This is a genomic window from Kitasatospora sp. NPDC057940 (assembly GCF_042887425.1).
Taxonomy (GTDB): domain Bacteria; phylum Actinomycetota; class Actinomycetes; order Streptomycetales; family Streptomycetaceae; genus Kitasatospora.
Map to the genome: position 1 here is coordinate 115,344 of NZ_JBHVPH010000016.1, position 57,492 is coordinate 172,835.

Sequence of the window (57,492 nt, forward strand, 5' to 3'; positions counted from 1 at the left end):
CGGCGGGAGCATCATCATGGCGATGACGGCCATCAGCGCCAGGTTGCGGCCCCGGAAGCGGAACTTGGCGAGCGCGTAGGCGACCGGCAGGCTGGAGACGATGGTCAGCACGGTGCCGAGGCCCGCGTAGAGCAGGGTGTTGCGCCACCAGGTGAGGAAGCCGGGGGTGTCCCAGACCTTGCCGTAGTTGCCCCACTGCCAGGAGGTGGGCCAGTAGTCGGTGGTGAGTGCCTGCTGGTCGGTCATCACCGAGGTGAGGAAGGCGAAGACGAACGGCAGCAGGAAGAACAGGGCGGCGGCGATGGCCAGCGAGTGCACGGCCACCCAGTTGAGCACCGCGCGGCGGCGGGCCGCCCGGGCGGCCGGGCCGGAGGCGCGGGAGGTGCCGGCCGGGGCGGGCGCCTTGGTGAGTGTGGAGCTGAGAGTCATGATCGGGTCCTCATCGGTCCGCTGGGTCCGCAGCACACGGACTAGTCGTCGCTCGCCATGAAGCCGGACTTGCGGCGGAGCAGGAGCGAGGTGACGGCCATCGAGATGGCGAACAGCACCAGGGCGACGACGCACGCCGCGCCGTAGTTGAAGCGCTGGAAGCCGAGGTTGTAGACCATCTGCGGCAGGGTCCAGGTGGAGCCCTGCGGGAAGCCGGGCTCGAACTGCTGGCCGGAGTTGCCCGCGATGCCGCCGGCGACCTTCCCGGCGACGATCGCCTGGGTGTAGTACTGCATGGTCTGGATGACGCCGGTGACCACGGCGAACATGATGATCGGCGAGATGTTCGGCAGCGTGACGTACCGGAACCGCTGGAAGGGGCCGGCGCCGTCCAGTTCGGCGGCCTCGTACTGCTCCTTGGGGACGTCGAGCAGCGAGGCCATGAAGATGACCATCAGGTCGCCGATGCCCCACATCGCGAGCATGGTGAGCGCGGGCTTGGACCAGTCGGCGCTGGCGAACCAGCCGGGCTGCGGGAGGCCGAGCTCGCCGAGGAAGTGGTTGACCGGGCCGGTGCCGGGGTTGAGCAGGAACGCGAAGGCGACGGTGGCGGCCACCGGCGGTGCCAGGTACGGCAGGTAGAACGCGGTGCGGAAGAAGCCGACGCCGGTCTTGACCTTGGTGATGAGCAGGCCGATGCCGAGGCCGAAGGCGACCCGCAGGCTCACCATGATGAAGACCAGCCACACGGTGTTGCGCAGGCCCTGCCAGAACGCCGGGAGGTCGTTGAAGACGTAGTCCCAGTTCTTCAGGCCGCTGAAGGTGGGCGCGCCGAAGCCGTTGTACTTGGTGAAGGAGAAGTAGACGGTGGAGATCAGCGGGTACAGGAAGAAGACGCCGAAGCCGATCAGCCAGGGGGAGAGGAAGGCGAGGTTGCGGGCCGCCTCCCGGCGGCGCTTCCGGCGCAGCAGGTGCTGCGTGGAGGGCGCCGCCGGGTCGGTCGATCCGGTGCCCTTGCGGGTGCCGAACGCGAGTGACATGGGAGCTCCGTGGACCGTTTCCGCTACTTCGCCTGGGCGATGGCGGCGTCGATCTCCTTGGCGGTGGCCGCGAGGCCGGCCGCGAGATCGGGCTGCTTGCCGGACTCGTAGTCGTAGCCGAGGTTCTGCAGGGAGGCGATGTAGCCGCTGCCGTTGACGGCCGCCGGGGTGGTGCCCGAGTGCTGGTTCTTGGCGACGTCGATGAAGGTCTTGAAGTTCGGGTCGTTCGTCAGCTTCGGCGAGTTGAGCGCGTCGAAGGTGCTGGGCACGTTGTGGATCGCGTTGGCGAAGCTGACCACCGCGTCGGTGTCGGTGGTCAGGTACTTGACCAGCTCCCAGGCCGCGGCCTGCTTCTTGCTGCTGCTGGCGATGCCGACGATGGTGCCGGTCTGGTAGCCGCGGCCGTAGGTGTCGGCCTGGTCGTCCGGGACGGGGAACGCGGCGGTGGCCCAGTCGAAGTTCGGCTTGTTCTCGGCGAGGGCGGCGGTGCGCCACTCGCCGTCGATGGCCATCGCGACCTGGCCGGTGAGGAAGGGGTTCTTGGCGCTGAACTCCTCGCCGAAGGTGGCGCGGTACTTCTCCAGCTTGGTGTAGCCGCCGAGCTGGTCGACCATGTCCTTCTGCCACTTGAGCATCGCGGCGACCTTCGGGTCGGTGGCGATGTTCGACTTGCCGTCGGCACCGAAGTAGGTCGGGCCGTACTGGCCGAGGAAGTGCTCGGTGGTCGACTCGTAGCCGTGGTACAGCGGCATGAAGCCGAGCTGCTTGTAGCCGTCGCCGTCCGCGAGGGTCAGCCTCTTGGCGTCCTCGGCGAACTCGCTGAAGGTCTTCGGCGGGTTGGCGATGCCCGCGTCGGCGAAGGCCTTCTTGTTGTAGTAGAGGCCGTAGGCGTCGCCGAGCAGCGGCAGCGAGCACTGGTTGCCCTGGAACTGCGTGTAGTTGAGCATCGCGGCCGGGAAGGTCTTGACCGGGTCGATGCCGCTCTTCTGCAGCAGCGGCTTGAGGTCGGTGAACGCCTTGGTCGAGCAGAACATGCCGACGTTGTTGGTGGTGAAGGAGGAGACCACGTCCGGCGCGTCGTCGCCGCCGGCCCGCAGGGCCTGGTTGACCTTGTCGTCCGCGATGTTGTCCACGGCCTTGACGTGGATGTTGGGGTGGGCCTTCTCGAAGGCGGCGATGTTGTCGTTGATCGCCTTCACCTCGTTGTCCTGGCTCCAGCCGTGCCAGAAGGTGATGGTGACGTCCTTGCCGCTGGCCGAGTCGTCGCCGCCGCTGCTCTCGCTGCCGCCGGTGCAGGCGGTGGCGAGCAGGGCCAGGACGGCGGTGCCGGTGACGGCGGCGATCGTGCGACGGCCTCTGCGGGAGGTGGTGGAGTGCACTTCGAGGTCCTCCTGGGGGTGCGCGGGCAGGCGTCATTGCCTCGGGGCCCGCGTTCGGGGGGTGGGAGAGGTGGGTGCAGGGTGCGTGCGGGGTGACGGGCGACCGGGGAGCGTCGGTGGGTGGGCTTCGGTGAGCGCCGGTGGGCGGCTGTCCGTGGGTGGCTGTCAGTGGGGTTGCTGTCAGTGGGTGGAGAAGACCGCCTCGCGGGCGTCCGCCAGCGCGCGTTGCAGGGCGCCGAGCAGGACGGGCGAGCCGGGCAGGGCACTGCTGCGGACCTCGGGCCGGGCGATGGAGAGTCTGGCCAGTTCGTCCTCGACGAGGGCGCGCAGACGTTCGCCGCCCGCGGTGGGCACCGCGCCGGAGAGGACCACCAGCTGGGGGTCGACGACGGCGACGATCGCGGCCAGTCCGACGGCGAGCCGGCCGGCCAGTTCGACGAGGAAGGCGTCGCCGGCGCCCGGGGTCTCCAGGGCCTTGGCGATCGAGTCCTCGGCGGTGGGCGCGCCGAGCCCGTGCTCGCGGGCCAGGGTCCGGACGGCGGGTGTGCCGACCAGCTCCTGGAACCCGCCGAACTTGCGGCGGCGCACGTCCCGCGCGACCGGTGAGCCGGGCACCGGCATGTAGCCGACCTCCCCGGCGCCGCCGGTGAAGCCGCGGTGCAGCCGGCCGGCGATGACGATCGCGGCGCCGGTGCCGGCACCGGCCCAGAGCAGGACGAAGTCCTCGGAACCCCGCGCCGCGCCGGAGGCCTGTTCGGCGACGGCGGCGAGGTTCACGTCGTTCTCGATCGACACGGGCGCGCCGATCGCCTCGGACAGCTCCTCGACCAGCCGCGGTGAGTGCCAGCCGGGCAGGTGGGAGGCGTAGCGCAGCTTGCCGGTGACCGGGTCGGGGGCGCCGCCGACGCCGATCGCGGCGGTGCGCAGGCTGCCCGCGGCCAGTCCGGCGGCGCGGACGGTCTCGGCGACGGCGGCGGCGACCTTGGCGACGGTCTCGGCGGCCGGCACGCCCTTGGTCGGCACGGCGTGCTCGGCCAGCGTGGAGCCGGTGATGTCGGCGACGGCGACCCTGATCTCGCTGTTGGTGACGTCCAGCCCGGCGACGTGGCCGGCGGCCGGATTCACCTCGTACAGCTGCGCGTTGGGGCCGGGGCCGCCGGCGGTGGTGCCGACCGGCAGGACCAGTCCGGCCGCCTCCAGGCGGGCCAGCAGCTGGGAGGCGGTGGGCTTGGAGAGGCCGGTCAGGGTGCCGATCTGGGTGCGGGAGAGCGGGCCGTTCTCCAGCAGCAGTTCGAGGGCGGCGCGGTCGTTGATGGCGCGCAGCAGGCTGGGGGTGCCGGCGAGGGGGGCCTTGGCGGTGGTCTTGGTCACGCGCGAAATCCTCCTCTTCCGGCTGGTGGGGGGAGCGACGAGGGTGAACCCGGCGGTTCGGGGAGCCGAACTGTTAGGAAAGTTTCCAGTCGCTTGGGAAGGACCGTACGGGCCCCGTCAGCGGGGTGTCAATGGTCCGTGGCCCGGAGGATGCCGAAGCGTTACCGGACAGCACGAAGCCCCGTTCCCAAGGGTCTTGGGAACGGGGCTTCGTGCTGCCGGGCCTGGGGCCCTACGGCTTGGCGAGGTCGTCGGTCGGCCTCGGCGCCGGTATCGGCTCGGTCGCCCGGTACCGGGGAGAGGTCGGGTCGGACAGCGCGGACGGCGGTGCCGGCTCGGTCGCGGGGGAGATCACCACCCCGGTGGCCGGGGCCGCCGTCGCCGCGGCGGCGACCGGTGCGACCTCCTCCTTGACCTTGATCCCGGCCTGGTCGAAGGCCGTCTTCAGGCGCTGGCGCAGCGCCCGGGACACCGTCGGTGCCTTGCCCGGCGCGGTCCGCGCCTCGATCCGCACCATCACCGAGTCCGCCGCGACCGACTCCACGCCCAGGACGGACACCGGCGCCCAGACCAGCTCGTCGTACGGCGACTCCTTGGACAGCGCCTCGGCCGTCTCCTGGATCAGGTCCTCGACCCGCAGCAGGTCCTCCTTGTACCCGACCTGCACGTCCACCGAGGCGGTCGACCAGCCCTGGCTCATGTTGGCGATCCGCTTCACCTCGCCGTTGCGGATGTACCAGATCTCGCCGTTGGCCCCGCGCAGCTTGGTCACCCGCAGGCCGACCTCCAGCACCGTGCCGGCGGCCACCCCGGTGTCGATCTCGTCGCCGACGCCGTACTGGTCCTCCATGATCATGAAGACCCCGGAGAGGAAGTCCGTCACCAGGTTGCGGGCGCCGAAACCGATCGCCACACCGGCCACACCGGCGCTGGCCAGCAGCGGCGCCAGGTTCACGCCCAGCGCGGACAGCACCATCAGCGCGGCCGTGCCCAGGATGGAGAACGACGCCACGCTGCGCAGCACCGAGCCGATCGCCTCCGACCGCTGCTGGCGCCGCTCCGGGTTCACCACCCCGGTGTTGGCCAGCAGCCCGCCGAGCCGGCTCTCCTCGTGGTGGTCGTGCGAGCGCGCCATCCGCGTGATCAGCTGGGTGATCAGCTTGCGCACCACGGCGCGCAGCACCAGGGCCAGCAGCACGATGAAGACGATCCGCACCCCGCCGGCCAGCCAGCCCTGCCAGTGCGTGTCGAACCAGCTGGCGGCCTGCTTGGTGGTGTCGCTGACCTCCTGCGCGCTGGTCGGGATTCTCAGGTCCAGCTGCGGCAGCTGCGGCGCGGTCGGGCTGGGCGCCGGTGTCGGAGTGGAGAGCGTCGAGGACGCGTCGGCGATACCGGTGGCGCCGGAGCGGAACACGTGCGGGCCTTCCTGCAAGGGGTGGTGGCGGGCCCGCGCCGCGGCACGCGGCCCGCGGACCGTCCGCCTCAGCCTAACCGGCGCCGAACACCCGACCGGACACGCCGAAGGGCGTACGGAGCAACACGAACGCCCCGTCAGCGCACCGGTGCGCTCCCCCGGACGACGGGGTCGACCGCTGCTCCGACCGGCCGAGCGCTCCCCCGGGAGGGCCACGGGCGGCACCCCGGGGGCACCCGGGTGCAACCCGACCTTCCCCAGGGCATACCGGCTATGACAGAGGCCACACCCGAAGTTCACACCAGGTCCGTTACACAGGAGTGGTGGCGCCGTACAAAGGCGTAAGGCGACACTGGGGGAGATCGCGCACCAGTTGTGCGATCCAACCGCTCGTCCCGGCGCGAGCCACGCGCCGCAGGCGTCCAAGGAGGCATCCGTGCCGCATGTCCTGGTCCTCAACGCGTCCTACGAGCCACTCGGCGTCGTATCGATGCGCCGCGCACTCATCCTCGTCCTCAACCACAAGGCGGTCAGCCTGGAGGACTCGGAAGTCACTCTGCACAGCGCCACCAGCGCCCTTCCGGCGCCGTCCGTCGTCCGCCTGACCCGCTTCGTCCGGGTCCCGTTCTGCGGGCCCGTCCCGCTCACCCGCCGGGCGCTGTTCGCCCGTGACCACGGCCGCTGCGTCTACTGCGGGGCCGCCGCCACCAGCGTCGACCACGTCATCCCGCGCAGCCGGGGCGGCCAGCACCGGTGGGACAACGTGGTGGCGGCCTGCCGCCGCTGCAACCACACCAAGGCGGACCGGCACCTCACCGAACTCGGCTGGCGGATGAAGCGCCCACCGGCCCCGCCCAGCGGCCTCGCCTGGCGGATCATCGGCACCGGCATCAAGGACCCGCGCTGGCGCCCCTACCTGGAGCCGTACGGCGGCTCCGACCAACTGCGCGCCCCGCAGTGGGGCGAGTACGAACACCTCGACCATACCGAGCAGGGCCTCCCCGTCCCGCTCGGCCGGGCGCATTCGGCCCACTCCGCCCCCGTCCGCCGCGGTGAGCAGCCCGAACCGCTCTCCGCCTGACCCCGCTCCACAAGGGCCAGCCCGTCATACCGTCGGTACGCCTCATGGGCCGCCGCGCCCCCCACCGGGGAGCACGGCGGCCCGCCGCGTTGTCCGGCGGGGGCGCGGCGGCTACTGCTTCGGCGGCGTCGTCCCGCCCGTCGTACCACCCGCCGGGGGTGTGGCCGGGGGCGTGGCCGGGGCGCTCGGAGCGGTCGGGGCCGTGGGCGGGGCCGTGGGCGCGGTGGTGGCGCCGCCGCCCGGCTGGGCCGGGGGGACGGCCGGCGGCTGCGACGGTGCGGGCGGGGTGACGGCGTACAGCTCGACGCCCCACAGCGAGTAGCCGTACTTGTTGGCCCGGGCCACGCCCTGCACCCGGAGGAACCGGGCGCCCGGCGCGTCGAAGCGCACGGTCTCGTCGCCGCCCTTGCCGTTGTCCACCGTCGCCGCGTCGGTCCAGGTGGTGCCGTCCGCCGAGACCTGGAGCCTGTAGGCGGCGGCGTACGCGGCCTGCCAGTGCAGCACCGCCGCGCCCAGGTGGGGCGCCCGCGGCAGTTCCAGCTGCACCCAGGCGTCGTCCTTGGCGGGGGAGGACCAGCGGGTCTTCGGGTCACCGTCGGTGACCGCCGAGGCGGGGAAGTTCGGCGTCTCGTCGCCCGAGGAGGTGGCCTTCGCGCCGAGCGCCAGGTCCGGACCGCTGGTCGGCGGCACCACGCGCACCTGGAGCACCTGCTTCACGGTGGTGGCGCCGGCCACGAACTCCACCGGCACCTGGTACGTCCCGAACGGCGTCCCGGGAGCGGCGCTGACCAGCAGCGGCACGCCGATGCGGCCGCCGCGCGGCACGGTCACCCCGGCCGCCGGGGTCACGGTCAGGCCCTTGGCCGCGGCCGGCACCTCGGTGCGCAGCTCGCCGCTGGTCCCCTCGGGGCGGCCGGCCTCGACGGTGGCCCGGGCCTGGGCGGGCGCGGCGGCGCCGGTCACCACGTCCAGGGTCGGGTCGGACAGGCTGAGCCGGGCCGCCGGGACGTCCGCGTACCAGGGGATCACCTGGTTGACCACCGGCGGGTCGCCGCCCGGCTTCCAGGTCAGCCGGAACGCGTCGGCGGCCTGCCCGCCGGCCGGCAGCTCGTTGTAGCCGGGCTGCACGGTGCCGATGTCCGCCCAGCCACCGTCCGAGCGGCGCACCGAGACGGTGGCGGTGGCGTGCACGCCCGGGTCGGTGAGCACGGTGAGCCGGTCGAGCGGGCGGGCGGCGCCCAGCTCGACGGTGAGCGGCTCGTCCTGCGCGGTCGGCGGCTTGGCGGCCCGGTACGCGGTGTCCGGATTGCCGTCCAGCACCGCGGACGCCGAGGAGCCGGGCAGCGCGGCGGGGCCGCCGGTGACGCTGGCGGGGGCGTCGTCGGGCGCGGTGACGGTGAACTCGCGCACCGCGACGGCGGTCTTCTGGGCGGCGGTGGCCCGCAACCGCACGGCCCGCACCACCGAACCGGCCGGCAGCTTGGCGCTGACCGACTTCTGGTTCTTGACCACGGCGAGCTGCTTCCAGCCGCCCTCACCGGTGCTGTACTCCAGCACGCCGTCGTGGAGGTAGTCGTCGACCGCGCTCCGGCCGTCCGGCCCGTTGCCCCAGGAGCCCATCAGCACGGTGACGGCGCCGACCGGGCGCCCGCCGCCGAGGTCGACGCCGACCGCGTCGCCGGGCTGCGGGGGAGCGGAGCTCCAGTAGAAGGTGTCGGCCACGCCGTCGGTCATCAGCGCGGGCAGGTGGTCGTGCGCGGTGCCCATGGTGGTGGTCGGGGTGATCCCGCCGCCGGCCACCCCGGCCCAGTTGTCGGCGGCCCCGACGGCCCGCTCCAGGAACGGGTCGAGCACGCCCGCGCCGATCGTGGCCGGGCTCTGCGCGAGCTGCTCGCGCAGCCGGTTGAGCTCCACCCGGGCCTTCCAGGCGGCCGCGCCGTCGCCGCCGTGCTGGGCCAGCAGCATGTCCAGCGCGGACTGCCCGGCCAGCCCGTAGTCGTGCAGCGGGGCGAGCCAGGGCGCGGCCTCGGCGGCGAGCTGGGCGGTGGCCTGGGTGCCGGCGAGGGTCTGCTGGGCGGTGGCCATCGCGGCGAAGGCGTCCCGCAGGGGCGCGGCGGCCTCTATCAGCTTGGCGAGGTCCGACGCGGTGCCCGAGGTGGGCTCGGCGGCGGCCCAGAACCGGTCGAGCAGCGGCGTCAGGTAGCCGGACTCCTGCTTGGACAGCGGCGAGGAGGAGCTGTTGCCGGCCAGCGCGGTGACCGCGGACAGGGCGGTGCCGGTGGGCGTGCTGCCGGCGCCGGTCGGGCCGGCGAGCGAGCGCACCGCGGCCTGCCAGGAGTCCTCCGGCCGGTAGCCGGCCGGGTTCCAGGCGAAGTCGCCGGCCGTGGCGAGGGCGATCCGGGAGGCCGTCGGCTGCTGCATGGCGCCGGTGAGCATCACCGCCGAGCGGGTGGCCACCTCCGGTTCGCGCCCGGTGTAGGCGCCGAGGAAGAGCCGGTCCGGGCTGGCGTCGTTGACCGGGTAGTTGTCCATGGTGACCAGCGGGTGGCCGTACAGGTCGCCGGTCTCGGCGGCCTGGGCGCCGGTGATCTTCTCCGGGATCACCCCGCCCCCGCTCCAGGCCACCTGCACGCCGTCCGGCAGCGCCGCGGCGAGCGCCTTGAGGTACGGCGTGACGCCCTGCTTGTGGTACTCGGTGGGCACCACGGACAGCGGCGCCAGGCCCGGGTTGCGCGCGATCAGCCGGTCCCGCACCTTGGTCACCAGCGCGGCCTGCGCCTTGGCGGCCGCGGCCGGGCCGGTGCCGTAGGTGTCGCGGTCGTCGCCGCAGTGCCACTCGTCGTAGCTGACGTCCAGGAACTGGAGCTGGAAGGCGGTGAAGCCGAGCTTGCGCAGCCCGTCCAGCTTGGCCACCAGCGCGTTCACGTCCTTGCCGGAGCTGAAGCAGAGGGACTGCCCCGGGTCGATCGCGTAGCCGAGCGTGACGTGGTTGCGCCGGGCCGCGGCGCCCAGTTCGCGCAGCTCGTCGGCCCGGGCGGCGGGGTAGGCGTCGCGCCAGCGGGAGAGCCGGAACGGGTCGTCACCGGGGGCGTAGAGGTAGAAGTTCTGCTTGGAGCGGCCGAGGAAGTCCACCTGGTCGAGCCGCTGCTGCGCCGTCCACGGGCTGCCGTAGAACGCCTCCGCGGTGCCGCGCACCGGCGCGCCGCTCGGCCAGTCCCGCAGCGTGATCCCGGGCAGGCCCAGCCCGGCGGCGCCCGGCGCCTGCCCCTGCCCGGCCGGGACGGCGGCGAGCAGCTGACGCAGGCTCTGCGCGGCGTAGAAGGTGCCCGCCGGGTCCGCGCCCGCCAGCACCACCGCGCCGTACGTCCCGCCGCCCCGGGCGGGCAGCTGACCGACCGACAGCACGTACCCGCCGGCCGGCATGCCCGCCGTCGAGGGGGCGGCGCCGTCCTTGCCGCCGGCCGCGGCGGACAGCGCGCGCAGCGCCCGGTCCGTCCCGCCGCCGGCGGCCTCGGCCGGTCCGCCGACGTACACCACCAGCGACCCGGCGGCCGGCGCGTCGGCGTCCGCGTCCGGCTCCGGGGTCACGGTCGTCGCCCCGGCGATCTCCAGCACCTCCCGGACGGCGTCCAACGCCCCCAGGTCCGCGTCCGGCGCCGGCACCAGCGTCACCGCGGCCGGCACCGCGACCGGCTTGCCGGCCACCGTCTGCTCCTGCGGACGCGGGAACACCTGCGGGTTCGTCATGCTCCCCAGCGGCGTCTGCGGCGCGCTGCTCACCACCTCCGGCCCCGCCGACGCCGCGTACGCCGCCGACGGCACCGGCCCGGCCAGCAACCCACCGACCACCGCCGCCGCCGCGACCCCCGCCGCGATCTGCAGCGTCCGCCGCCCCGGCCGCCCCGGCGCCAGCAGCGGTTCCGTCCCCTTGAGCCCGGCGATCAGCCGGTCCGCCGTCCTGGGCGCCAGTTGACGGCACGTCCGCGCCGTGGCCCGCCGCGCCGCCAGCGCCGCCGGGTGGTGCAGCACCTCCCACAGCGCCGCACTCCGCTCCAACCGCTGCCGCAGCCGCCGCCCGGCCACAACGGACACTCGGGCTTCCACAGGAGCCTCCTCGCCAGGCCTGGACCACATCGCCGCAACCCCACCAGCTACCCAACCCGGTGTCAACGCGACCGCCCGCTATGCCTGGTCTGCCCCGGTTCGAGAATTCGCTCCGGGGCCGCGGCGGCCCCCGGCCGCCAGGCCGATCCACCCGCGCGGTCGTGTCGCGCAGCGTCGTCGGGCCGTCACCCGGGTAGGACTGTGGTCGTCCTGACCAGGCGTTGCCGAGACATCGCAGGAGCCGCGAGTGGCCGCTTATCTCGACCGTGACGGAGCCGACGGGCTGAGGGTTCCGAGCCAGGACGCGCCGCCGCCACCGCCCGAACTGGTGGCGCTGGCGCAGGCGTACGGGGTGGACACCCGGTACCCGGGGCCGGGGGGTGTGACCGTGGGGGCGCGCACGCTGGTCGCGGTGCTGGCGGCCCTGGGGGTGGCGGCGGGGACGCCGGAGCAGGCGCGCGAGGCGCTGGAGCGTCACCGGGCCGCGCAGCAGGCCCGGTTGCTGCCGCCCTGCGTGGTGGTCCGGCAAGGGCGGCGGACGGCGCTGGACGTGCCGGCCGACGCGCGGCTGCACGTGGAGCTGGAGGACGGCGGGGTGTGGGAGCTGCCGCGCGGCCACTCGCACTGGCTGCCGCCGGACCTGCCGCTGGGGCGGCACGTGCTCAGGGCGGAGTGCGGCGAGGGCAAGGCCCAGGCGGCGCTGATCGTCGCACCGGAGAAGCTGCCCCCGCTGCCCGGCTACAGCTGGGGCTTCCTCGCCCAGCTGTACTCCGTGCTGTCCGACCGCTCCTGGGGCATGGGCGACCTCGGCGACCTCGCCGAGCTGGCCCAGTGGGCGGGCGCCGGCCTCGGCGCGGGCTTCGTCCAGATCAACCCGCTGCACCAGGCGCTGCCCGCCGCGCCCGCCGCCCCCACCGACCCGTCCCCCTACCGCCCCTCCTCCCGCCGCTTCGCCGATCCGGTGCACCTGCGGGTCGAGGCCGTCCCCGAGTACGCCTATCTGACGGGTGACCAGCGCGCCGAGGCGGAGGAGCTGGGCCGCCGGGCCGCCCGGCTGCGCGACGAGGTGCTGGGGCACGACGGCCTGATCGACCGGGACGCCGTCTGGGCGCTCAAGCGCGAGGCGCTGGAACTGCTGCACGAGGTGCCGCGCGGCCCCGGCCGTCAGGCCGCGTACGAGGCCTACCAGCGCCGCGAGGGCGACTGGCTGCGCCGGAACGCACTGTGGAACGCGCTCGCCGAGGCGCACGGCGCCGACTGGCACGGCTGGCCGAAGGGGCTGCGTCACCCGGACGGCCCACAGGTGGGGCACGCCTCCCGGGAGCTCGCCGACCGGGTCGAGTTCCACCGCTGGCTCGCCTGGCAGGTCGACCAGCAGCTCGCCGGGGCCCAGCGCGCGGCCCGGCAGGCCGGCATGCCGGTCGGCCTGATCCACGACCTGGCCGTCGGCGTCCACCCGGACGGCGCGGACGCCTGGGCGCTCCAGGACGTGCTGGCCGGCGGCATCTCCGTCGGCGCCCCGCCGGACGCCTTCAACGCCCACGGCCAGGACTGGGGCCTGCCGCCCTGGCGCCCGGACGCGCTGGCGGCGGCCGGCTACACCCCGTACGCGGAACTGCTGCGCACGGCGGCCCGGCACGCGGGCGCGGTCCGGATCGACCACGTGATGGGCCTGTTTCGGCTCTGGTGGGTGCCGGACGGCCACCCGCCGACCGAGGGCGCGTACGTCCGCTACGACGCCGAGGCGATGCTCGGCGTGCTGGCCCTGGAGGCGCACCGGGCCGGGACGGCGGTGATCGGCGAGGACCTGGGCACGGTGGAGCCGGGCGTCCGGGAGGAGCTGGCGGCGCGCGGGATCCTCGGCACCTCCGTGCTCTGGTTCGAGCGGGACTGGCAGGCGGCGGGGGAGATCCTCGCCCCGGACCGCTGGCGCCCGGGCTGCCTGGCCACCCTCACCACCCACGACCTGCCGAGCACCGCCGCCCGGCTCTCCGGCGAGCATGTCGAGCTGCGGCACCGGCTCGGACTGCTGGCCCGTCCGCTGGGCGAGGAGCAGGAGGAGGCGGTGGCCGAGCTGGCGGACTGGCGGGCCGAGCTGACCGCGCGGGGGCTGCTCGCGCCGGGCGAGCCGCTGTCGATGCCGGTGCTGTACCGCTTCCTGCGCGCGACCCCGGCGGAGCTGGTCGGCGTCTGGCTGCCGGACCTGGTCGGCGATCCGCGCCCGCAGAACCTGCCCGGCACCTGGGACCAGTACCCGAACTGGCGCCTGCCGGTCGCCGACGGCGCCGGCGACCCGGTGACCCTCGACCGGCTGGCCGCCACCCCGGCCGCCCGCCTGCTCGCCCACCTGCTGGCCCCGCCCGGCGCCCACCCGGCCGTCTGACCCCGCCGTCCGGCCCCGCCGCCTGATCCCGCCGCCTGATCCCGGCACCGCGGACGGCCCCCTTCCGGAAGGCCGACCCCGACGCGCGGGGGGTCATAAGCGGCGGGTAAGTTGGAAACGTGGACAAGAGGAACGCTTTGCGAGCCGGCGCGGTCTCCGCAACGGTCACGCTGATGATGCTGCTGTCGTCGCCCGCCATGGCCCTCACCAGGGACGACGGCGACGACCCGGGTCCTGGCCTGAGCGTCGGCCAGACGATCGGCCTGTACGTGCTGATCCCGATCGCCGCCTTCGTGATCATCGCCGCCCTCGCGGGCCTGCCGTACGGCAAGGGCAAGGGCAAGAAGAAGTAACCACCGCGTCCACCAGGACCTGCACGACCCCGAAGGGGCACCGGAGATCTCCGGTGCCCCTTCAGGCGTTCCAGCACCTTGACGGCGCCCGACGGAGCCTGTCAGGACCCCGGTCGGGGTCCTGACAGGCGCCTCAGCAGGTCAGGCAGGTCAGGCAGGTCAGCGCCCGGCACCCGCCGCCCGGTCGACCGCCTGGGCCTTGAGCGCGCGCTCGATCCCGGCCCGGGCCTCGACGACCTGGCGCCGCAGCGCCGGGGCCGGCTCGGCCTCGGCCAGCCACGCGTCGGTCGCGTCCACGGTGGCCTGCGTGACCTGCAGCGCCGGGTACAGCCCGCCGATGATCTGCTGCGAGATCTCGTGGCTGCGGGTCTCCCACACCTCCTTGACGGCGGCGAAGTACTTGGCCGCGTACGGCGCGAGCAGCTCCCGCTGGTCGGACTGCTGGAAGCCCGCGATGGTCGCTTCCTGGACGTAGTTGGTCAGGGTGTCCGACTCGACGACGGCGGTCCAGGCCTCGGCCTTGGCCTCGGCGGTGGGCCGGGCGGCGCGGCAGGTGGCGGCGTGCTCCTGGCCGGCCGCGGTGTTGTCGCGGGCCAGCTCGGCCGTCACGGCGGCCTCGTCGGCGCGCCCGGTGGCGCAGAGCCGGGTGAGCAGGGTCCAGCGCAGCTCGGTGTCGACGGCGAGGCCCTTGATCTCGGCGGTGCCGTCGAGCAGGCCGGCGAGCAGGCCGAGCTGCCCGTCGGTGCGGGCGACGGAGGCGAGGGTGCGGGCCCAGGAGAGCTGGTGGTCGCTGCCGGGCTCGGCGGCGCGCAGGTGCTCCTCGGCGGCGGCGGCCCACTGGGCGAGGCCCTGCTCGCGCCAGTCGGGGTCGGTGTAGGCGTCGAGGGCGAGCCGCACCTGGCGCTGCACGGACTGCACGACGCCGATGTCGCTCTCCCGCCCGATGCCGGAGAGGGCGAGCGCCAGGTAGTCGCGGGCGGCGAGTTCGCCGTCGCGGGTCATGTCCCAGGCGGAGGCCCAGCACAGGGCGCGCGGCAGCGACTCGGTGAAGCCGCCGAGGTGCTCGGTGACGACGGCCATCGAGTCCTCGTCGAGCCGGATCTTGGCGTACGAGAGGTCGTCGTCGTTGAGCAGCACGACGGCCGGGCGGTGCCGGCCGACGAGCTCGGGCACCTCGGTGCGCGGGCCGTCGACGTCGAGCTCGATCCGGTCGGTGCGCACCAGTGCGCCGTCGGCGAGCTCGTACAGGCCGATGGCGATGCGGTGCGGGCGCAGCACGGCCTCGCCCTTGGCGCCGGCGGGCAGCGCGGGGGCCTCCTGGAGGACGGCGAAGGACTCGATCTCGCCGTCGGTGTTCAGCGTGATGGCGGGCCGCAGCACGTTGATGCCGGCGGTCTCCAGCCAGGCCTGGGACCAGGTCCGCAGGTCGCGGCCGCTGGCCTCCTCCAGGGCCCCGAGCAGGTCGGTGAGCCGGGTGTTGCCCCAGGCGTGGCGCTTGAAGTAGGCCTGCACGCCCTGGAAGAAGGCGTCCTGGCCGACGTACGCCACCAGCTGCTTGAGCACCGAGGCGCCCTTGGCGTAGGTGATGCCGTCGAAGTTGACCTGGACGTCCTCCAGGTCGTTGATGTCCGCCATGATCGGGTGGGTGGAGGGCAGCTGGTCCTGCCGGTAGGCCCAGGTCTTCATCTGGTTGGCGAACGTGGTCCAGGAGTGCGGCCACTTGGAGCCGGGGGCCTCGGCCTGGCAGACGGCCTCGGCGAAGGTGGCGAAGGACTCGTTGAGCCAGAGGTCGTTCCACCACTCCATGGTGACGAGGTCGCCGAACCACATGTGGGCGAGCTCGTGCAGGATCGTCGCCGCGCGGGCCTCGTAGGCGGCGTCGGTGACCTTGGAGCGGAACACGTACTGGTCGCGCAGGGTGACGGCGCCCGCGTTCTCCATCGCGCCGGCGTTGAACTCCGGGACGAACAGCTGGTCGTACTTGGCGAACGGGTAGGGGAAGTCGAACTTCTCCTGGAAGTAGTCGAAGCCCTGCTTGGTGACGGCGAAGATGTCCTCGGCGTCCAGGAACTCGCGCAGCGAGGGGCGGCAGTAGACGCCCAGCGGCACCTTCTGGTCGCCGTTCTCGTAGGTGTCGAAGACCCCGACGTACGGGCCGGCGACGAGCGCGGTGATGTAGCTGGAGATCCGGCCGGTGGGCTCGAACGTCCAGACCTGCGAGGCGCCCTCGCCGACCGGGGTCGGGGTGGGCGAGTTGGAGACCACGACCCAGCCGGTGGGGGCGGTCACGGTGAACGCGAACGCGGCCTTCAGGTCGGGCTGTTCGAAGGAGGCGAAGACGCGGCGGGCGTCCGGCACCTCGAACTGGGTGTACAGGTAGGTCTCGCCGTCGACCGGGTCGACGAACCGGTGCAGGCCCTCACCGGTGTTGGTGTAGGCGCAGTTGGCGACGACGCGCAGCTCGTTCTCGGCGGCCAGGTTCGGCAGCGGGATCCGGCTGTCGGCGAAGCTCTCCGGGTCGAGCGGCGCGCCGTTGAGGGTGATCTCCTCGACGCTCGGCGCGACGAGGTCGATGAACGTGTCCGCGCCGGGGGTCGTGGCCGTGAACCGGACCACGGTGGTGGACCGGAAGGTGCCTCCTTCGCGGGCCGAACTCAGGTCGAGCTCGATGTCGTACGCGTCCACGTGGAGGAGGTCGGCCCGGGTGCGGGCCTCCTCGCGGGTCAGGTTGGTGCCGGGCACTCGCTGCACTCCTTCGTCAGGCTGATGGGGCGAATCCTCCCATGACCCAACGGACGGGCTCCCGGAATAATCGCAGGCGGGGCGGGCCCGGACAGATCGCCCGTTCCCGCCCCGCCAGGACGAGCCCCGAGGGCCCGTGTTCGAGGAGTGCTCAGCCCCTCGGTGTCACTTCTTCCACTTGGTCAGCGGCGCGTCGGAGCTGCCGCGGCGGAAGGCGTACACGGCGCTGCCGTCGTTGGAGAGGACGTACTCGGACATGCTCATCCCGATGTCCAGGCCGTTGGGCATGGCCATGGTGCCGAGGTCGGTCATCGAGCCGTCGGCCGGCGAGAGCGTCACCAGCCGGGCGGGCTTGTTGTAGCCCTGGCTGACGATGGCGCGGACCTTGCCGTCCTTGTCGGTGCCGGACACCAGCCGGATGTCCTGGTTGGACGTGGCGCTGGCGGCGGACCAGATCCGCTTGCCGGTGGTCAGGTCGTACGCGTTGACGGCCGACTTGGCGCCGGTGATCTGGGCGTACAGGGTGGTGCCGCTGACCACGTTCTGGCTGTAGGCGTCGGACTGGCCGGACAGCCGCAGGCTGTCCGCGCCGGGCTCCTTGACCGACATCTGGTTGCCGGGCTTGTTGCCCTGGTCGAACGGCAGGATGTAGTCGCCGTTGGGGCCGCTGCTCATCAGCAGCACCAGCGGCTGGTCCTGGACGACCTTGTCGATCCGCTCGATGCTGCCGGTGAGGGGGATCGGCGTGCTGGCGGCCTTGCCGCTGTCGGCGTCCACGATGACCAGCTGCGACTTCGGGCCGGAGTTGCCGTAGCAGCGGTCGCTGACCGCGATCTGGCTGCCGGCCGCGCGGCCGTAGAGGCTGCAGTTCTTGTCGCGCGGCTGGAACTGCCAGGCCGCCGAGCCGTTGTCGATGTTCAGGCCGCCGACCACGTTGCCGCCGATGGCGACCACCTTGTCGGTGACGCTGAGCGTCGGCGAGGACATCCGGTCGGTGGAGACCTTGACGCTCCAGAGCAGCTTGCCCTGGCCGACGTCGACGGCGCCGATGGTGGAGCAGTCGCTGTCACCGGTGTTGAAGGAGACGGCGGCGATGTTCTTCGAGTTGGCCGAGTAGGAGGCGGTGCACACCTCCTTGCTGCCGGCCGGGACCGGGATGTTCCAGGCCTCCTTGCCGTCGGAGGTGTTGAACGCCCGGATGCCGGTGCTGTCGGCGCGCACCGCGACCTTGTCGCCGCCCCAGATGCCGAGCAGCTGCGAGCCGCTGTCCGCGTTGGCGGCCTTGGCGGCGTTCCAGGCGATGGTGTAGCCGGCCCCGCCGGTGTTGCCACCGGTGGTGCTGCCGCTCGTGCTGTCGGCGGTCGGGGCGTTGGTGACGGTGCCTCCGGACGTGGTGCCACCGGACGTGGTGGTGCCGCCGGAGCCGGCGTTCGGCGTGGGGTCGGGGTCGTTGCCCTTGAGGAGCACGACCAGCCCGGCGACGATGGCGATCGCCAGGACGCCGCCGATGATCCCGCCCCACAGCATCACGGGGTTGCGCTGCTTGGGCGCGGGGGGCATCGGCGCACCCGGGTAGTACCCGGGCTGCTGCTGCGGGTATCCGTAGCCGGCGCCGTAGGCCTGCCCGCCGTCCGGCGCGCCGTAGGCGCCACCGGGCATCGGGTCGTACGGGCCGACCGGCGCACCGGCCGGCGGCGGCGGAGCCTGGCCGGGGAAGGCGGGCGCGGTGGGCGCGTACGGCTGGTAGCCGGCACCGGCGGCGGGCGGCTGCACGGGCGGCTGCGCGGGCGGAGCCGGCGGCTGGGCCGGCGGCGGCCCGGCGGGCGAGGCCGGGCCCGGGATCGCCGCGCCGTCGAGCTGTGTCACCTGGTCCGCCACGGCGGCCGGATCCACGCCACCGGGCGGGCGCCCGAACGAGACGCCCCGATTGTCCTGCGGGCCGCTGCCCGGCACTGCGCCTGCCCCCGGCGTAGGGTGATCCCCTGCCATCTGATTCCCCGTCATTCCTGGAAGCGTCCCCCTGCCGATACCGCACCGCGGTCCGGGGGGACGCGTGAGATAGGGCACCATGCTAGTGGCGGGTGATTTTCGGTCGAACCCAGGACTCCGTCGGCCCGTTTCCGTCCGTTCCCCCGCCGCTTCCGGGCCCGCCACCGCCGGCCCCCGTCGTACCGCCCAGGCCCGATCAGCGCCGATCCGCGGCACAGGCCCTACCCTTCAGGAGTTGAAGGGGACGTCCCGGCGGAGGGGTCCCCGCCCTGGGAGGGTGGATCATGTCGACGGACACACCGGGCTCGCAGTCGTCCTTGCACCGGGCGAACCTGGAGCGGGTGCTGCGCGCGGTGCGGACGGCCGGTTCGCTGACCCAGGCCGAGATCGCCCGCGGCACCGGCCTGTCCGCGGCCACCGTCTCCAACATCGTGCGGGAGTTGAAGGAGAGCGGCACCGTCGTGGTCGCCGACACCTCCTCCGGCGGTCGGCGGGCGCGCAGCGTCTCGCTCAGCGGGGACGCGGGCATCGTGGTGGGCATCGACTTCGGCCACACCCACCTGCGGGTCGCGGTCGGCAACCTCGCGCACCGGGTGCTCGCCGAGGAGAGCGCCCCGATCGACGTGGACGTCTCCGCCGCGCAGGGCTTCGACCGGGCCGAGGCGATGGTGGAACGGCTGCTCCGGCAGGCCGGGTTCCGCCCGGAGAAGGTGATCGGCGTCGGTCTCGGCGTGCCCGGCCCGATCGACGTGGAGACCGGCGCGCTGGGCTCCACCGCGATCCTGCCCGGCTGGACGGGCATCGCCCCGGGCCGGGAGCTGGCCGAGCGGCTCGGCATGCCGGTGCACGTGGACAACGACGCCAACCTGGGCGCGCTCGGCGAACTGGTCTGGGGGGCCGGGCGGGGGCTGAGCGACCTCGCGTACATCAAGGTCGCCAGCGGGGTCGGCGCCGGACTGGTGGTCAACGGCCAGATCTACCGGGGGCCGGGCGGCACCGCCGGTGAGATCGGGCACATCACCCTGGACGAGGCCGGGCCGGTCTGCCGCTGCGGCAACCGCGGCTGCCTGGAGACCTTCGTGGGCTCCCGCTACCTGCTCTCCCTGCTGACCCCGACCCTCGGTCCGGACCTCGATCTTTCCCGGGTGGTCGAGCTGGCCCATCAGGGTGACCTCGGCTGCCGCCGGGTGATCGCCGACGCCGGCCGGCAGATCGGCACCGGCGTCGCCACCCTGTGCAACCTGCTCAACCCGCGCCGGGTGATCCTCGGCGGCGACCTCGCCGAGGCCGGTGAGCTGGTGCTCTCCCCGATCCGCGACTCGGTGGCCCGCTACGCCATCCCGAGCGCCGCCCGCCAGCTCTCGGTGGTCCCCGGCACGCTGGGCGGCCGGGCCGAGGTGCTCGGCGCGCTGGCCCTGGTGATGAGCGAGATGGGGGAGTCCGGGGCGCTGGGGCGCGGCTGAGCCGCCGCGGCCCGGGTCGTTCCCGAACACCCGTTCGTCAATCCAGGGTGACGCGCGACCCCCGGGCCGACCTCCGGGAATGGCGGTAACGGGTCGGTGGCACCGGGCGCGCCGCTCGGCGTCCGGCAAGCGGACATTAGACTCGACCGGTCGGCACCGGCCGCGACCGCCGGCCCGCCGCCAGACCGGGCAGCGACGCCCGTCGGACCGCCCGCGGTCCGCGAACACTGAACGAGGAGGAACGGGTGGCCCTGCTGACCCGCATTCGGGGACCGCGTGATCTCGACCGGCTCACGCCGGGACAGCTGGCCGCACTGGCCCAGGAGATCCGGACCTTCCTGGTGACCGAGGTCGCCAAGACGGGCGGCCACCTCGGCCCCAACCTCGGCGTGGTGGAGCTCACCATCGCGCTGCACCGGGTCTTCGACTCGCCGCGCGACCGCATCCTCTTCGACACCGGCCACCAGAGCTACGTCCACAAGCTGCTCACCGGCCGCCAGGACTTCTCGATGCTGCGGATGAAGGGCGGCCTGTCCGGCTACCCGTCCCGCGCCGAGTCCGAGCACGACGTGATCGAGAACTCGCACGCCTCCACCGTGCTCTCCTACGCCGACGGCCTGGCCAAGGCCAACAAGATCCTCGGCAAGCCGGACCCGGTCGTCGCGGTCATCGGCGACGGCGCGCTCACCGGCGGCATGGCCTGGGAGGCGCTCAACAACATCGCCGACGCGAAGGACCGCCCGCTGGTCATCGTCGTCAACGACAACGAGCGCTCCTACTCGCCGACCATCGGCGGCCTGGCCAACCACCTCGCCACCCTGCGCACCACCCAGGGCTACGAGCGCTTCCTCTCCTGGGGCAAGGACGCGCTGCAGCGCACCCCGGTGGTCGGCCAGCAGCTGTTCGAGACGCTGCACGGCGCCAAGAAGGGCCTCAAGGACTTCATCGCCCCGCAGGGCATGTTCGAGGACCTCGGCCTGAAGTACATCGGCCCGATCGACGGCCACGACCTGACCGCCCTGGAGTCCGCGCTGACCAAGGCGCGCGGCTTCGGCGGCCCGGTGATCGTGCACTGCCTCACCGAGAAGGGCCGCGGCTACCACGCCGCGGAGAACAACGACGAGGACCGCTTCCACGCGGTCGGCAAGATCCACCCGGAGACCGGCCTGCCGATCAAGAACGCCGGCGGCCGGAGCTGGACCTCGGTCTTCGCCGAGGAGATGGTCGCGCTCGGCCACGAGCGGGACGACATCGTCGGCATCACCGCCGCCATGCTCCACCCGGTCGGCCTCGCGCCCTTCGCCGAGGCCTTCCCGGACCGCATCTTCGACGTCGGCATCGCCGAGCAGCACGCCGTCACCAGCGCCGCCGGCCTGGCCACCAACGGCCTGCACCCGGTCTTCGCGGTCTACGCGACCTTCCTGAACCGGGCCTTCGACCAGGTCCTGATGGACGTCGCCCTGCACAAGCTGGGCGTCACCTTCGTGCTCGACCGGGCCGGCGTCACCGGCGACGACGGCGCCTCGCACAACGGCATGTGGGACATGTCGATGCTGCAGATCGTCCCGACCCTGCGGCTGGCCGCCCCGCGCGACGCCGACCAGGTCCGCGCCCAGCTGCGCGAGGCCGTCGAGGTCAAGGACGCCCCGACCGTGGTCCGCTACTCCAAGGGCACCGTCGGCCCGGCCGTCCCGGCGGTCGGCCGGATCGGCGGCATGGACGTGCTGCGCGCCGCCGAGGAGCCGGGCGGCACGCACCGCGCGGACGTGCTGGTCGTCTCGGTCGGCGCGATGGCCGCCACCAGCCTGGAGGTCGCGGACCTGCTGGCCGCCCAGGGCATCACCGCCACCGTGGTGGACCCGCGCTGGGTCAAGCCGGTGGACGCCGCCCTGCCGGGCCTGGCGGCCGAGCACCGGGTGGTCGTCACGATCGAGGACAACGGCCGGGTGGGCGGTGTCGGTGCCGCGGTGGCGCAGGCGCTGCGCGACGCGGACGTGGATCTGCCGGTGCGCGACTTCGGGATTCCGCAGGAGTTCCTGGACCACGCGAGCCGGAACGAGATCCTGGCCGAGATCGGCCTGAACGCCCCGGACATCGCCCGAAAGGTGACGGCCCTGGTCGCCAGCCTGGACGGGGCTCGGGTCGAGGCCTGAGAACGGGCCCGGAACGCGTTCCACCGACGACTGTTCGTCGTAACTTCGTAACAGTTCGTCACGAAACAAGCTGACAATCGCACCGAAAGGCGGGACCGGCGCCGCCCGCGCCGATCCCGCCCGGTAGGTTGTCATCCGTGCCCACCCCCACCCGCTTCCGCTTCGCCGGACTGGCCGAGCGCCTGCCCGAGCGCGTCCGTACCCACGTGCAGACCGGGTACTGGACGAGGCTGGTGCCGGTGCTCGCACTGGTCGCACTGCTCACCCACATCCCGTCCTTCGCCCGGCCCGTCTGGAGCCCCGACGAGGGGTTCCTGGCCACCCAGGCCCGGATGCTGGCCGACGGCGGAGTGCTGTACGACACCGTGGTGGACCGCAAGCCGCCGTTGCTCCCCTGGCTCTACCAGGCCTGCTTCACGATCTTCGGCTCCGCCTCGCTGTGGCCGCTGCGCACCCTGGCGGTGGGCGCCCACCTGGTCACCGCGATCCTGCTGGCGTCCATCGCCCGCGGCCGCTGGGGCAACCGGGCCGGGGCCGGCGCGGGGCTGCTCTACCTGCTGGTCTCCATCGGGCTCTCCCCGGAGGACACCCAGGCGGCGACCTTCGAGGTCTTCATGCTGCCCGCCATGGTGGCCGCGTTCCGGTACGCCGAGCGCCGCCGCTGGCTGGCCGCGGGCATCGCGGTGGCGCTCTGCTCGCTGACCAAGCAGACCGGCGGCGCGGTGCTGCTGCCGGTGCTCTGGATGCTGTTCCAGGACGCCCGCCGGCGCGGGGTGCGCTGGCCGCCCGCCCTGTTCAAGATCGGCTTCGGCTTCATCCTGCCGATAGCGCTGGTCGCGGTCATCCTGACCAAGCCCAAGGGCTTCCTGTTCTGGGTGGTCACCGGCAGCGGGGACTACGCCTCCTTCGGCGGCGCCTGGCTCCAGATGATCGGCCGCGCGCTCGGCAACTCGGCCATCCTGGTCGCGGCCGGGCTGGGCTTCCTGCTCCCGGTCGGGCGCCGGCTCTGGCTCAAGCACCGCCACCGGCCGCTGCCCGTCGCCGGGGAGGAGCACGGCTCCACCGGGGACCTGTGGGTCTGGCTGGCCTCCTCGGTCGTCGCGGTCAGCGTGGGCTTCCACTTCTTCGGCCACTACTACCTCCAGCTGATCCCCCCGCTGGTGCTGCTGGGCACCGGGGCGGTGGCCACCTCGGCGGTCCGCTGGAAGCCCGTCCTGGTGTACACCACGGTCGCCTCGACGGTCTTCTGGGCGCTGGCCCTGGCCTGGCCGGGGGAGCGGCTCAACCGCACCACCGAGGTCGCCACCGCGGTCGCCGCCCAGACCACCCCCAAGGACACCGTCCTGGTCTGGGGCATGCACCCCGAGCTGTACTGGCTGGCCGACCGCAAGCCCGCCACCCGCTACCTGACCGCCGGCTTCCTGACCAACTACAGCGGCGGCAAGGACGGCAACGCCAACGTGGGCGAGCAGTTCAGCGTCAGCAACGCCTGGCAGACCTTCGACAAGGAGCTCGCCGACAACCTGCCCGAGGTCGTGGTGGACGACTCCGGCATCGCCCCGTACCAGCCGGTGCTGGTCCCGCGGATCGAGAACCTGCTGGACACCCACTACGAGATGGTCGGCGTCTTCGCCGACACCGTGGTCTACCGCCTCAAGAAGAGCTGACCGCCCCCGCACACGCCGGAGCCCCGGTGACCGTCCAGGTCACCGGGGCTCCGGCGTGCGGTGGCGCTGCGCGTTACGCGGGCACCGAGGCCACGCCGGGGGCGAGGAAGCGCTTGCCGTTCACCCGCTCCGAGACGCCCTCACGGTCCAGGTACGGGGTGATCCCGCCCAGGTGGAAGGGCCAGCCGGCGCCGGTGATCATGCAGAGGTCGATGTCCTGCGCCTCGGCGACGACACCCTCCTCCAGCATCAGGCCGATCTCCTGGGCCACGGCCTCCAGGGAGCGGTTCAGGACCTGCTCCTCGGTCAGCACGGTGTCGCCGAAGGACAGCAGCTCCAGCACCTCGGGGTCGAGGACCTGCTTGCCGTCCACCCAGGTGTAGAAGCCGCGCTTGCCGGCCTTGACCACCTTGCCGAGGTTCTCGGAGACGGCGAACCGCTCCGGGAACGCGCCGTGCAGGGTCTCCGAGACGTGCAGCGCGATGGCCGGGCCGACCAGCTCCAGCAGCACGATCGGGGACATCGGCAGGCCGAGCGGCTCGACGCCCTTCTCGACGGTGGCGATCGGGGTGCCCTCGTCGATGATGGTCTGGATCTCGCCCATGAAGCGGGTCAGGATCCGGTTCACCACGAACGCCGGGGCGTCCTTGACCAGCACCGAGGTCTTCTTCAGCTTCTTCGAGACGCCGAAGGCGGTGGCCAGCGAGGCGTCGTCGGTCTGCTCGCCGCGGACGATCTCCAGCAGCGGCAGGATCGCGACCGGGTTGAAGAAGTGGAAGCCGACGACCCGCTCGGGGTGCTTCAGCTTCGAGGCCATCTCGGTGACCGACAGCGAGGAGGTGTTGGTCGCCAGCACGCAGGTCGGCGAGACCACGTTCTCCAGGTCCGCGAAGACGGTCTGCTTGACGCCCATCTCCTCGAACACGGCCTCGATCACGAAGTCCGCGTCGCCGAAGGCGGCGGCCTTGTCGAGCGAGCCGCTGACCAGGCCCTTGAGACGGTTGGCCTTGTCCTGGCCGATCCGGCCCTTGCCGAGCAGCTTGTCGATCTCGGCGTGGACGTAGCCGACGCCCTTGTCGACGCGCTCCTGGTCGATGTCGGTGAGGACCACCGGCACCTCCAGACGGCGGGCGAACAGCAGCGCCAGCTGCGAGGCCATCAGACCGGCGCCGACGACGCCGACCTTGTTGACCTGGCGGGCCAGCGACTTGTCCGGCGCGCCGACCGGGCGCTTGGCCCGGCGCTGCACCAGGTTGAAGGCGTAGATGCCGCTGCGCAGCTCGCCGCTCATGATGAGGTCGGCCAGGGCCGCGTCCTCGGCGTCGAAGCCGGCCTGGAGGTCGGAGTCCTTGACCTGCTGGATGATGTCCAGCGCCTTGTAGGCGGCCGGCGCGGCGCCGTGCACCTTGGCGTCGGCGACCAGGCGGCCCCAGGCGACGGCGTCGTCCCAGGCCTTGCCGCGGTCGATCTCCTCGCGCTCGACGATGACGTCGCCCTTGAGGACCTTGGCGGCCCACAGCAGCGACTGCTCCAGGAAGTCGGCCGGCTCGAAGATCGCGTCGGCGATCCCCAGCTCGAACACGTCCTTGCCCTTGAGCTGCTTGTTCTGGTTCATCGAGTTCTCGATGATGACCTTGATCGCCTTCGAGGGGCCGATCAGGTTCGGCAGCAGGGTGCAGCCGCCCCAGCCGGGGACGAGGCCCAGGAAGACCTCCGGCAGCGAGAACGCCGGGACGCCCGCGCTGACCGTGCGGTAGGTGGCGTGCAGGCCGACCTCGACGCCGCCGCCCATCGCCGCGCCGTTGTAGAAGGCGAAGGAGGGGACGGGCAGCGCGGCGATCCGCTTGAAGACCTCGTGGCCGCCCTTGCCGATGGCCAGCGCGTCCGCGTGCTCCTGGAGCAGCTCGACGCCCTTGAGGTCGGCGCCGACCGCGAAGATGAACGGCTTGCCGGTGACGGCGACGGCGACGACCTTGCCCTCGGCGGCCTCGGCCTCGACCTGGTCCAGCGCGGCGGACAGCTTCAGCAGCGAGCCCGGGCCGAAGGTGGTCGGCTTGGTGTGGTCGAAGCCGTTGTCCAGGGTGATCAGGGCCAGCTTGCCGGCCTGCAGCGGCAGGTCCAGGTGGCGCACGTGCGCGGTCGTGACGACCTCGCCGGGGAACAGCTCGGCGCCGTGCTGCAGCAGCTCAGTGGTGCTCGTCATGTTCACTTACCACCCTTGAGCTCGGACGACTTTTCCGATCCGCTCCAGTGCGGGTTCTCCCAGATGACGGTCCCGCCCATGCCGAAGCCGATGCACATCGTGGTGAGGCCGTAGCGGACGTCCGGGCGCTGCTCGAAGCGGCGGGCCAGCTGGTTCATCAGGCGCACGCCGGAGGAGGCCAGCGGGTGGCCGAAGGCGATCGCGCCGCCGTACGGGTTGACCCGCTCGTCGTCGTCCGCGATGCCGTAGTGGTCGAGGAAGGACAGCACCTGGACGGCGAAGGCCTCGTTGACCTCGAAGGCCTGGATGTCGTCGATGGTCAGACCGGCCTTGGCCAGCGCCTTCTCGGTGGCCGGCACCGGGCCGATGCCCATGACCTCGGGCTCCACGCCCGCGAAGGCGTAGGAGACCAGGCGCATCTTGACCGGGAGGCCGAGCTCCTCGGCGACGTCCTCGGCGGCCAGCAGCGAGGCGGTGGCGCCGTCGTTGAGGCCGGCCGAGTTGCCCGCGGTGATGTTGCCGTGCGGGCGGAAGGGGGTCTTCAGGCCGGCCAGGCTCTCCATCGTGGTGCCCGGGCGCATCGGCTCGTCCACGGTGGCCAGGCCCCAGCCGGTCTCGCCGACCTCGGGGTTGGTGTTGCGGATCGAGATCGGCACCAGGTCGGGCTGGATGTCGCCGTTGGCGTACGCCTTGGCGGCCTTCTCCTGCGAGCGCACGGCGTAGGCGTCGCAGCGCTCCTTGGTCAGGTGCGGGAACCGGTCGTGCAGGTTCTCCGCCGTCATGCCCATGAACAGGGCGGACTCGTCGACCAGCTTCTCGGAGACGAAGCGCGGGTTCGGGTCGACGCCCTCGCCCATCGGGTGGCGGCCCATGTGCTCGACGCCGCCGGCCACGACCACGTCGTACGCGCCGAAGGCGATGCCGCCGGCGGTGGCGGTCACGGCCGTGAGCGCACCGGCGCACATGCGGTCGATCGAGTAGCCGGGGACGGACTTGGGCAGGCCGGACAGCAGGGCGGCGGTGCGCCCGATGGTCAGACCCTGGTCGCCGATCTGCGTGGTGGCCGCGATGGCGACCTCGTCGATGCGCTCGACGGGCAGGTTCGGGTTACGGCGCACGAGCTCCCGGATGCACTTGACGACCAGGTCGTCGGCGCGCGTCTCGTGGTAGATGCCCTTCGGGCCGGCCTTGCCGAACGGGGTGCGGACGCCATCGACGAAGACGACGTCCCTCACGGTACGAGGCACGGGGGCTCTCCTCCCAGGGACCAACATTTGAGGTGGGCAGGCTGCCGCCGGTGAAGACCCGAGCGGCGCCGCTTCACCGTCATGCTACCGGTCGGTAACCAGCCTGCCCAGGCCTCACGGAGGGTTCACCCCGTGTGTCCCGCGACACGTCCGACCGGCGGAGTTCGAAAGACGGACCCCGAATGCGCCGAAGGGGGCACCGTCACAAGGACGGCACCCCCTCCGGACACGCTCCAGGTCAGTCCTGGGCGGCCGCGGCCTCGGCGAACGCGGTGGCCACCACCGGCGCCACCAGGTCGACCTGCCACTGCCGGGCGCCGAGCCGGCGCAGCGCGGCGGCCACGCCCTCGGCGGCCGGATCGGCCGGCGGCTCCCAGGAGACCCGGCGCACCAGGTCCGGGGTGATCAGGTTCTCGGCCGGCAGGTTGTGCCGCTCGGCGAGGTCCGCGACCGCGGCGCGCGCCCCGGACAGCCGGGCGGCGGCCACCGGGTCCTTCTCGGCCCAGGCCCGCGGCGGCGGCGGGCCGTCGTGCGGCGCGGAGGCCGGCGGCAGCTGGTTCTCCGGGACCTCCCGGCCCCGCTGGACGGCCGCCAGCCACTGCTCCAACTGGCGCCGGTGCACCCGCGGCCCGAAGCCCTGGACGCCCTGCAGCGCGGCGATGTTCAGCGGCATGGCCAGCGCGGCGTTGACGATCGCGGCGTCCGAGAGCACCCGGCCCGGCGAGACGTCGCGCTCCTGCGCCAGCCGGTCCCGGGCCAGCCACAGCTCGCGCACCACGGCCAGCTGGCGGCGCCGGCGGACCTTGTGCAGCTGCGAGGTGCGGCGCCACGGGTCGGTGCGCGGAGCCGGGCGCGGTGCGGCGGCGATCGCCGCGAACTCCTCCAGGGCCCAGCCGAGCTTGCCCTGGGCGTCCAGCTCCTGTTCGAGTGCGTCGCGCAGCTCGACCAGCACCTCGACGTCCAGAGCGGCGTAGCGCAGCCACGGCTCGGGCAGCGGGCGGGTGGACCAGTCGACCGCGGAGTGCTCCTTGGCCAGGCTCAGCCCGAGCACGCTCTCGGTCATCGGCCCGAGGCCGACCCGGGCGAAGCCGGCGATCCGCCCGGCCAGCTCGGTGTCGAACAGCTGCCGGGGTCTCATGCCGACCTCGGCCAGGCAGGGCAGGTCCTGGGTGGCCGCGTGCACCACCCATTCGGTGTCGGCGAGGGCATCGCCCAGGCCGCTGAGGTCGGGGCAGGCGATCGGGTCGATCAGCGCACTGCCGGCGCCCGCACGGCGCAGCTGAATGAGGTACGCGCGCTGCCCGTAGCGGTAGCCGGAGGCCCGCTCGGCATCGACGGCGACCGGTCCGGTGCCCCCGGCGAAGGCGGCGACGGTGGCGGCCAGCGCCTGCTCGTCCGCCACGACGGGCGGGATCCCCTCCTTCGGTTCGAGGAGCGGGACCGGGGCTGCTTCTTCTGGGATGGCTGCTACGGCGTCGGTCACCCACCAAGGGTACGACGGTCCTCGCGGCCGGGAGTGTTGTCGGACTGGTCAGACCGGGTCCGTGACTATGCCACGGGGCCCGGGCGGTGGCCGAGGAGCACGGCTACGGCGGCCGAGGAGGAAACGTTCCTCCTCGACCGCCGTGGCGGGGCCGTCCGAGGACTCAGTGGATGATGCCGGTGCGCAGCGCGACCGCGACCATCCCGGCACGGTCGCCGGTGCCCAGCTTGCGGGCGATCCGGGCGAGGTGGCTCTTGACGGTCAGCGCGGACAGGCCCATCGCCACCCCGATCGCCTTGTTCGACTGTCCTTCGGCGACCAGCCGCAGCACCTCGACCTCACGGCCCGACAGCTCGCGGTAGGCGGACTGCTGCGTGCCCGGCGCACCCGGAGCGCCGGGGGCTCCATGGGGTCCGTGGGCGCCCGGCGCACCCACGGCGCCCGGCATGCCCGGCATGCCGGGGCGGCGCATCCGGCCGGCCAGCCCGGCGGCGCCGAGCGGCAGGCCCGGGCGGCCGGGCATCGCCACGTTGGTGCGGGTGCCCGTGACGACGTATCCCTTGACGCCGCCGGCCAGCGCGCTGCGGACGGCGCCGATGTCGTCGGCGGCGGACAGGGCCAGGCCGTTGGGCCAGCCCGCGGCGCGGGTCTCGGCCAGGATGGTCAGGCCGGAGCCGTCCGGCAGGTGTACGTCGGCGACACAGATGTCGCGCGGAGTGGAGACCCGGGGGCGGGCCTCGGCGATCGAGGACACCTCGATCACGTCCCGGACGCCGAGCGCCCACAGGTGACGGGTGACGGTGTTTCGGACACGGGGATCGGCGATGACCACCATGGCGGTGGGCTTGGTCGGCCGGTAGGCGACCACGTTTGCGGGGTGCTCAAGAAGGACCGACACCAGGCCTCCTGCGGGGAGTGGCGGACGGAACCCCGAGGGGGCGGTCGGAGTGTTCCGCGTTCGGAAAGGGTCACAGTCTGCTTCGGCAGCTACCGTGCCCGGCTTTAGCGAAAGATCACGATCTAGTGAGTAACAATACGGACAAATCGCGCATATGAGTGATGCGACCCGTCCTGAATTCGCACAAAATCGATCAGATCTGGTGCTGATCGGTCGGTTTCAACCGGTTAATTGACCCAGAGCGGGTTCGAAGTCACACTCCGTCAGTCCTGGGGGTGGCATCGGGGCGGCCGGGGCCGCCCGGCCCGGGGCGCCACTCCTCAGTGCGAACGAGGACGCCGCCGCGCGGGCATCGGGACCACCCCACCGAGTGACGGCACATCGGCCGGCGCCTGCGGGGCCGGCGCGGTCGGCGGCAGGCCGGCGCTGATGCACAGCAGGTCCCCCCAGGCCGCCAGGTGCCGCTCGAACCGGCCGTCGGCCGGCGTCCAGGAGGCCCGGATCTCGATCTCGGTCGAGGACGGGCGGTCCGCCAGCCCGCCGAAGTACTGCGAGGCGCAGTGGCTCACCGTGCCGGACGGCTCCGCGTACCCGGCCCCGTGCGCCTGCAGCGAGTCCAGCAGCCAGGCCCAGCCGACCTCCGAGAGCATCGGGTCGCCGGCCATCTCCGGCTCCAGCTCCGCCCGGGTCATCGTCACCACCCGGAACTCCCCGTTCCAGGCCTCCTGCCCGGCCGGGTCGTACAGCAGCACCAGCCGGCCGTCCGCCAGCTCCTCGCCGTCCACCTCCACCGAGGCGGTCACCGCGAACGCGTGCGGGGCCAGCCGGCGCGGGGCCGGCGCGGGGGAGAGCTGGATCTCGGGCCGCAGACGTGCTCCGTCGAGGGCCTCCACGGCGGCCCGGAACTCGCTCGGAGCCCCCTCCCGACCTGTTCCGCCACCTGCTCCGCCACCCTGCGCGGGGTGCCCGCCGACCGCTGCCATGACCCGAAGACTAGGTCGAAAACCGCGGTTAAGGCCGCAACTTCCGTCCGAGCGGCGTGCCGGAACGGCAAACCCGGCCAGATCTTGGAGGAACCGACGAGGCCGCCCGGGAGGAGCGCCCCGAGGCGCATGCGAAGATTTGGACCGTGAGCGAGACTACGGCAGACACCACGGCGGCCACCCCCGACGGCAGGCCCACCCCCGCGCGCCGCGGCGCCGCGCACGACTCCGCGTTCCTGCGCGCCTGCCGGCACGAGCCCGTGCCGCACACCCCGGTGTGGTTCATGCGCCAGGCCGGCCGCTCGCTGCCGGAGTACCTGAAGGTCCGCGAGGGCATCCCCATGCTGGAGTCCTGCATGCGGCCCGAGCTGGTCAAGGAGATCACTCTCCAGCCGGTCCGCCGGCACAAGGTGGACGCGGCGATCTTCTTCAGCGACATCGTGGTGCCGCTCAAGGCCGTCGGCATCGACGTCGAGATCAAGCCCAACGTCGGCCCGGTCATCGCCGACCCGATCCGCACCGCCGAGGACCTCAAGCGGCTGCGCCCGCTGGAGCCCGACGACGTCCCCTACATCACCGAGGCCGTCGGCCTGCTGGTGGACGAACTCGGCGAGACCCCGCTGATCGGCTTCGCCGGCGCCCCCTACACGCTGGCCAGCTACCTGGTCGAGGGCGGCCCGTCCAAGAACCACGAGCGCACCAAGGCCATGATGTACGGGCAGCCCGAGCTGTGGGCCGCCCTGGTCGACCGGCTCGCCGACATCACCTCCACCTTCCTGAAGGTGCAGATCGAGGCCGGCGCCTCGGCCGTCCAGCTCTTCGACTCCTGGGTCGGCTCGCTCGCCCCCGACGACTACCGCCGCTCGGTCATGCCGTCCAGCACCAAGGTCTTCGACGCCGTCGCCTCCTACGGCGTGCCGCGGATCCACTTCGGCGTCGGCACCGGTGAGCTCCTCGGCCTGATGGGCCAGGCCGGCGCGGACATCGTCGGCGTCGACTGGCGGGTGCCGCTGAACGTCGCGGCCGAGCGCGTCGGCCCCGGCAAGGGCCTCCAGGGCAACCTCGACCCGGCCGTGCTGTTCGCCCCCACCAAGGTCGTCGAGACCAAGGCCCGCGAGGTGCTGCACGCCGCCCAGGCCCTCGGCACCAGCGGCCACATCTTCAACCTCGGCCACGGCGTCCTGCCGTCCATGGACCCGGACGCCCTCTCCCGCCTCGTCGCCTTCGTCCACGAGGCCAGCGCCCGCTGACCCCGGCGGCGGGCCCCCTCCCGACCGGGAGGGGGCCCGCCGTGTTCCGGTCCTCGCCCGGTCGTCGCTCAGTCCTCCGCGGGACCTTCCTGCGGCCCGGACTCCGGGGGCAGCGCGGCCGCCGGGCGGCGCCGGCGCCACAGCCGGTACACCAGCGCCGCCGGGGCGCCCAGCACCAGCAGGAACGGCGCCACCGCCGCGAGCCCCACCGCCAGGGCGCGCACGATCGCCACCAGCACGTGCCAGCCGCCGCCCAGCGCGGAGCCGACCGACGCCCCGAAGCCCTCGCCGCCGCCCTTCGGCGGTCCCGGGGTGGGCGTCGGCGAGGCGGCCGCACGGCGCACGTCCAGCGTGACGGTCGAGAGCGAGGTCTTGCCGGCCAGCTCCTTCTGCTGCTTCTGCAGCGACTCCAGGTCGGCCTCCCGGCGGCTCAACTCGGCCTCCAGCGTGGTCACCTCGCCCAGCGACTTCGCCTGCCCCATCAGCGCCCGCACCCGCTCCACGCTCGCCTGCTGGGTCTGCACCCGGCTCGCCACGTCCGCGACCTGCTGGGTCAGATCGTCCGCCTGGCTCCTGCGGGACACCACCTGGCCCAGCGCGGCCAGCTGGTCCAGCGTCTGCTGGTAGGCGGCGGAGGGGATCCTCAGCGTCAGCTGGCCGCCCGCCTCGCCCCCCGCCGTGCTCCCCGGCCCGCCCTCCACCGCGCCGGAGACCGACTCGGCGCCGACGTAGCCGCCCGCGGCCGCCGTCAACTCCCGGGCCTTCGCCAGCACCTGGGCGACATCCCCGGTCCGCAGCGTCAACTGCGCGGTGTACGCGATCAGCCGGTTGTCCGCGACCGGCTGGGCGCTCGCCCCCGCCGCCGGCGCCGTCCCGGCGGCGCTCGGCGCGGCCGCCGGTGCCGCCGGGGCGACGGCGTCCGCCTTCGCCGCCTCCCCCGCCCGGCCCGCACCGTCGGCGCTGCACGCCCCGACCAGCAGCACGCCCGCGGTCGCTACCGCCAGCGCCCCCGCCCCTGCCCGTCTCCCCATTCCGAAGCCCTCCCCAAGTCCGCTGTGAGATCTCCCCATTGGACGAAGGAACGCCCCGAGCGGACCCCGCCGGAAGGTCGCGACTCGATCACAGCTCGGCGGCGGACCGGACAACCTCGACGCCCGCCCGCCGCAGCAGCGCCGCCGTCACCCCGTCCCCGGGACGCAGCTCCCCGGTGAACGTCCCGTCGTACACCCGCCCGCAGCCGCAGGACGGGCTGCGCGCCATCAGCACCGCCCGCCGCGCCCCCGCGGCCTCGGCCGCCGCCAGCGCCGCCCGGGCCCCGGCCACGAACTCCGCCGTACAGTCCGCGCCCGTCGCGTCCACCACCCGGGCCCGGCCGTCCAGCACGTCCGCGCCGTCCCCGCCGACGATCTCCGCCGGCGGGCGCGGGGTCGGCAGCCCGCCGGCCCCCTCCGGGCACACCACCACCGCCCGCCCCGCCTCGACCAGCTCCACCACGTCCGGCGAGGTCTTCGCCCGCCCGTCGTACCGGCACGGCACCCCGGCCAGACACGCACTCACCACGATCGGTTCCATAGCACACAGCCTAGGCAGCGGCTCGAAGGGCCTCGGAACTCGCTATCTTGGGAGCATGAGCGAGCTGCCGGACTGGATGTACGCGCCCAGAGACGAGGGCTGGTTTGCCGATGACCTCGACCACCTGCCGCAGGCGCCGCGGCACACCGAACTGATCGATGGAGCACTGGTCTTCATGATGTCTCCGCAGCGCTGGTGGCACGGTGAAGTTGTGGACAACCTGAAGATGGCGCTGATTCCCCAGGTCCCGGAAGGGGCCAGGGTCGGGCGGGAGATGTCGATCAAGCTCGACAGGCGGAACCGTCCTGAGCCGGACGTTCTCGTCGTCAAGGCCAATTTCGAGAGAAAGCGCACGCAGTTCACTCCCGATGAAGTCTTGCTCGTCATCGAGGTCGTCTCGCCCGAGTCCGTAGACCGTGACCGTTTCGTCAAGGTCCGCAAGTATGCCGAGGCAGGGATCCCGCACTACTGGATCGTCGAGGAGGAGGAGGGCGGTCGGCCGGCTGTACACGTCTACGAGCTGGACCAGGCGACCTCTGCGTACGTGCCCGCCGGGATCTTCCGGGAGGCGTTGGAGCGCCCGGTGCCGTTTCCGATCATGATCGATCTGAACGCGCTGGCGGATTGAGGGCCCGGTGTAAAGACCTGCGAGACTGCGAGGCATGTCGGATGCACAGGTCGTCGTCGTCGGTGGTGGGATCGCGGGGCTGGCTGCGGCCGCTTTTCTGAGCGGGGCCGCCGGGGGGCCGGTGCGGGCGCGGGTGACGCTGCTGGAGGCGTCGGAGCGGGTCGGCGGGAAGCTGCGGGGCGGCGAGGTCGGCGGGGTCCGGGTGGACCTGGGGGCCGAGTCGATGCTCGCGCGGCGGCCGGAGGCGGTGGAGCTGGCGCGGGCGGTCGGGCTGGGCGAGGAACTGGAGCCGCCGACCACCGCGAAGGCCTCGATCTGGACGCGGGGCGCGCTGCGCCCGCTGCCGGGCGGGCAGGTGATGGGCGTCCCGGGCGATCTGGACGCGCTGGCGGCCTCCGGGGTGCTCACCGCCGAGGGGCTGGAGCGGGCCCGGCACGAGGGCGCCACCGAGGTCGGGGACGACGTGGCGATCGGCCGCTACGTCGCCGACCGGCTGGGCCAGGAGGTGGTGGACCGGCTGGTCGAGCCGCTGCTGGGCGGCGTCTACGCCGGGCGGGCCGACGAGATCTCGCTGCGCGCCGCCGTGCCGCAGCTGCTGGCGATCGCGCGGGGCGGCGGCTCCCTGGTCGACGGGGTGCACGAGCTGGCCTCGCGGCCGAAGGTGGTCGGCACCCCGGTGTTCCAGGGCCTGCGCGGCGGGCTCGGCACCCTGCCGGAGGCCGTCGCCGCCGCCTGCCGGAAGGCGGGCGTGGACCTGCGCACCGGTACGTCGGTGGACGGGCTGCGCCGCACCCCCGGGGGCTGGCGGGTGGTGACCGGCGACGGCGAGGTGCTGCACGCGGACGCCGTGGTGCTGGCCGTCCCGGCGCCGGCCGCGGCCCGGCTGCTGCGCGCGGACGCGCCGGCGGCCGCCGCCGAGCTGGACGCCGTCGAGTACGCGGGCATGGCGCTGGTGACCCTGGCGTTCCGCCGGGCCGACCTGGCGGAGCTGCCGGCCGGCAGCGGGTTCCTGGTGCCGCCGGTGGACGGGCGGCGGATCAAGGCGTCGACCTTCTCCTCCAACAAGTGGGGCTGGCTGGAGCGTTCCGCCCCGGACGCGTTCCTGCTGCGCACCTCGCTGGGCCGCTACCGCGAGGAGGAGGCGCTGGAGCTGCCGGACGAGGAGCTGGTGGCCCGGTCGCTGGCGGACCTCGGGGAGGCGATCGGCCTGACCGCCCGGCCGTACGACACCGCCGTCTCGCGCTTCCGGGCGGGCCTGCCGCAGTACCCGGTGGGCCACCTGGACCGGGTGGCCCGGGTCCGGGCGGCGGCCGCCGGGGTGGGGGGACTGGCGCTGTGCGGCGCCGCGTACGACGGGGTCGGCATTCCGGCCTGCATCGGCTCGGCGGCCGCCGCGGTGGCGGCCCTCGACAAACTGTTGACCCCGGCAACCGGGGAAGGTTCCACGGAGAGGACAATGGGCGCATGACTGAGACCGTTGAGCGGCAGCCGGAGCAGCAGCCCGAGAAGAAGAAGGCGCGCGACCTGAACCAGGTCATCCGCTACACCATGTGGTCGGTGTTCAAGCTCAAGGGCACGCTGCCCGAGGACCGCACGGCGCTGGCCGCCGAGGTCGACGAGCTGTTCGCCCAGCTGGCCGCGAAGGACGTGACGGTGCGCGGCACGTACGACGTGTCCGGTCTGCGCGCGGACGCCGACCTCATGGTCTGGTGGCACGCCGAGGACTCGGACGACCTTCAGGAGGCGTACAACCGCTTCCGCCGCACCGGCCTGGGCCGCCAGCTGGAGCCGGTCTGGTCCAACATGGCGCTGCACCGCCCCGCCGAGTTCAACAAGTCGCACATCCCGGCGTTCCTCGCCGACGAGCGCGCGCGCGACTACGTCTGCGTGTACCCGTTCGTCCGCTCCTACGAGTGGTACCTGCTGCCGGACGCCGAGCGGCGCGCGATGCTCGCCGAGCACGGCCAGATGGCCCGCGGCTACCCGGACGTGCGGGCCAACACGGTGGCCTCGTTCGCGCTCGGCGACTACGAGTGGCTGCTCGCCTTCGAGGCGGACGAGCTGCACCGCATCGTCGACCTGATGCGCGACCTGCGCCCCTCCCGGGCCCGGCTGCACGTCCGCGAGGAGGTGCCGTTCTTCACCGGCCGCCGCAAGCCGCTCAGCGAACTGCTCAACGGCCTGGCCTGAGTTCCGCGGTATCGGTGAACGGGGTCCGCTTCGGCGGGCCCCGTTTCGCGTGTCACGTCCGGTGGGGGCGGAGGGCGGCGCGCAGGCGGGGGTCGGGGAGGACGGCGGGGCCGTTCATGGCGACGGCGGTGAGCAGTTCGCGCTCCTCGTCGTCGGCGAGGCCGTGCTGGCGGGCCGGGCGGACCTCGCGCAGCACCTCCTGGCCGACCGGGGACGCCCAGCGGGTGTAGGGGTAGACGTCGACCCGGGCCATCAGCAGGGTGCCCGAGGTGAGCACCAGCGGCAGCGAGAACCAGGCGAGCGGGGCGACGGTGTCACCGCCGGTGAAGCCGGTGAGGGTCAGCGCGGCGGCCAGCAGGAGGAGCGTCAGCAGCAGTGCGTGCCGCACCTGCCGGACCACCAGGACGGTGCTGCGCTGGACCAGGGCCGGGGTGGCCAGGCCGGCCAGCGAGAGCCGGGCGCCGATCTCCAGGACGGTCGGGTGCTCGGCCATCGACCGGCGCAGCCCGTCGGTGCGGCACTGGCCGTCGGGGCCGACGGTCACGATGACCGCGCGCTCCAGGCGGCTGCGGCCCCGGGGGTCGACCACCGTGGTCCAGCCGGTGTGGGCCAGGTGCAGCCGGCCCCGGCCGGCCATCAGGACGAGGGCGAGTTCGACCACCCGGTCCGGGCCGCCCGCCAGGTAGGCCGTCTCGTACAGCCCGATCCCGACGGCCTCGGGCGGGCGCAGGCCGTCCGCCTCGGCCAGGGCGTCGGCGGTGGCGGTCGTCCGGACGAGCCGGAGACACGAGAGGACCGCCGCGACGCACGCCGGTATCAGGAACAGCAACCACATGGGCTTGTTGTATGCCTGGGCTGACGGCGCGGGGAACGGCTTCCCGGACCGCGATACCGAACTGTGACGTCAGGAGCCGCAGCCGCCGCCGCCACCGCAGCTCGACGAGGACGACCCGCAACTGGAGGAGGAGGACCCGCAGCTCGACGAGGAGGAGCCGCAACTGCTGGAGCCGGAGCCGCAGCCGGAGGACGAGGATCCGCAGCTGCTGCTGCTTCCCCCGCAGCCGGAGGAGCCGGAGTGGGAGGAGCCGCACCAGGCCGTGGAGCCCCCGCAGGAGGACCCGGACGAGCTGCACGAGCTGGGGGGAAAGCTGCTGGAGGAGCCCGTCGAGGAGGAGGCGTAGGAGCTCGCGGCGGCCGACTTCATCGCCTCGTCCTGGGCGGCTGCGGCCAGCATCGCGGACTGCAGCTCGTCGTCCTCCAGCCCGGCGGCGGCCAGCCCGCCGAGCGCGAGGGCGCCCAGCAGCGCGCCGCCGGTCATCTTCGGCGACAGGCCGGTGCTCGGCGTCCACGGCGTGCCGACCTTCATCAGGGAGAGCTGGCGCCGCCCGGCCGGGGTGATCCGGCCCTTGGCCGGCCAGGTGACGAGCAGGCTGATCACGCCGAAGACCAGGAGCACCACGGGGACCCACGGCGCGGGGCGGTCGGAGCCGGCGCCGCCGTCGTCCAGCACGTAGGCGAGGACGGTCGAGACGGCGACGCCGAGCAGCGCGAGCCAGAGCAGCCGCCGGGCGGTGCGGGCCCGCCGCAGCCGCTCGGGGTGGCGCATCAGGCCGCGGTCGGCGAGCCGGTCGCCGATCTCCTGCACGGCGGCGGAGCGCATCACGGCCCGGCGCAGCGGGGCGAGTTCACGGCTGCGGCCCGGGCCGACGGCGTCCAGGACGGCCTGGTCGACGGCGTCGTACGGCTTGTGCCCGGTGAGGGTGACCAGGCCGGCGCGGCTGATCACGGCCCGCTCGGAGAGGTGCATCCGGATCAGGGCGGTGTCGAAGACCCGGCCGGGGCCGCCGGACAGGAAGGCGGTGTCCATCAGCGGCAGGCCGCGGCCCGGCAGGCCCTGGACGCGCGGGACGTGGCCGACCCGCTGCTTGGTCCGGGACGCGTACAGCGAGGCCGCCACCAGCAGGACGGCGGGGATAACGAAGTAGGTGTTGTGCCACATGGGCGGGTTCCCCCCGAAGGTGTGCGGTGAAGACGGGTGCTCAGCGCCGCAGGGCTCGGCGCAGACGGGCGAACGCGCCGGGCGGCGGCTCGGCGGCCGGGTGGAGCCACTGCTCCAGGGACCGGCGGTGCTCGGCGGCGAGCGGGCCGCCGTCGGCGAGCGCCCAGGCGGCGAAGGCCCGGGCGTCGGCGCGGTAGCCGCCGGTCTGCGGGTGCCGGCGGGCGTAGTCGAGGAACAGCGGCCCGTACGGCCGGCCGAGCAGGCGGGGCAGTTCGGGGGCCACCTTGGCGACGGTGTCCCGCCGTTTGGTGGCCAGGCCGGTGGACTGGGCGCGGACCTGGTCCGGGTCGAAGCCGGGCGGGACGGGCCCGCCGGCCACCAGGGCGGCGAGCAGGTCCGCCTGGCGCCGCGCCAGCCGGGCGCGGGTGCCGCTCGGGCACGCGCCCGCCGCGGTCTCCCGGGGCTCGGCGCGGGGGGCGGGTGGGGCCGTCCGCGGGGTGCTCCCCTCCAGCACCCGGCGGATGGCGTCCAGTTCGCCGGCCAGCTCGCTGGGCGGCGGGAAGTCGGCGTCCCGTTCCAGCAGGACGCCGGGTGGTGCGACCCGTGCGCAGAGTTCGGCCAGGACCTCCAGCACCGGTTCGGTGACGGGGTGGGCGTGGGTGTCGTGCCAGACGCCGTCGACCAGGGTGCCGCCGGCGACGTGGACGTAGGCGAGCGCCTCCAGCGGCAGGCGGTCCAGTTCGGCGGCCGGGTCGATGCCGAGGTTGACCCGGTTGGTGTGCAGGTTGGCGACGTCGATCAGCAGCCGGACGCCGGTCCGCTCGACCAGCTCGGCGAGGAACTGCCCCTCGGTCAGCTCGTCGTCGGGCCAGGCCAGCTGGGCGGCGATGTTCTCCAGGGCGAGCGGCACCGGGAGCTGGTCCTGGGCGATCCGGACGTTCTCGGCGATCACCCGCAGCGAGTCCCGGGTGCGGGGGACGGGCAGCAGGTGGCCGGCCTCCAGGCCGCCGGCCCGGACGAACGCCAGGTGTTCGGTGACCAGGGGGGAGTCGAGGGCGAGCGCCGCCCCGGCGAGCTCGGCGAGTCGGGCGGGGTCGGGCAGGTCGGCGCCGCCGAGGCCGAGCGCCACGCCGTGCGGGACGACGGTGACGCCGCGGGCGCGCAGGACCGTCAGGGACTCGGGCAGGTGGTCGGCGCAGATGTTCTCGGCGACCACCTCGACCCAGTCCAGGCCGGGTTGGCGTTCGACGACGGTGTCGATCTCGCTGCGCCAGCCGAGGCCGACGCCGAGGCGGGGCGCGCCGTCCCGCGCCGGGGTGGCGGAGCCGGGCAGGTCCAGGGCAGGGGAGGTCATCGGTGCGCCCCCTTTCGGAGGGCCGGGTGGGGAGGCCGCCGGGTGGTGCGGGCTTCGTCGCCAGGACCGCGCGGCCGTGTTGCTGAGGATGTCCCCGGGTGGGGCGACTGCCAAGCCCCGCCCGGTCTTCTCAGAGCATTATTTGAGCTTGCCGTTGCGGGGGTGAGGGACTTTGGTCCCGAGCCGGGGCCGTCGCCGCAGGTGAGGCGCACCGGCGAGGGGAAATTCGAAGGCGCCGGACGGGCCGCGGGGCTAGCGTGGGAACCCATGACTTCTTTGACGATCCGTGACTTCCGCCCCGACGACGCCGAGGCCGTGGCCGCCGCCCACCGGGCCGGGCGCGAGCACCTGGTGATGACCTCCGAGGCCCTGCTCTGGCTGAACGGCCGGCAGAGCCCGGGCGAGCACTTCCGCACCTTCGTCGCCGAGCTGGACGGCCGGGTGGCCGGCGCGGTGCGCTGCGCGGTGCTGCTCGGGACGACGACCACCGGCGTCGGGTACGCCAACGGCAGCGTGCTGCCGCAGTTCCGGCGGCGCGGCGCGGCCACCGCGCTGCTGGCCGCGGCCGAACGGCACCTGGCCGGGCACGGGGTGAGCGAGCTGCACAGCTGGGTGGACGACGAGCCCGCCTCGCTGGCCTTCGCCGCCGCCCGGGGCTACGAGCTCGGGCGCGCGGCGCAGTTCGGCGGACGGGACTTGGCGCTGCCGCTCCCGCCGGCGCCCGTACGGCCGGCCGGCGTCGAGCTGCGCCCGGCCGAGGAGTGGGCGGCCGACCCGCGCCCGCTGTTCCTGGTCGAGGCGGACGCCATCCAGGACGAGCCCGGCGAGGTGCTGATGGACGCCCTGGACTACGAGGACTGGCTGCGGGGCGACTGGGCCCGGCCGGACCTGGACCGGGCGCTGACCGTCGTCGCCGTGGTGGACGGCGAACCGGCCGCGTTCAGCATGGCGCAGACCGACGGGGTGGACCGCTACTGGTCCGCGTTCACCGCCTGCCGCCGGGAGTTCCGCGGGCGCGGGCTGAGCAAGCTGGCCAAGCTGGAGTCGCTGCGCCTGGCGGCCGCGGCGGGCTACCGGCGCGCGTACACCTCCAACGACGAGACCAATGCGCCGATGCTCGCGATCAACGCGTGGCTGGGGTACGAGCGGTGCGCGGGGGAACGCAAGGGGATCAAGCGCCTGAAGTGACACCGGGTGCGGCGATCCTGACGGTCGGAATTGCCGCGAGGGGGGTATTTCCGGCCACGGAGGGGACTTAACCAGGGCACACAGTTCGTGGTCGAGTCTTTCTCCGTGGGGATGATATGGAGATCCTGCTCCAGGTGTTCATCGCATCGGTTCCGGCCGTGATCGGCTTCCTCGCGGCCCGCTCCCTCGCCCGGACCAGACTGTTCCTGCGCTACGGCTTCCTGCGGGCGCTACTGGCGCCGTACAGCCGGGTGCAGATCATCACGCCGAGCATCGAGGTCGCGGAGTTCGCCTTCACCACGGACGGCTGCCAGCTGACCAGCCGCGGGCCGAAGAACGTGCTGTTCATGCCGATGGCCGAGGCCAGGGCGATAGCGGGGCTCACCGACCTGCTGCGGAAGGTCAACCGGAAGGCGACGATCGAGCTGGTGGTGGCCGGAGCGCAGGATCCGCGGATGCCGACGTTCTCGATCGGGGGCCCGAGCGTCAACTCCTATTCCGGCGGGGTACTGGACGCGGTGTTCCCGGATTTCGCCATCGAGTACCCGGACGAGGCCCGCGCCCGGTGGGGCGGAATGACCTTCGAGGCGCTGTACAACCCGGCCGGGGAGCTGATCCGGGACCACGGCTTCATCTTCGTGACCCGCACGCCCCGGCAGGCGCCCTGCGTCGTGCTCTGCGGGGTGTTCGCCTTCGGCTCCGCGATGGCGGTGGAGGCGTTGACCTCGGCGAGCCGCAACTCCCCGCTGGCGGCGCTCTTCCGCTCGGGGGAGAAAGGATTCGTCGCGGTGGAGGGGCGGGTGATAGGCCTGGACACCGTCGACGTCACGGTCGAGGTCTGCCGCACCCTGCCCGCGCCCCGGTCCGACGTCCCGTCGGGATTCCGGGGCGAGGTGTCCACGGGTCGTCCCGACGGTTGAGACGATTGGTCTCGACCAGGAGGGGCGAAACCGGACAGCTCGGGAGAGTCTGGGGCAGTAACTCCTCGCGGCCGTACAGGTTTTGCCCCGCTCCTGACACACTTTGGGCATAATCGCGCACATGACGATCAACCGTGCGAACGTGAGCGCGATTGCCGAGGACCTGTACGTGTGGCTCCCCCCGAAGCGGGGCTGGGGCCTGGCCAACTGCGGGCTGCTGGCCTCGGCGAAGACCGCGCTCTGGATCGACACCCCCTACGACCCCGCCCTGGCCGGGGAGTTCCTCGCCGCCAGCCGCCGCCTGCTGCCGGCCGGGGTCGAGGTCGACCGGGTGATCGTCACCCACGCCAACGGCGACCACCTGTGGGGCGCCGGAGTCGTCCCGGACGCCGAGGTGATCTCCACCCGCGAGGCGCTGGAGCACATCCACTACGAGCCCACCCCGCAGCAGCAGCACGCCCTCGTCGTCGGCGGCGACCCGGACTCCCCGCTCGGCGGCTACCTCCGGGAGCACTTCGGACGGTTCGACTGGTCCGCCACCGACCCCGTGCACCCGGACACCGTCTTCACCGGCGAGCTGGAACTGCGGGTGGGGGAGTACCCGGTGCAGGTGACCGGCCTGCCCGCCGCCCACACCGGCGGCGACCTGATCGTCCACCTCCCGTACCAGCGCGCCGTCTTCACCGGCGACGTGATCTTCGGCTCGACCCCCGAGTACCCCGGCGACCACCCGGTGCACTGGGCCGGCCCGCTGGAGAACGTGATCACCGCCTGCGAGCGGATCCTGGCCACCGGCGCCGAGATCTTCGTCCCCGGCCACGGCCCCGTGCTCGACCGCGACGGCGTCCGCCACCACATCGCCTACCTGACGTACGTCCGGGAGCGCGCGCACGCCCTGCACGCCGCCGGGATCCCCGCGCTCGACGCCGCCCGGCGGGTGATAGCCGAGCAGCGCCACCCCGAACTCGGCCTGCCCGAGCGGCTGGTGCTCACCGTCGCCGCCGAGTACCGGCACCTGGACGGCACCGAGGTGCCGAACGTCCTGGAGGCCATGGGCCAGGTCGCCCAGGTGGCCCGCGAACTGGCCGAGGACGCCGCCCGCAGCCCGCGCCCGCGCGCCGCCGCCGCCCGGGACTGACCGCCCGGGACCGCCCGCCGCGCCCGGGCCGGACCACCGCCGGCCCCGGTACCGGCAGCAGCCGACCAGCCGGACCCCCAGAGGACTCCCGAGGACTTCGATGACGCAGATCGCGCAGATTGCGCTGATCGTCCTGGCGCTGGTCGCCGCCGCCACGGCGGGCGTGCTCGCCCGCGGCCGGGCCCGGGCCCTCACCCGGGCGGTCGCCGCCGAGACCGCCCGCGGCCACGGCGAGGAACGCGCCCGCGCCGCCGAAGGCCGGCTGGCCCGCGCCGAGCAGCAACTGCGCGAGGCACAGGAGGCCGCCCGGCGCGCCACCGAGGAGACCCACCACGCCGAGAGCCGCTACCGGGCCGCCGAGGAGCGCACCCGGGAGGCCGAGAACCGGGCCCGTGCCGCCGAGGACGCCATCCGGGAGACCGACCAGCGGGCCGCCGCCGCGAACACCCGGGCCGAGGAGGCCGAGCAGCGGCTCACCGCCGCCGAGGAGCACACCGCCGCCGTGCTCGCCGAGATCGGCCACCTCGCCCAGGAACGGGTGGCCGCCACCGCCGTCCGGCTCAGCCACGCCAACGCCCCGCTGGTCGGCCCGCTGGACGGGAAGGCCGTCGGCCCCGAGACCGTCCGGGCGCTGCAGTCCGTCCTGGACGCCGCCTCCGCCGCCCTCACCGACGAGCGCGAACGCGTCGACGCCGCCGCCCGCGCCGCCATGCGCGGCGCCACCTCCCGGATCCAGACCCTGCTCTACCAGATCCAGAGCCTGGTCCAGCAGCTCCAGCACGACAACGACGACCCCCGGCTGCTGGAGGTCGACTTCCGCAACGAGGTCGCGCTGCGCCGGATCCAGACCGTCGCCGTGCTCTGCGAAGCCTGGCCCGGCCTGGCCCGCACCGACTCGCCGCTCGCCGAAGTGGTGGTCGGCGCGCTCTCCCGGGTGCCCGGCTACGCCCGGATCAAGGTCGCCAACCACCTGCGCGAGCAGCGGCTCGCCGTGGTCGCCCGGGCCGCCGAGCCGCTGGCCATCACCGTCGCCGAACTCCTCGCCAACGCCTCCGCCTACTCGCACCCGGAGACCGACATCCCGGTCACCGTCCAGCAGGGCGGCCGCGGCGCGCTGGTGATCATCGACGACAGCGGCATCGGCATGGACGACGACCAGCTGCGCCGGGCCCGCCGACTGCTGGCCGGCCCGCCCGACGTCCTGCTCACCGAACTCGGCAACCCGCCCAAGACCGGCTTCGCGGTGATCGGCAAACTGGCCCGCCAGTACGGCTTCTCCTGCCACATCGAGCCCTCGCCGTACGGCGGGATGCGCACCATCCTGCGCATCCCGGCCGCGCTGGTGACCGTCGTCGACGACGAGCAGCCGCTGTCGGTGCTCACCCCGCTGCCGCTGCGGGCCGGCGCGGGCCCGGCCCCCGCGCCCACCGTCCAGGCCGTCCCGCCGATGCGCGACGCCGACGAGGGCGACGGGCCGCCCCCGCTCGCCGACCGGCACAACCAGCCGGGCCCGCACCCCGCGCCCGCCATCCACGCGGTGCCCGACGCGCCGGCCGGCCCCGCCGACCCGGTCGACGACGGCACCGGCCTGCCCAGCCGGCGACGCCGCCGACCGGCCACCGCCGACGGCCCCGGCGCACCCGGGCCCGCCGCCCGGCCGTCCGCCGCACCGGCCGAGCCGCCCGCCCGGGCCCCCGAGCGGACGCCCGAGCGCGCCGCCGCCCACTGGCAGGCGCTCCAGGAGGGCACCGACTCCGGCCGCGCCGCCGTGGCGCAGGCCGCCCGCGGGACCAGCGCGACCGCCGAGCCCAGCACGACCAGCACGACCGCTGGGACCGGCCCGACCGCGGCCGCCCGCGACACCGGTGCCCGCACCACCGTCCGCCCGACCGCCCCGACCCCCGAAGGAGCCGAGCAGTGACCAGCACGCCCAGCCCGACCACCACCGACGAGATCTCGTGGGTGCTGACCCCGCTGCTGGAACTGCCGGGGGTGCTGCACGCGGTCATCGCCACCGGTGACGGCCTCGTCGAGGGAGCCTCGGACGGGCTCGACCGCGCCTCCGCCGAGCGGGTCGCCGCGATGACCGCCACCGTGCACGCCGCCGCCCGCGCGTTCACCAGCGCCTTCACCGACACCGAACGGCCCCGGCTGGCCCAGACCGTGGTCGAGTCCGACCTCGGCTACGCCGTCGTCGTCCCGGCCGGGGAGAACACCTCGCTCGCCGTGTTCACCTCCCCGGAGGCCCAACTCGGCAACGTGGCCTACCAGATGCAGGTACAGGTAGCCGCCCTGGGCCGTGCCCTCGCGAGTCCGACCCGGCAGCAGGACACCACCGTCCGATCATGACCGCCGTACCCCGCAGGCGGATGGTGCCCGCCTACCTGGCCACCGGCGGCCGCAGCCGCCCCGGCACCGCCGGCTTCGACCGGCTCACCGTGCTGTTCGCGGACCGCGTCGAACCGCCCCGCGACCTGGAACCCGAACACCAGCGGCTCTGGGAACTGCTGCGCCCCGGCGCGCTGACCGTGGTGGAGGCCGCCGCGCACCTGCGCCTGCCGGTCAGCGCCACCGTCTTCCTCGCGGCCGACCTGGTCGAGGCGGGCTGCCTGCGCGCCCGCGCGCCGATCCCGCGCGCCCAGCAGACCGACCGCTCCATCGTCGAGAGGCTCCTCGTTGGACTCCGTGCGCTCCGGTAGCCCGGCCGACCGGCCGAGCCGGGTGGGCTACCTGCCCGACCGGGACCAGACGCTGATGAAGCTGGTGGTGGCCGGCCCGTTCGGGGTCGGCAAGACGACGCTCATCCGCACCCTCTCCGAGATCGCCACCCTGCACACCGAGGAGGCGATGACCGAGACCGGACGGCCGGTCGACGACCTGGCGGGCCTGCCCGAGAAGGCCACCACCACGGTCGCCGTCGACTTCGGCCGGCTGACCCTGCCCGGCAACCTCGTGCTCTACATGTTCGGCACCCCCGGCCAGCGCCGCTTCTTCCCGCTCTGGCAGGACATCGCCCGCGGTGCCCTCGGCGCGCTGGTGCTCGCCGACACCCGCCGGCTCGCCGACTCCTTCGAGATCATGGACATGGTCGAGGAGCAGGGCCTGCCCTACGCCGTCGCCGTCAACTGCTTCCCGGACGCGCCGGTCCACTCGATCGAGGTGCTGCGCGCCCACCTGGACCTGCACCCCGCCACCCCGCTGCTGCTCTGCGACGCCCGCGAGCGCGGTGCCAGCCTGGACGCGCTGATCGCGCTGGCCGAGCACGTCCTCGACGGCCTGCCCGCCACCCCTGCCGCCTCCGCCGCCGAGGAGCGCCCGTGACCACCGACACCCGCCCGACCCCGATCTACGGCCCGGTCTTCGCCGCCGACCCGCAGCTGGTCTACGACCGGCTGCGCCGCTACGGCGCGGTCGCCCCGGTGGAGATCGCGCCCGGCGTCGAGGCCCTGCTGGTCACCGACTACCAGGCCGCCCTGGACCTGCTGCGCGACACCGACACCTTCTCCAAGGACTCCCGCGCCTGGCAGCGCACCGTCGCCCCCGACAACCCGCTGCTGCCGGTGCTCGGCTACCGCCCGACCGCCCTGTTCAGCGACGGCGAGGTGCACGCGCGCTACCGAGCGGTGATCACCGACGGCCTCGCCCTGCTCGAACCGCACCGGCTCCAGCGCCGGGTCGCCGAGGTCGCCCACCAGCTCGTCGACCGCTTCGAGGCGGCCGGCACCGCCGACCTGATCGCCCAGTACGCCCGCCAGCTGCCGGCCTTCGTCCTCACCACCTGGTTCGGCGTGCCCGAGGAGCACCGCGCCCGGCTGGTCGCCGGGATCGCCGGGATGATCGAGTCCACCGAGAAGGCCGTCGTCGCGTACGGGGACCTCGTCGCGGTGGTCACCGCCATGGTCGCCGAGCGGCGCGCGCGGCCCCGGCACGACCTCACCTCCTGGTTCGTCACCCACCCGGCCGGGCTGGAGGACGACGAGGTGATCCGGCAGATCACCCTCACCATGATCGCCGGGCACGAGCCGACCACCAACCTGATCGGCAACGCCCTGCTGCGCCTGCTCACCGACGCCCGCTACGCCGGCTCCCTCATCGGCGGCGCGATGACCGCCTACCAGGCGATCGACGAGGTGCTCTGGCACGAGCCGCCGCTGGCCAACCTCTCCGCCCACTACCCGCGCTACGACATCACCTTCCACGGCCGGGAGATCCCGGCCGGCACCCTGGTGCTGGTCTCCTACGCGGCCGCCAACTCGCAGGCCGCGCCGCCCACCGACGGCACCGAACTGCGCAGCGGCGAGAGCGCCCACCTGGCCTGGGCGGCGGGCCCGCACGGCTGCCCGGCCCGGGACCCGGCGCTGCTGATCGCGATCACCGCGATCGAGCAGCTGACCAGCCGGCTCAGCGACCTGGAACTGGCCACTCCGGCCGAGGACCTGCTCTGGCGCCCCGGCCCGTTCCACCGGGCCCTGGTCCACCTCCCGGTCCGCTTCGCCCCGACGGCCTGAGCCCCGGCGCCCCGGGACGTACGAGGGCCCGGGTGTCCGTCCGTACGGAAACCCGGGCCCTCGCGGCGCGACCGGCCGGCGCTACTCGGCCGGCTTCAGCGTCAGCGAGACGCTGTTGATGCAGTACCGCTGGTCGGTCGGCGTGCCGTAGCCCTCGCCCTCGAAGACGTGGCCCAGGTGCCCGCCGCAGCGGGCGCAGCGCACCTCGACCCGGCGCATGCCGAGCGTGGTGTCCTCGATGTACTGGACCCGGTCCCCGGCCAGCGGCGCGTAGTACGACGGCCAGCCGCAGTGGCTGTCGAACTTGGTCTCGGAGCTGAACAGCTCCGCGCCGCAGGCCCGGCAGCCGTAGACGCCGACGGTCTTGGTGTCGGTGTACTCACCGGTGAACGGGCGCTCGGTGCCGGCCTCGCGGAGCACGTGGTACTCCTCGGGGCTCAGCTCGTCCCGCCACTCGGCCTCGGTCTTCTCGATCTCGTAGCTCATCACGGCTCCCGGTCGGGGTACGTCAGACGTTGGAGGCAACGTTCGAGAGGTGCTGCACGCTTCCCCGGATCTCCTCCAGGATGGCGGGGCCCAGGTTGGTGACGTCGCCGGCGCCCATGGTGAGCAGCAGGTCGCCGGGGCGGGCCAGGCCGGCCAGCACGGCGGGGGCGGCGGCGAAGGAGTGCTCGGCGGTGACGTCGGCGCCGGCCCGGTGGGCGGCGTCGATGATCAGCTCGCTGGTCACGCCGGGGATCGGGTCCTCGCGGGCCGGGTAGATGTCCAGCACCACCGAGGCGTCGGCCAGCGCCAGGGCCTGGCCCATCTCCTCGGAGAGCTGCTGGGTGCGGCTGAACAGGTGCGGCTGGAAGACCACCAGCACCCGGCCCTCGCCCTCCAGGCCCTCTCGGATCGCCTCCAGGTCGGCGGTCATCTCGGTGGGGTGGTGGGCGTAGGAGTCGATCACCTGGACGCCGCCGGCCTCGCCCTTGAGCTGGAGGCGGCGCCGCACGCCGGTGTAGGCGCCCAGGGCCTTGGCCAGGTCGGCGGCCGGGACGCCCAGCGCGACGCCGGCGGCCAGCGCGGCGACCGCGTTGTGCGCGTAGTGCCGGCCGGGCACCGAGACGGTGAAGGACAGCTCGGCGCCGTCCAGCTCGACGGTGACCTCGCTGGTCATGCCACGGGCGACCACCGAGCGGACCCGGACGTCGGCGTCCTCGGCGGCGCCGACGGTCACCACGGTGAGGCCCTCGCGGCCGGCCACCCGGGCGGTCAGCTCGCGGGCGCCGTCGTGGTCGGCGGAGACCACCAGGGTGCCGCCGGGGGTGATCCGGCCGACGAAGGTCTCGAAGGACTCGTAGATCTCCTCGATCGACGCGTAGTTGGCGTGGTGGTCCAGCTCCACGTTGAGCACGATCGCCACCTCGGGCGCGTACTTGTGGAAGCTGCGGTCGCTCTCGTCGGCCTCGGCGACGAAGATCTCGCCGGCGCCGTGGTGGGCGTTGGAGCCGGGCGTGTCGAGGTCGCCGCCGATCGCGTAGGACGGGTCCAGGCCCAGCTCGCCGAGGGCGACGGCGAGCATGCTGGTGGTGGTGGTCTTGCCGTGGGTGCCGGCCACCGCCAGCGCCCGGCGGCCGCCCATCAGGGCGGCCAGCGCGTCGGAGCGGTGCACCACCGGGATGCCGCGCTCGTGGGCGGCGGCCAGCTCCGGGTTGTCGGCGCGGATCGCGCTGGAGACCACCACGCTGCTGGTGCCGTCCGGCACGTGCTCGGCGGCGTGGCCGACGTGCACGGTCGCGCCGAGGGCGCGCAGCGCGAGGACGGTCTCGGACTCCTTGGAGTCGCTGCCGGAGACGCTGGCGCCGCGCACCGCGAGGATCTTCGCCAGGCCGGACATCCCGGCGCCGCCGATGCCGATGAAGTGCGGGGCGTGCAGGTCGTGCGCGGCGTCGTTCAAGGCGGGGCTCCGTAGGGCGGGGGCGGAATGGTCGGGCGGACGGGATGGGGAATCGTCCTCGCGGGCGGACCGCAAGGACGATTCTGCACCACCGGTCGGGATCCCTAGGAGTCGCTGGCGAACAGCCGCAGCACCGGGACCCCCACCTTGTGCCGGGCCTGGGAGGCCCAGTCGCGGTGGAAGAACTCCTCCACGAAGTGCGGTGAGGTGAGCACCACCACCTCGTCCGCGCGGTGCTCCTCGACCGCCGCCCGCAGCCGGTCCAGGGGCTTCTCCTCGACCAGCTCGCCGACCGCCTCGGCCCCGGCGGCGCGCAGGTGGCGCAGGCTGTGTTCGAGCGACTCGGAGGCCACGGTCGGCCCGGACTCGGACTCGTCGTGCTCGTGCACCACCTTGTCGAGGTGGCCGAGCGCCACGTCGTCCAGCGCCCGCAGCAGCTCGTCCTGCTTGCCGCGCGGCTGCATCAGGACGACGAAGGAGACCTTCTCGTCGCTGTGGAGCGTGGTGACGAGTTCCACGTCCGCGTCGGAGAGAGCCTTTTCGATCATCAGTACCGTCTTGAACACGTGAGTCCCTTCCAGTGGCCGGCCCCCGGGCCCCGGCATCGCATTAACGGGATCACGACCCGTCGGTCACGGGGTCGCCGGACGCAGGTAGCGGGTGAAGAGGAATCCTTTCTGCTCGATCAATGAGACCAGCCGCATCCGCTGCACGTCAGGCATTTCCGCATCGCGGATGATGCGCGGCGCGTCGCCGCCGGTGATCAGCGGAGCCAGCGACAGGCACAGCTCGTCCAGCAGGCCGGCCGCCGCCAGCTGCCCCAGCAGCCGCGGGCCGCCCTCGCTCAGCAGCCGCGTCCAGCCCCGCTCCGCCAGCGCCGACACACCCGCCCGCAGGTCCACCGACCCCTCCCCGGCGAGCACCAGGTCGGCCACCTCGGCGACCGCCCGGCGGCGCTCCTCGGGCGCGTCCGCGGTGGTGATCACCACTGTCCTGACCAGCGGGGCGGTGAACAGCGGCGCGGTCAGGTCCAGGGTCAGCGAGCGGCTCACGATCGCGATCGCCGGAGCCGGGGCCTGCCCGGCCGCCGCCCGCGCCGCCGCGAACTCGGCCCGGGCCCGGGCCGGCCGGTACCCCTCCGCGCGGACCGTCTCCGCGCCCACCAGCACCACGTCCGACAGTGCGCGCAGCACACCGAAGATCCGCTTGTCGGCGTCCCCGGACAGGCCCTCCGAGAGGCCCTCCAGCCTCGCCCCGCCGTCCAGGCCCGCCACCATGTTGGCGCGCAGCCAGGGTCGACCCCGATTCACCTGCTCGGGGTACGCGTAGACGGCGGCGAGCGACTCCAGCGAGGCCGGGTCGACGACCGGCTCGCCCAGCGGGCTGATCAACTGTTGCATGCCCTCAGTCTTCCACCGGCCGCCGTCCCGAGGGGCTCCGCACCAGGCGTACCCTCTACTAACGTGCCAGCAGCCCCCCGCCCCGACACCGCGACCGAGTCCATAGCCGCCGCGAGCGCGGCCGGCTCCCCGATCGCGCTCGCCGACCGCCGCCCCGTCGTGCCCGCCGAGCGGCTGGTCGCCGAGATGGTCCCGCCGCCCCGGTTCTCCGACGTGAGCTTCGGGACGTACATCCCGGACCCGAACCAGCCCAGCCAGTACGAGGCCGTCCAGGTCCTGGAGCAGTTCGCCACCACCCTCGGCGGGGGAAACGGTTCCGCACCCAAGCGCAGCTGGTTCCGCCGCTCCGCCCCGGCGCCCACCGGCCCGGCCGGCGTGTACCTCGACGGCGGCTACGGCGTCGGCAAGACCCACCTGCTCGCCTCGCTCTGGCACGCCGCCCCCGGCCCCAAGGCCTTCGGCACCTTCGTCGAGCTGACCAACCTGGTCGGTGCGCTCGGCTTCCAGCAGGCCGTCCGGACCCTCTCCGGGCACACGCTGCTGTGCATCGACGAGTTCGAGCTCGACGACCCGGGCGACACCGTCCTCGTCTCCACGCTGCTCGGCCGCCTCGTCGACAACGGCGTCAAGCTCTGCGCCACCTCGAACACCCTGCCGGAGAAGCTCGGCGAGGGCCGCTTCGCCGCCGCCGACTTCCTGCGCGAGATCCAGGGCCTGTCCGCGCACTTCCGCCCGATGCGGATCGACGGCCAGGACTACCGCCACCGCGGACTCCCGGACGCCCCGCCGCCCTACTCCGACGCGGCCGTCGACGCCGTCGCCGCCCGGACCTCCGGCGCCTCCCTGGACGACTTCGACACCCTCCTCGCCCACCTCTCCGCCGTCCACCCCAGCCGCTACGGCGCGCTGCTCGACGACGTCACCGCCGTCTGCCTGCGCGGCGTCCGCCAGGTCGACGACCAGTCCACCGCCCTGCGCCTGGTCGTCCTCGCCGACCGCATGTACGACCGCGAGCTCCCCATCACCGCCTCCGGCCTCCCCTTCGACCAGGTCTTCCCCGACGACATGCTCCGCGGCGGCTACCGCAAGAAGTACCTCCGCGCCATCTCCCGCCTGGTGGCCCTCGCCCGCGACAGCGCGAAGCCCTGACCCCGTAACCCCCGCCCCGGTCTGGCGTTGCTCCCTAGCGGAGCAGAGGGGGACGCATGGCCGGTGACGGGCCCGCAGCGGGCTACTCGATCGAGATCGAACCCGAGGTGCGCGAGTGGCTGCGGCAGTGTCCGCTCCCCGAGTACCGTGCGGTCGAGCGCGCGGCGGATCGACTGGCCGAGGACGGTGAACTCCTGCCGTTCCCGCTCTCCAGCCACCTCGGCGGCGGACTGCGGGAACTGCGGGTCGGGCCGATGCGGATCACGTACTGGCTCGCACCCGGGCGGAGGGCTGTGCTGCTGACCGTCTTCCGCAAGACTAGGAATCGCGAAACGGATCAGGTCGATCGGGCACGGCGAGCTCAGAAGGTGTGCGAGGCCGAGCATCTGCCCGCTGCCGACCACGACGTCTACGACCGGGAGGAGCAGCGGTGAGCAGCGGTTATCACACGCGGTGGGTCGTGCCGCCGGAGCATCGGGAGAGCGAGCAGTACCGGGCGGCCGGGCGGCGGATGGCGCTGGCCGAGGCCGTGTACGCCCGCCGCTCCGCTCTCGGCTGGACGCTCGCCGAGCTCGCGGAGCGGTCCGGGCTGGACGAGGCGACGGTCGAGAGCATCGAGGAGAGCGGCGTCGATCCGACCCTGCCGCTGATCGAACGCCTCGCCGCCGCCTTCGACTCGGTCGTCCGCATCGACCCGGCCCGCGAGCCGGCCATGAGGTTCGAGGGGCACGCGGCCTGAGGGAGCGGCACCGCTTGTCGGTGGTGGGTCGTACGGTGGACTCGTGCGACCCATCACGAGTATTGAGCGGTCAGTGGCGCCCTTCGAGGTCGTCAGTCCCTTCCAGCCGAACGGGGACCAGCCGGCGGCGATCGCCGAGCTGGAGCGGCGGATCAAGGGCGGGGAGAAGGACGTCGTCCTGCTCGGTGCCACGGGCACCGGGAAGTCGGCCACCACGGCCTGGATGATCGAGCGGCTGCAGCGGCCCACCCTGGTGATGGCGCCGAACAAGACGTTGGCCGCCCAGCTGGCGAACGAGTTCCGCGAGCTGCTGCCGAACAACGCGGTCGAGTACTTCGTCTCGTACTACGACTACTACCAGCCCGAGGCGTACGTCCCGCAGACGGACACCTACATCGAGAAGGACTCCTCGATCAACGAGGAGGTCGAGCGGCTGCGGCACTCGGCGACCAACTCGCTGCTGACCAGGCGGGACGTGATCGTGGTCGCGTCGGTGTCCTGCATCTACGGCCTCGGCACCCCGCAGGAGTACGTGGACCGGATGGTCCCGCTCAAGGTCGGCGAGGAGATCGACCGGGACGTCCTGCTGCGCCGCTTCGTGGACATCCAGTACGCCCGCAACGACGTGGCGTTCACCCGGGGCACCTTCCGGGTCCGCGGCGACACCATCGAGATCTTCCCGGTCTACGAGGAGCTGGCCGTCCGGATCGAGATGTTCGGCGACGAGATCGAGGCGCTGTACACCCTGCACCCGCTCACCGGCGAGATCATCAGCCAGGACGAGTCGGTGTACGTCTTCCCCGCCTCGCACTACGTGGCCGGCCCGGAGCGCATGGAGCGGGCGATCACCGGCATCGAGAAGGAGCTGGAGGAGACGCTCGCCCGGCAGGAGAAGCAGGGCAAGCTGCTGGAGGCCCAGCGGCTGCGCATGCGCACCACCTACGACATCGAGATGCTGCGCCAGATCGGCACCTGCTCGGGCGTCGAGAACTACTCGATGCACTTCGACGGCCGCGAGCCCGGCTCCCCGCCGAACACCCTGCTCGACTACTTCCCGGAGGACTTCCTCCTGGTGATCGACGAGTCGCACGTCACCGTCCCGCAGATCGGCGCGATGTACGAGGGCGACGCCTCGCGCAAGCGCACCCTGGTGGAGCACGGCTTCCGGCTGCCCTCCGCGATGGACAACCGCCCGCTGAAGTGGGAGGAGTTCCTGGGGCGGATCGGCCAGACGGTGTACCTGTCGGCGACGCCCGGCCCGTACGAGCTGTCCCGCGGCGACGGCCAGGTCGAGCAGATCATCCGCCCGACCGGTCTGATCGACCCGGAGGTGATCGTCAAGCCGACCGAGGGCCAGATCGACGACCTAGTGCACGAGGTCCGCAAGCGGGTGGAGCGGGACGAGCGCGTCCTGGTGACCACGCTGACCAAGAAGATGGCCGAGGACCTCACCGACTACATGCTCGGCCTGGACATCCGGGTCCGGTACCTGCACAGCGACGTGGACACCCTGCGCCGGGTGGAGCTGCTGCGCGAGCTGCGCGCGGGCAGGTACGACGTGCTGGTCGGCATCAACCTGCTGCGCGAGGGCCTGGACCTGCCGGAGGTGTCGCTGGTGGCGATCCTGGACGCGGACAAGGAGGGCTTCCTGCGCTCCGGCACCTCGCTGATCCAGACGATCGGGCGCGCCGCCCGAAACGTCTCGGGCCAGGTGCACATGTACGCGGACCGGATCACCCCGTCGATGGAGAAGGCGATCGACGAGACGAACCGCCGCCGGGTCGTGCAGCAGGCGTACAACAAGAAGCACGGGATCGACCCGCAGCCGCTGCGGAAGAAGATCGGCGACATCCTGGACACCCTCGCCCGCGAGGACGTGGACACCGACGAGCTGCTGTCCACCGGCTACCGCGGGGCCGCCGGGAAGGGCAAGGCCCCGGTGCCGGCCCTGGGCATGGAGCGCAAGCAGGGCGAGAGCCTGCCGGCCGCCGAGCTGGCGGAGCTGATCCAGTCGATGACGGACCGGATGCACGCGGCCGCCGCCGACCTCCAGTTCGAGGTCGCGGCCCGGCTGCGCGACGAGGTGAAGGAGCTGAAGCGGGAGCTGCGCCAGATGCGGGAGGCCGGCGTGGCCTGAACGGGGGTCGAGGGGGCAGACGGGGGCTGAGGCGGGTCGAGGCGGCTGCCGGGTCGGGCCGGTGTGACACCGGTCAAGCCCGGCGGTGTCTCAGCCTTGCCACAATGCGGCGACCGCCGGGAGGTGCGGGGTGCCGCAGGCCCTAGGCTGGCCTGCGGCATCGACCTCGGGACGGGGTGGTGCCGCAGCAACAGGGGGCCTCAGCCGGGGGACGGCACGGGGTGTTCCACCGTGGCGCCGCGCGGGGAGCGACCGCGTGGCCGGGTAGAGAGGACAACGCCGTGTCGGTGAACCTTGCCAAGGGACAGCGGGTCAGTCTCCAGAAGGGGCCGGGCGGCGCGTTGACCGTGGTCCGGATGGGGCTCGGCTGGCAGGCCGCGCCGAAGCGGGGCCTGTTCGGCAGCCGTACCAGGACGATCGACCTGGACGCGTCGGCGCTCCTGTACGCCGAGAAGACCCCGTCCGACGTGGTGTTCTTCCAGCACCTGGAGAGCACGGACGGTTCCGTCCGGCACACCGGGGACAACCTGGAGGGCGGCTCGGGCACGGAGGACGACGAGGCGATCCTGGTGGACCTGCTGCACGTGCCGGCGCACATCACCCAGGTGGTGTTCACGGTGAGCTCGTACACCGGGCAGACGTTCGCGGAGGTGCGGGGCGCCCACTGCCGGTTGGTGGACGAGACCACGGGCGAGGAGCTGGCCCGGTACGAGCTGGCCGGGGGAGGGCCGCACACCGGGCAGATCATGGCGAAGGTGTTCCGTGACGGGGCCGGCGGCTGGGAGATGCAGGCGATCGGCGCGCCGGCCAAGGGGCGGACCTTCCAGGACCTGCTGCCGGCGATCGAGCCGTACCTCTGACGGGTACCTCCGACGGCACCTCTGGCGGCGCCCCGGACGGGCACCTCTGACGGGCGCCCTGGACGTCGCCCCTGACAGTTCTTTACCTTCTTTACCTTCCTTTGGGCTTCCTGTTACTCTCGATGGCAGCGGAGGGGAGTATTCCCCCGCAGTTGTCCCCGTCATCACGGGCGCCCACGAGTGGCGCCCCGGGGCGCTGGTCCGTGCGGATCCCCCGAGAGCGGGCCCGACGGGCGGAAGAGACCTCCGGCAGTGACGATGACTGTCTCGCCTACCTGCCGGAGGAGCAGTAGTGGACGTTTCCGTAGCCATGTGGGTCACCACGATCGGTGTGTTGATCGCACTGATCGTGGCGGACTTCTTCATCGGAGGGCGCAAGCCGCACGAGGTCTCGATCAAGGAGGCCGGGATCTGGACCGCGGTCTGGATCGTGCTGGCGCTGATCTTCGGCGGGTTCCTCTGGTGGCACTCCGGCGCGCAGCCGGCCGGTGAGTTCTTCGCCGGTTACATCACCGAGAAGTCGCTCAGTGTCGACAACCTGTTCGTCTTCATCCTGATCATGGGCAAGTTCGCGGTGCCGAGGATCTACCAGCAGCGCGTGCTGATGTTCGGTGTGATCATCGCGCTGGTGCTGCGGGCGGTCTTCATCGCCGGCGGCGCGGCGCTGGTCACCCAGTTCTCCTGGGTGTTCTTCATCTTCGGCGCCTTCCTGATCTGGACCGCCTGGAAGCTGATCAAGGAGGCCCGGGCCGGCGAGGAGGAGGACGAGTTCGAGGAGAACCGCCTGCTCAAGTCGATCGAGCGGCGCTTCCCGTCCACCGACACGTACCACGGCACCAAGCTCTTCATCCGGGAGAACGGCCGCCGGCTGATGACCCCGATGCTGATCGTGATGCTGGCGATCGGCACCACGGACGTGCTGTTCGCGCTGGACTCGATCCCGGCGATCTTCGGCCTCACCCAGGACCCGTACATCGTCTTCACCGCCAACGCCTTCGCCCTGATGGGTCTGCGTCAGCTGTACTTCCTGATCGGCGGCCTGCTGAAGAAGCTGGTCCACCTGTCGTACGGCCTGTCGGTGATCCTCGGCTTCATCGGCGTGAAGCTGGTGCTGCACGCGGCGCACGAGGCGGGTGCGAACGTGCCGGAGATCGGCATCCCGCTCTCGCTGGGCGTCATCGTGGTCGTGCTGGCCGTCACCACGGTGACCAGCCTGGTCGCCTCGAAGAAGCAGGAGCGGGCCGAGCGCGAGGCCGAGAAGCTGGACGCCTGACCCCCGCGTGACGGCCGAGGCCCCCGCGACCCGGAAGGGGTCGCGGGGGCCTCGTCGTGCCCGGTGCCCGGTGCCCGGAGGCCGGGGTCACCAGCCGCGTTCGCGCCACTCGTCGAGGTGCGGGCGCTCGGCGCCGAGGGTGGTGTCGTTGCCGTGGCCGGGGTAGACCCAGGCCTCGTCCGGGAGGACGTCGAAGATCTTCTCGTTGACGTCCCGGAAGAGGCTCGTGAAGGCCGCCGCATCGCCCCAGGTGTTGCCGACGCCGCCCGGGAAGAGGCAGTCGCCGGTGAAGACGTGCGGGTGGCCCTGCGGGTCGTCGTAGATCAGCACGATCGCGCCCGGGGTGTGCCCGACCAGGTGCCGGACGGTGAGTTCCACGTCGCCGACCCGCAGCTTGTCGCCGTCCGCGAGCAGCAGCTCGGTGGGCACGCCGACGCCCTCGGCGTCGTGCGCGCCGGCGGCGGTGCGGGCCCCCGTCACGGCGACCACCTCGGCGAGCGCGGCCCAGTGGTCGTGGTGTCGGTGGGTGGTGACCACGGTGGCCAGCTCGTCGCCGACGGTCTCCAGCAGCACCGGGGCGTCGGCGGCCGCGTCGATCAGCAGCTGCTCGTCGGTGGCCCGGCAGCGCAGCAGGTAGGCGTTGTTGTCGTAGGCGCCGACGGCCACCTTGGTGATGATCAGGTGCGCCAGCTCCCGCACGTCCGGCGGCCCGCCGGCCTTGACCGCTCCGTGGTACGTCATCCGTGCGCTCCTCGTCCGGTGAAGTGGTTCAGGATCATCTTCGCGCCGTCAGCCCAGCGGGGGAAGCCGGGGGAGGGCGGTGTCGGGGGTGGCCCGGAGGTCGGCGCCGTCGGAGCGGCCGGAGA

The 57,492-nt window shown here is 73.2% G+C and carries 48 protein-coding genes (2 of these 48 running past the window's edge); 24 read left to right on the forward strand and 24 right to left on the reverse strand.

Annotated elements, in window-relative coordinates; translation table 11 throughout:
- The 5 genes from ACFVTF_RS23545 to ACFVTF_RS23565 all read right to left on the reverse strand — a co-directional run.
- Positions 1-429, reverse strand: partial view of a carbohydrate ABC transporter permease gene (locus ACFVTF_RS23545; RefSeq protein ID WP_371519194.1) — the beginning only. The gene continues 480 nt to the left of window position 1, outside the view; 429 of the gene's 909 nt are visible here — the first part of the coding sequence; the start codon lies at positions 427-429; the stop codon falls past the left edge of the window.
- 41 nt (positions 430-470) lie between these two features.
- Positions 471-1,469 (reverse strand): carbohydrate ABC transporter permease, encoded by a 999-nt coding sequence (locus tag ACFVTF_RS23550; protein WP_387816248.1) that lies wholly within the window; start codon positions 1,467-1,469, stop codon positions 471-473.
- Between the two features lie 23 nt (positions 1,470-1,492).
- Positions 1,493-2,848: an ABC transporter substrate-binding protein gene (locus ACFVTF_RS23555; protein WP_371519196.1), complete on the reverse strand. Its 1,356-nt coding sequence runs from the start codon at positions 2,846-2,848 to the stop codon at positions 1,493-1,495.
- A gap of 180 nt (positions 2,849-3,028) precedes the next feature.
- On the reverse strand, positions 3,029-4,219 hold the full coding sequence (locus ACFVTF_RS23560) for an ROK family transcriptional regulator (protein ID WP_244293469.1): 1,191 nt from the start codon (positions 4,217-4,219) through the stop codon (positions 3,029-3,031).
- A gap of 232 nt (positions 4,220-4,451) precedes the next feature.
- The gene (locus tag ACFVTF_RS23565) at positions 4,452-5,633 is read right to left on the reverse strand and encodes a mechanosensitive ion channel family protein (RefSeq protein ID WP_371519198.1); all 1,182 of its coding nucleotides are present in this window, start codon (positions 5,631-5,633) and stop codon (positions 4,452-4,454) included.
- 436 nt (positions 5,634-6,069) lie between these two features.
- Here ACFVTF_RS23565 and ACFVTF_RS23570 point away from each other — a divergent pair, with 436 nt between their 5' ends.
- The gene (locus ACFVTF_RS23570; protein ID WP_063349454.1) at positions 6,070-6,714 is read left to right on the forward strand and encodes an HNH endonuclease; all 645 of its coding nucleotides are present in this window, start codon (positions 6,070-6,072) and stop codon (positions 6,712-6,714) included.
- Positions 6,715-6,825: 111 nt separating this feature from the next.
- Here the strand turns inward: ACFVTF_RS23570 and ACFVTF_RS23575 are convergent, their stop codons facing one another.
- The gene (locus tag ACFVTF_RS23575) at positions 6,826-10,806 is read right to left on the reverse strand and encodes a beta-N-acetylglucosaminidase domain-containing protein (protein ID WP_387816251.1); all 3,981 of its coding nucleotides are present in this window, start codon (positions 10,804-10,806) and stop codon (positions 6,826-6,828) included.
- A 259-nt stretch (positions 10,807-11,065) separates the two neighbouring features.
- On the opposite strand from ACFVTF_RS23575, the gene malQ reads away from it, so the two are divergent.
- Together malQ and ACFVTF_RS23585 are read left to right on the forward strand one after the other, a co-directional pair.
- Positions 11,066-13,201 (forward strand): 4-alpha-glucanotransferase, encoded by a 2,136-nt coding sequence (gene malQ, locus ACFVTF_RS23580; RefSeq protein ID WP_387816253.1) that lies wholly within the window; start codon positions 11,066-11,068, stop codon positions 13,199-13,201.
- Between the two features lie 119 nt (positions 13,202-13,320).
- Positions 13,321-13,554 carry a hypothetical protein gene (locus tag ACFVTF_RS23585; protein WP_079135908.1) on the forward strand — a complete coding sequence of 78 codons (234 nt, stop codon included), beginning with the start codon at positions 13,321-13,323 and terminating at the stop codon, positions 13,552-13,554.
- Between the two features lie 159 nt (positions 13,555-13,713).
- On the opposite strand, the gene pepN is transcribed toward ACFVTF_RS23585, so the two are convergent.
- Positions 13,714-16,296 carry an aminopeptidase N gene (pepN, locus tag ACFVTF_RS23590; protein ID WP_387816255.1) on the reverse strand — a complete coding sequence of 861 codons (2,583 nt, stop codon included), beginning with the start codon at positions 16,294-16,296 and terminating at the stop codon, positions 13,714-13,716.
- Between the two features lie 165 nt (positions 16,297-16,461).
- A complete protein-coding gene (locus ACFVTF_RS23595) occupies positions 16,462-18,162 on the reverse strand; it encodes a PQQ-binding-like beta-propeller repeat protein (protein WP_387816257.1) in 1,701 nt (566 codons plus the stop codon).
- Between the two features lie 407 nt (positions 18,163-18,569).
- On the opposite strand from ACFVTF_RS23595, the gene ACFVTF_RS23600 reads away from it, so the two are divergent.
- The 3 genes from ACFVTF_RS23600 to ACFVTF_RS23610 all read left to right on the forward strand — a co-directional run bounded on the left by ACFVTF_RS23600 (position 18,570) and on the right by ACFVTF_RS23610 (position 23,568).
- On the forward strand, positions 18,570-19,748 hold the full coding sequence (locus tag ACFVTF_RS23600) for an ROK family protein (protein ID WP_387816259.1): 1,179 nt from the start codon (positions 18,570-18,572) through the stop codon (positions 19,746-19,748).
- A 245-nt stretch (positions 19,749-19,993) separates the two neighbouring features.
- Positions 19,994-21,901, forward strand: a complete 1,908-nt coding sequence (gene dxs / locus ACFVTF_RS23605; RefSeq protein WP_387816261.1) for a 1-deoxy-D-xylulose-5-phosphate synthase — start codon at positions 19,994-19,996, stop codon at positions 21,899-21,901.
- 137 nt (positions 21,902-22,038) lie between these two features.
- Complete coding sequence (locus ACFVTF_RS23610) at positions 22,039-23,568, forward strand: ArnT family glycosyltransferase (RefSeq protein WP_371519210.1); 1,530 nt, start codon at positions 22,039-22,041, stop codon at positions 23,566-23,568.
- A 73-nt stretch (positions 23,569-23,641) separates the two neighbouring features.
- Here the strand turns inward: ACFVTF_RS23610 and ACFVTF_RS23615 are convergent, their stop codons facing one another.
- From ACFVTF_RS23615 to ACFVTF_RS23635, 5 genes are all read right to left on the reverse strand, one after another.
- Positions 23,642-25,771 (reverse strand): 3-hydroxyacyl-CoA dehydrogenase NAD-binding domain-containing protein, encoded by a 2,130-nt coding sequence (locus ACFVTF_RS23615; protein WP_387816263.1) that lies wholly within the window; start codon positions 25,769-25,771, stop codon positions 23,642-23,644.
- Positions 25,772-25,773: 2 nt separating this feature from the next.
- The gene (locus ACFVTF_RS23620) at positions 25,774-27,018 is read right to left on the reverse strand and encodes a thiolase family protein (RefSeq protein WP_387816265.1); all 1,245 of its coding nucleotides are present in this window, start codon (positions 27,016-27,018) and stop codon (positions 25,774-25,776) included.
- Positions 27,019-27,256: 238 nt separating this feature from the next.
- Entirely contained in the window at positions 27,257-28,501 is a 1,245-nt protein-coding gene (locus ACFVTF_RS23625) for a ribonuclease D (protein WP_371519214.1), read from the reverse strand.
- 163 nt (positions 28,502-28,664) lie between these two features.
- The gene (locus tag ACFVTF_RS23630; RefSeq protein WP_371519216.1) at positions 28,665-29,399 is read right to left on the reverse strand and encodes a LuxR C-terminal-related transcriptional regulator; all 735 of its coding nucleotides are present in this window, start codon (positions 29,397-29,399) and stop codon (positions 28,665-28,667) included.
- A gap of 320 nt (positions 29,400-29,719) precedes the next feature.
- Positions 29,720-30,382 (reverse strand): DUF3000 domain-containing protein, encoded by a 663-nt coding sequence (locus ACFVTF_RS23635; RefSeq protein WP_387816267.1) that lies wholly within the window; start codon positions 30,380-30,382, stop codon positions 29,720-29,722.
- A 146-nt stretch (positions 30,383-30,528) separates the two neighbouring features.
- On the opposite strand from ACFVTF_RS23635, the gene hemE reads away from it, so the two are divergent.
- A complete protein-coding gene (gene hemE, locus ACFVTF_RS23640) occupies positions 30,529-31,632 on the forward strand; it encodes a uroporphyrinogen decarboxylase (RefSeq protein ID WP_371519217.1) in 1,104 nt (367 codons plus the stop codon).
- 68 nt (positions 31,633-31,700) lie between these two features.
- Here hemE and ACFVTF_RS23645 read toward each other — a convergent pair whose 3' ends face one another.
- Together ACFVTF_RS23645 and ACFVTF_RS23650 are read right to left on the reverse strand one after the other, a co-directional pair.
- Positions 31,701-32,663, reverse strand: a complete 963-nt coding sequence (locus tag ACFVTF_RS23645) for a DUF4349 domain-containing protein (RefSeq protein WP_387816269.1) — start codon at positions 32,661-32,663, stop codon at positions 31,701-31,703.
- 88 nt (positions 32,664-32,751) lie between these two features.
- Complete coding sequence (locus ACFVTF_RS23650; RefSeq protein WP_387816271.1) at positions 32,752-33,204, reverse strand: DUF523 domain-containing protein; 453 nt, start codon at positions 33,202-33,204, stop codon at positions 32,752-32,754.
- 55 nt (positions 33,205-33,259) lie between these two features.
- On the opposite strand from ACFVTF_RS23650, the gene ACFVTF_RS23655 reads away from it, so the two are divergent.
- The 3 genes from ACFVTF_RS23655 to hemQ are packed head-to-tail and all read left to right on the forward strand — an operon-like array spanning position 33,260 to position 36,022.
- Positions 33,260-33,832, forward strand: coding sequence for a Uma2 family endonuclease (locus ACFVTF_RS23655; RefSeq protein WP_387816273.1), 573 nt, complete (start codon positions 33,260-33,262; stop codon positions 33,830-33,832).
- 34 nt (positions 33,833-33,866) lie between these two features.
- A complete protein-coding gene (hemG, locus tag ACFVTF_RS23660) occupies positions 33,867-35,300 on the forward strand; it encodes a protoporphyrinogen oxidase (protein WP_387816275.1) in 1,434 nt (477 codons plus the stop codon).
- Positions 35,297-36,022 carry a hydrogen peroxide-dependent heme synthase gene (hemQ, locus tag ACFVTF_RS23665; protein ID WP_371519226.1) on the forward strand — a complete coding sequence of 242 codons (726 nt, stop codon included), beginning with the start codon at positions 35,297-35,299 and terminating at the stop codon, positions 36,020-36,022. Before hemG ends, hemQ begins: the two co-directional genes overlap by 4 nt.
- 52 nt (positions 36,023-36,074) lie before the next feature.
- Here hemQ and ACFVTF_RS23670 read toward each other — a convergent pair whose 3' ends face one another.
- From ACFVTF_RS23670 to ACFVTF_RS23680, 3 genes are all read right to left on the reverse strand, one after another.
- Positions 36,075-36,857, reverse strand: coding sequence for a TIGR04222 domain-containing membrane protein (locus ACFVTF_RS23670; protein WP_387816277.1), 783 nt, complete (start codon positions 36,855-36,857; stop codon positions 36,075-36,077).
- Between the two features lie 69 nt (positions 36,858-36,926).
- Positions 36,927-38,021, reverse strand: a complete 1,095-nt coding sequence (locus tag ACFVTF_RS23675) for a TIGR04222 domain-containing membrane protein (protein WP_387816279.1) — start codon at positions 38,019-38,021, stop codon at positions 36,927-36,929.
- Between the two features lie 40 nt (positions 38,022-38,061).
- Positions 38,062-39,375: a DUF692 domain-containing protein gene (locus tag ACFVTF_RS23680; RefSeq protein WP_387816281.1), complete on the reverse strand. Its 1,314-nt coding sequence runs from the start codon at positions 39,373-39,375 to the stop codon at positions 38,062-38,064.
- Between the two features lie 267 nt (positions 39,376-39,642).
- Between ACFVTF_RS23680 and ACFVTF_RS23685 the strand changes: the two genes are divergently transcribed.
- From ACFVTF_RS23685 to ACFVTF_RS23720, 8 genes are all read left to right on the forward strand, one after another.
- Positions 39,643-40,563 (forward strand): GNAT family N-acetyltransferase, encoded by a 921-nt coding sequence (locus ACFVTF_RS23685; protein WP_387816283.1) that lies wholly within the window; start codon positions 39,643-39,645, stop codon positions 40,561-40,563.
- Positions 40,564-40,679: 116 nt separating this feature from the next.
- A complete protein-coding gene (locus tag ACFVTF_RS23690) occupies positions 40,680-41,483 on the forward strand; it encodes a hypothetical protein (protein WP_387816285.1) in 804 nt (267 codons plus the stop codon).
- A gap of 121 nt (positions 41,484-41,604) precedes the next feature.
- Positions 41,605-42,621 carry an MBL fold metallo-hydrolase gene (locus ACFVTF_RS23695; RefSeq protein WP_387816287.1) on the forward strand — a complete coding sequence of 339 codons (1,017 nt, stop codon included), beginning with the start codon at positions 41,605-41,607 and terminating at the stop codon, positions 42,619-42,621.
- A 100-nt stretch (positions 42,622-42,721) separates the two neighbouring features.
- Positions 42,722-44,542: an ATP-binding protein gene (locus ACFVTF_RS23700; RefSeq protein ID WP_387816289.1), complete on the forward strand. Its 1,821-nt coding sequence runs from the start codon at positions 42,722-42,724 to the stop codon at positions 44,540-44,542.
- Positions 44,539-44,970: a roadblock/LC7 domain-containing protein gene (locus tag ACFVTF_RS23705; RefSeq protein WP_063349487.1), complete on the forward strand. Its 432-nt coding sequence runs from the start codon at positions 44,539-44,541 to the stop codon at positions 44,968-44,970. The genes ACFVTF_RS23700 and ACFVTF_RS23705 overlap by 4 nt, the downstream gene beginning before the upstream one ends.
- A complete protein-coding gene (locus ACFVTF_RS23710; protein ID WP_387816291.1) occupies positions 44,967-45,320 on the forward strand; it encodes a DUF742 domain-containing protein in 354 nt (117 codons plus the stop codon). The genes ACFVTF_RS23705 and ACFVTF_RS23710 overlap by 4 nt, the downstream gene beginning before the upstream one ends.
- Positions 45,321-45,375: 55 nt before the next feature.
- A complete protein-coding gene (locus ACFVTF_RS23715; RefSeq protein WP_387816328.1) occupies positions 45,376-45,942 on the forward strand; it encodes an ATP/GTP-binding protein in 567 nt (188 codons plus the stop codon).
- Positions 45,939-47,129, forward strand: coding sequence for a cytochrome P450 (locus ACFVTF_RS23720; protein WP_387816293.1), 1,191 nt, complete (start codon positions 45,939-45,941; stop codon positions 47,127-47,129). The genes ACFVTF_RS23715 and ACFVTF_RS23720 overlap by 4 nt, the downstream gene beginning before the upstream one ends.
- An 81-nt stretch (positions 47,130-47,210) precedes the next feature.
- On the opposite strand, the gene msrB is transcribed toward ACFVTF_RS23720, so the two are convergent.
- The 4 genes from msrB to ACFVTF_RS23740 form a co-directional block, all read right to left on the reverse strand.
- On the reverse strand, positions 47,211-47,615 hold the full coding sequence (gene msrB / locus ACFVTF_RS23725; RefSeq protein WP_063349491.1) for a peptide-methionine (R)-S-oxide reductase MsrB: 405 nt from the start codon (positions 47,613-47,615) through the stop codon (positions 47,211-47,213).
- Positions 47,616-47,637: 22 nt separating this feature from the next.
- Positions 47,638-49,068 (reverse strand): UDP-N-acetylmuramate--L-alanine ligase, encoded by a 1,431-nt coding sequence (gene murC, locus ACFVTF_RS23730; protein WP_387816296.1) that lies wholly within the window; start codon positions 49,066-49,068, stop codon positions 47,638-47,640.
- A gap of 104 nt (positions 49,069-49,172) precedes the next feature.
- Entirely contained in the window at positions 49,173-49,634 is a 462-nt protein-coding gene (locus ACFVTF_RS23735) for an indole-3-glycerol phosphate synthase (RefSeq protein ID WP_350885822.1), read from the reverse strand.
- Between the two features lie 66 nt (positions 49,635-49,700).
- Positions 49,701-50,468: a pyrimidine reductase family protein gene (locus tag ACFVTF_RS23740; protein WP_387816298.1), complete on the reverse strand. Its 768-nt coding sequence runs from the start codon at positions 50,466-50,468 to the stop codon at positions 49,701-49,703.
- A 102-nt stretch (positions 50,469-50,570) separates the two neighbouring features.
- Between ACFVTF_RS23740 and zapE the strand changes: the two genes are divergently transcribed.
- The 6 genes from zapE to ACFVTF_RS23770 all read left to right on the forward strand — a co-directional run bounded on the left by zapE (position 50,571) and on the right by ACFVTF_RS23770 (position 56,626).
- Complete coding sequence (gene zapE, locus ACFVTF_RS23745) at positions 50,571-51,617, forward strand: cell division protein ZapE (protein ID WP_387816330.1); 1,047 nt, start codon at positions 50,571-50,573, stop codon at positions 51,615-51,617.
- Between the two features lie 56 nt (positions 51,618-51,673).
- A complete protein-coding gene (locus ACFVTF_RS23750) occupies positions 51,674-52,051 on the forward strand; it encodes a type II toxin-antitoxin system RelE/ParE family toxin (RefSeq protein WP_387816300.1) in 378 nt (125 codons plus the stop codon).
- Positions 52,052-52,077: 26 nt separating this feature from the next.
- Complete coding sequence (locus ACFVTF_RS23755) at positions 52,078-52,356, forward strand: helix-turn-helix domain-containing protein (protein ID WP_387816302.1); 279 nt, start codon at positions 52,078-52,080, stop codon at positions 52,354-52,356.
- Positions 52,357-52,399: 43 nt separating this feature from the next.
- On the forward strand, positions 52,400-54,493 hold the full coding sequence (gene uvrB, locus ACFVTF_RS23760; protein WP_371519249.1) for an excinuclease ABC subunit UvrB: 2,094 nt from the start codon (positions 52,400-52,402) through the stop codon (positions 54,491-54,493).
- A 281-nt stretch (positions 54,494-54,774) separates the two neighbouring features.
- Entirely contained in the window at positions 54,775-55,353 is a 579-nt protein-coding gene (locus ACFVTF_RS23765) for a TerD family protein (protein WP_350885816.1), read from the forward strand.
- A gap of 292 nt (positions 55,354-55,645) precedes the next feature.
- Positions 55,646-56,626, forward strand: a complete 981-nt coding sequence (locus ACFVTF_RS23770) for a TerC family protein (RefSeq protein ID WP_371519250.1) — start codon at positions 55,646-55,648, stop codon at positions 56,624-56,626.
- Positions 56,627-56,713: 87 nt separating this feature from the next.
- Here ACFVTF_RS23770 and ACFVTF_RS23775 read toward each other — a convergent pair whose 3' ends face one another.
- Positions 56,714-57,367: an MBL fold metallo-hydrolase gene (locus ACFVTF_RS23775; RefSeq protein WP_387816305.1), complete on the reverse strand. Its 654-nt coding sequence runs from the start codon at positions 57,365-57,367 to the stop codon at positions 56,714-56,716.
- Positions 57,368-57,415: 48 nt separating this feature from the next.
- On the reverse strand, positions 57,416-57,492 hold the 3' end of the coding sequence (locus ACFVTF_RS23780) for a maleylpyruvate isomerase family mycothiol-dependent enzyme (protein ID WP_387816307.1). 658 nt of this gene lie beyond the right edge of the window; the window shows 77 of its 735 coding nt (coding positions 659-735); its start codon lies off the right edge, out of view — the gene reads right to left on this strand; it ends in the stop codon at positions 57,416-57,418.

What these genes read in the sequence shown, in the direction of transcription:
- ACFVTF_RS23550 (WP_387816248.1), bottom strand. Translation starts at nt 1,469, where the DNA reads ATGTCACTCGCGTTCGGCACCCGCAAGGGCACCGGATCGACCGACCCG.
- ACFVTF_RS23600 (WP_387816259.1), top strand. Translation starts at nt 18,570, where the DNA reads ATGTCGACGGACACACCGGGCTCGCAGTCGTCCTTGCACCGGGCGAAC.
- ACFVTF_RS23615 (WP_387816263.1), bottom strand. Translation starts at nt 25,771, where the DNA reads ATGACGAGCACCACTGAGCTGCTGCAGCACGGCGCCGAGCTGTTCCCC.
- ACFVTF_RS23635 (WP_387816267.1), bottom strand. Translation starts at nt 30,382, where the DNA reads ATGGCAGCGGTCGGCGGGCACCCCGCGCAGGGTGGCGGAGCAGGTGGC.
- ACFVTF_RS23645 (WP_387816269.1), bottom strand. Translation starts at nt 32,663, where the DNA reads ATGGGGAGACGGGCAGGGGCGGGGGCGCTGGCGGTAGCGACCGCGGGC.
- ACFVTF_RS23650 (WP_387816271.1), bottom strand. Translation starts at nt 33,204, where the DNA reads ATGGAACCGATCGTGGTGAGTGCGTGTCTGGCCGGGGTGCCGTGCCGG.
- ACFVTF_RS23655 (WP_387816273.1), top strand. Translation starts at nt 33,260, where the DNA reads ATGAGCGAGCTGCCGGACTGGATGTACGCGCCCAGAGACGAGGGCTGG.
- hemG (WP_387816275.1), top strand. Translation starts at nt 33,867, where the DNA reads ATGTCGGATGCACAGGTCGTCGTCGTCGGTGGTGGGATCGCGGGGCTG.
- hemQ (WP_371519226.1), top strand. Translation starts at nt 35,297, where the DNA reads ATGACTGAGACCGTTGAGCGGCAGCCGGAGCAGCAGCCCGAGAAGAAG.
- ACFVTF_RS23670 (WP_387816277.1), bottom strand. Translation starts at nt 36,857, where the DNA reads ATGTGGTTGCTGTTCCTGATACCGGCGTGCGTCGCGGCGGTCCTCTCG.
- ACFVTF_RS23675 (WP_387816279.1), bottom strand. Translation starts at nt 38,021, where the DNA reads ATGTGGCACAACACCTACTTCGTTATCCCCGCCGTCCTGCTGGTGGCG.
- ACFVTF_RS23680 (WP_387816281.1), bottom strand. Translation starts at nt 39,375, where the DNA reads ATGACCTCCCCTGCCCTGGACCTGCCCGGCTCCGCCACCCCGGCGCGG.
- ACFVTF_RS23685 (WP_387816283.1), top strand. Translation starts at nt 39,643, where the DNA reads ATGACTTCTTTGACGATCCGTGACTTCCGCCCCGACGACGCCGAGGCC.
- ACFVTF_RS23690 (WP_387816285.1), top strand. Translation starts at nt 40,680, where the DNA reads ATGGAGATCCTGCTCCAGGTGTTCATCGCATCGGTTCCGGCCGTGATC.
- ACFVTF_RS23695 (WP_387816287.1), top strand. Translation starts at nt 41,605, where the DNA reads ATGACGATCAACCGTGCGAACGTGAGCGCGATTGCCGAGGACCTGTAC.
- ACFVTF_RS23700 (WP_387816289.1), top strand. Translation starts at nt 42,722, where the DNA reads ATGACGCAGATCGCGCAGATTGCGCTGATCGTCCTGGCGCTGGTCGCC.
- ACFVTF_RS23710 (WP_387816291.1), top strand. Translation starts at nt 44,967, where the DNA reads ATGACCGCCGTACCCCGCAGGCGGATGGTGCCCGCCTACCTGGCCACC.
- ACFVTF_RS23715 (WP_387816328.1), top strand. Translation starts at nt 45,376, where the DNA reads ATGAAGCTGGTGGTGGCCGGCCCGTTCGGGGTCGGCAAGACGACGCTC.
- msrB (WP_063349491.1), bottom strand. Translation starts at nt 47,615, where the DNA reads ATGAGCTACGAGATCGAGAAGACCGAGGCCGAGTGGCGGGACGAGCTG.
- ACFVTF_RS23740 (WP_387816298.1), bottom strand. Translation starts at nt 50,468, where the DNA reads ATGCAACAGTTGATCAGCCCGCTGGGCGAGCCGGTCGTCGACCCGGCC.
- ACFVTF_RS23750 (WP_387816300.1), top strand. Translation starts at nt 51,674, where the DNA reads ATGGCCGGTGACGGGCCCGCAGCGGGCTACTCGATCGAGATCGAACCC.
- ACFVTF_RS23775 (WP_387816305.1), bottom strand. Translation starts at nt 57,367, where the DNA reads ATGACGTACCACGGAGCGGTCAAGGCCGGCGGGCCGCCGGACGTGCGG.